This window comes from Streptomyces sp. H27-H5 (genome assembly GCF_026627505.1).
Classification (GTDB): domain Bacteria; phylum Actinomycetota; class Actinomycetes; order Streptomycetales; family Streptomycetaceae; genus Streptomyces.
The window spans coordinates 1-57,671 of record NZ_JAPNLK010000041.1 but is presented as its reverse complement, the minus strand read 5'-3'; the positions used below and the strand labels follow the sequence as shown (position 1 = coordinate 57,671).

Here is a 57,671-nt window from a genome sequence, read left to right as displayed (position 1 = left end):
GCAGGTCGGAGCCGGCCTGGAGGCCGTGGTCGACGGTGACGCCACCGGCGCGGATGCCGAGTTTGGGGGCCTCGAAGGCGAGGGCGGAGGCGAGGGCCATGGAGTCGGCGCCGCCGGAGCAGGCGACGAGGACGAGCGGCGGGGTGCCGGGCGCGGTGCGGCGGTCGGCGGGGCGGCCGGTCGGGTGTGGCTCGTTCGGATCGGTGAGGTCGGTGAGGACGTCGTGGAGTACGCGGCGGACCGCCAGGCGTATCGCCGCGACCGCAGGATGGGGACCCATGTCCGGTGCCCTTCGTGGAGTTCGGATGCCTCGGAGGCGTTGGGGTGGTGCGCAGGGGTGTTCGGTGGTGCCGGTGATCGGCGGGGTTCTCCGCGAGGAGCCTCCGGCGAGTACCGGTTGTCACTCAGAGTGCGTCGATGGTGACAGAACCGAGCCGTTCCCCGAGCATCGCACGCCCTTCCACGGCCCACGGTCCCTCGGACGGGTGACGCTGTTTCCCCCAACGGGACAATTTCAAGCCTGCCGGGCGGGTGAGTCGGGTAACAGGACCCTTCGGCGCGGCGCTTGGCCGCGCCGCGCACGACGGGTCGCGTCACGCGGCCGTCGGGCGGTCCCGGGCGCCCGGGGCGGGCCGGGCGCCGGGGCTCACTCCGATCCGCCGTCCTCGCTCCCCTTGCCGTGGACCCGGGCGACCCAGTCCGCGGGCTTGGCGATCTCCGCCTTGGTCGGCAGCGTGTTCGGGGAGGTCCAGACCCGGTTGAAGCCGTCCATGCCGACCTGGCCGACGACCGCCCGGACGAACCGTTCACCGTCGCGGTACTGGCGGAGCTTGGCGTCCAGGCCGAGCAGCTTGCGCAGGGTGGCGTCGAGCCGGCCGGCCCCGCTGGCCCGGCGCTGCTGGAACTTCTCCCGGATCTCGGCGACCGAGGCCACCACCTCGGGGCCGACCCCGTCCATGACGAAGTCGGCGTGGCCTTCCAGCAGGGACATGACGGCGGTGAGCCGGCCCAGTACTTCTCGCTGTTCGGGGGTCTGTACCAGTTCGACCAGCGAGCGGCCCTCTTCGCCGCGTTCGGCGTCGGGGCGGGCGCCCGAGAAGGACTGGGCGGCTTCGCGGAGTCGTTCCAGGACGGTCATCGGGTCCATCTCGGTGGCGCCGAGAAACGTCTGGATTTCGCCCTCCAGGTGGGCGCGGAGCCACGGGACGGCCGTGAACTGCGTACGGTGCGTCTCCTCGTGGAGGCAGACCCACAGGCGGAAGTCGTGCGGATCGACCTCCAGCTCGCGTTCCACGTGCACGATGTTCGGCGCGACGAGGAGCAGTCGGCCGCCGCCGGCGGCGGAGCCCGGCAGGTCGAGGCCCGCCGGTGCGAAGGTCTCGTACTGGCCGAGCACCCGGGAGGCCAGGAAGCTGAGCAGCATGCCCAGCTCGACGCCGGTGACCTTGCCGCCGAACGCGCCGAGCACGGAGCCGCCGGGGGTTCCCTCGCGGCGCTCCTGCATCTTGCCGAGCAGGGGTCCCAGCAGTTCGCGGAAGCCGGCCACGTTGGCCTTGACCCAGCCGGCCCGGTCGACGACCAGGACGGGGGTGTCGTGCACCTCGGCGCCGTCGGGCAGCATCCGGGTGAAGTCGCGCACGTGCCGTTCCGAGGTCTTGGCGTGCCGGCGGAGCTCCGCCACCACCGCCCGGGCCTCGTCGCGGCTGACCTCCGGACCCGGCCGGACCAGCCGGGTCGCGGTCGCCACCGCGAGGTTCCAGTCGACCATCTCCACACCACCGATGCTCGTCATGCGTCAACCGTACGTGGACCGGCGCCGCGGCGGATCCCCCCGAAGGGCGCGGTCACGGCCCGGATGTGGCCGCCACGGTGGCGGCCAGCTTGTCCAGGCCCTTCTCGGCGGCGGCGGGGTCGGGGCTGTTCGCCGTCAGGAACGCGAAGGCGAGCAACCGTCCGGACGGGTCCACGACGGTGCCGGCGAGGGCGTTCACCCCGCTCAGCGTGCCGGTCTTGGCGCGGACCAGGCCGGCGGCCGGGGAGTTCCCGGCGTTGCGGGCGCGCAGGGTTCCGGAGAATCCGGCGACGGGCAGGCCGGTGAGGACCGGCCGCAGCTCGGGGCGCTCGGGGTCGGCGGACTTGGCGAGGAGGGAGGTCAGCAGGGCGGTGGTGACCCGGTCGGCGCGGGCCAGGCCGCTGCCGTCGGCGAAGCGGGCGCCGGTGACGTCGACGCCGAGGGTGGCGAGCCGGGCGGCGACGGCCTTCTCCCCGCCCTCGAAGCTCGCGGGTTGTCCGGAGGCGATGGCGGTCTGGCGGGCCAAGGCCTCCGCGATGTCGTTGTCGCTGTTGGTCAGCATCCGCTCGACGAGGCCGCCCAGGGGGGTGGAGAGGGTGGTGGCGAGCGGCTTGGCCCCGGGGGGTGCCTTGGCCTCGGTGGGGTCGCCGGTGACCTTGATGCCGCGTTCCGCGAGCAGGGCGGCGAAGGCGCGGGCGGTGTCCCCGGTGGGGTCCTCGGTGCGGTCGACGGGTCCGGAGACGGAGTCGTCGGGGCGGCCCTCGTCGGCCATGAGGGCGGTGACGGGGGCGATGTTGTCGTTGACGCCGATGGGGTGGCGGGTCGGTCCGCTGTAGAGCGAGTCGTCGTGGCCGAGGGCGACGGAGGTCGTCCCGGCGGCCTTGAGGGCGCGGGCCGTGTCGGCGGCGAGGGCGACGAGGCTGCCGCCGGAGCCGGCCGGTGCCTTCTTCTTGGCGGTGAGGGAGGGGTCGCCGCCGCCGACGAGCACGATCTGTCCGGGTCCGGTGCCGGGGACCACGGTGGTGCGGATCCGGTGTTCGGGGCCGAGGGCGGCGAGGGCGGCGGCGGCCGTGGCGATCTTGACCGTGGAGGCGGGGGTCATGGCCTCGCGCGCGCGGGATTCGAAGAGGACCTGTCCGGTGGCGGTGTCCACCACGGCGGCCGATCGGAGGTCGCCGAGTCCGCGGTCGGCCAGCAGCGGTTCCAGGGCCTCGGCCAGTGCGGTGCCGCCCGCGGTCACCTGCCGGGGCGCCCGGCCGATCCCGGCCAGTACCCCGGGGGCGCTCGGCGCGGCCTGCGGGAGGCCGCCGGCGGCGTGATCTGCGCCACCCGTACGGCTCCAAGAGGCGGCCCTGTCCCGCTCGGCCTTACGCTGGCCGGAGTCCCACGGACCGGCGGCGGCCACCGTCGCCAGCGAGAGGGCGAGGCCGGCCGCGGCCGACCCCGCGATGAGCTGCCACGTCCTGTCCAATGGCACCTCGGACCAGCCCCTTTCGCGATCACACTTATGCGTGAGGGACACTTAACCACTGCGTCTTGCCGCGAGCATGGCACCCCACCCGGCAGGGCTGGATCGGACGCGCACGCAGGTGAGTCAACGCAGTCCCGAAGCAATGAAGCTGATCATGGAGGAGCAGGACGTGGAGTTCGACGTCACCATCGAGATCCCCAAGGGTTCGCGGAACAAGTACGAGGTGGACCACGAGACCGGCCGGATCCGTCTGGACCGTCGCCTCTTCACCTCGACCAGCTACCCGGCCGACTACGGCTTCGTCGAGAACACCCTCGGCGAGGACGGCGACCCGCTGGACGCCCTGGTCATCCTGGACGAGCCGACCTTCCCGGGTTGCCTGATCAAGTGCCGCGCGATCGGCATGTTCCGCATGACGGACGAGGCCGGTGGCGACGACAAGCTGCTGTGCGTCCCCGCCTCGGACCCGCGTGTCGAGCACCTGCGCGACATCCACCACGTGTCCGAGTTCGACCGCCTGGAGATCCAGCACTTCTTCGAGGTCTACAAGGACCTGGAGCCCGGCAAGTCCGTCGAGGGCGCCAACTGGGTCGGTCGCACCGAGGCCGAGGCCGAGATCGAGGCCTCGTACAAGCGCCTTGAGGCCCAGGGCGGCCACCACTGAGCTTCGGCTCGGTGACGGGTGGGCGGTTCGTACCGGCACCCCGATGACATCACGGGCGGCATCCCCTTTCGCCGGGGGTGCCGCCCGTTGTCGTTCCCGCCCGGCGTCCGGCCCCGCGGCCGCCCGGCGTCCGTGTCGGGTTCCCGCCCCGCGGCCGCGTCGGGTTCCCGCCCGGCGGCCCATCGGGTGCGGGCGGGAAAGTCGGGCAGGCGGGGTCGGGGTGCGGCTTCCGCTTTCGCCGTGGACGGGCGCGTTCCGCATACTGATGATCAGGCCGGTGGACTGGAGGACGGGTGGCGGAGGGCGAGGGCGTCGGTTCCGAGGATCGGAAGCCGAAATCCGACGAGGCACGCAGTGCGTTCACGGCACCCGCCGGGATACACGCGGAGGCGCCGGAGGACGATCAACCGACCTCGGAGTTCGCCGTTCCGGACGGTTTGGCGTCGTTGGCCGTGGAGCCCGAGGGGTCCGCGTTCGCCACGCCGCACACCTACACGGCCGCTCAGTCCCCGCCCGCGTACACGCCCGGCCAGGGCTTCCCCGTGGTGCGGATGAAGGAGTCCCCCTGGCAGGACCGGATGCGCACGATGCTGCGCATGCCGGTGGACGTGCGACCCGTGCCGGAGGCCGTGCAGCGGGTGAGCGAGTCCGGGCCCGCCGTGGGCCGCGTGCTCGACCTCACGCTGCGCATCGGCGAGCTGCTGCTGGCCGGTGGCGAGGGAGCCGAGGACGTGGAGGCGGCGATGTTCGCCGTGGCCCGCAGCTACGGCCTGGACCGCTGTGAGCCCACCGTCACCTTCACCATGTTGTCCGTCACGCACCAGCCCTCGCTGGTGGACGATCCGGTCTCGGCGAACCGAACGGTGCGCCGTCGCGGTACCGACTACAACCGGCTCGCGGCCGTCTTCCGGCTGGTGGACGACATCAGCGCCCACGAGATGGACGTCTCGCTGGAGGAGGCCTACCGCCGCCTCGCCGAGATCCGCCGAAACCGGCACCCGTACCCCGGGTGGATGCTCACCGCGTCCGCGGGGCTGCTCGCGGGCGCGGCCTCCACCCTGGTCGGCGGTGGGGTGCTCGTCTTCCTCGCCGCCGCGATCGGTGCGGTCCTGGGCGACCGGCTGGCCTGGCTGTGCGCGGGGCGCGGGCTGCCGGAGTTCTACCAGTTCGTGGTCGCCGCGATGCCGCCCGCCGCGATAGGGGTGGCGCTGAAGCTGGCCGAGATCGACGTCAAGGCCTCGGCGGTGATCACCGGTGGGCTGTTCGCGCTGCTGCCGGGGCGGGCCCTGGTCGCGGCCGTGCAGGACGGTCTGACCGGCTACTACATCACCGCGTCGGCCCGGCTGCTGGAGGTCATGTACCTCTTCATCGGCATCATCATGGGCGTGCTGGTCGTGCTGTACATCGGGCTCCAGCTCGACGCGCAGCCGAACCCCGACGAGGTCCTCCAGATCACCCAGCGGCCGTTGATCCAGATCGCCGCGTCGATGGTGCTGGTGTTCACCTTCGCGGTCCTGCTCCAGCAGGAACGTTCCACGGTGCTGATCGTGACGCTCAACGGCGCCGTCGCCTGGATCACCTACGGGGCCCTGCACTACGCGGGCGAGATCCCGCCCGTGCCGTCCACGGCCATCGCCGCCGGGCTGGTCGGCCTGTTCGGGCAGCTCTTCTCCCGCTACCGCTTCGCCTCCGCCCTGCCCTACACGACGGCGGCGATCGGCCCGCTGCTGCCGGGCTCGGCCACGTACTACGGGCTGCTGCTGATCGCGGAGAACCGGTTCAACGAAGGGCTCGGGTCGCTGGTGAACGCCGCGGCCATCGCCCTGGCCATCGCGATCGGCGTCAACCTCGGGTCGGAGGCCTCGCGGCTCTTCATGCGCATCCCGGGGGCCGCGAGCGCCGCCAACCGCCGCGCCGCGAAGCGCACCCGCGGGTTCTAGGACCCTCCCCCACGACGAACGCCCCGCGGACCGGAAGGGTCGGGCGGGGCGTTCGTCGTGCGACAGGGCCGTGTGCGCGGCCGTGTGAGGCCGCGTGCGGGCCGCGGAGGGCCCGGGTGGGGAAGGTCAGCGCTTCGCGTGCCGGCCGCGACCACCGGGGGGCTGTGGGTCGTCCTGGGGGCCGTCGCCGGGCCGGGCGGCGCTCTCGCCGGCCTTCGCCTTGTTCTTGCGGGCCTTGAGCACTTCGATGATCACCGGGATGACGGAGATCAGCACGATGCCGATGAAGATCGTCTCGACGTTGTCCTTGATGACGTCGAACTGGCCCAGCTGGTAGCCGAGGCAGGTGACGCCCGCGCCCCAGGCGATGCCGCCGATGACGTTGTAGGTCAGGAAGGTGCGGTACTTCATCGCGCCGGCGCCCGCGACCATCGGCGCGAAGGTGCGGATGATCGGCACGAAGCGGGCCAGCACGATCGCCTTGGGGCCGTGCTTCTCCATGAAGTCGTGCGCGGCGTCCAGGTTCTCCCGCTTGAACACCTTGCTGTTCGGCCGGTTGAACAGCTTCGGACCGAAGTACTTGCCGATCAGGTAGCCCACCTGGTCACCGATGATCGCGGCGGCCACGATCAGGGTGCACACGAGCCACAGCGGCTGGCTGATGTCGCCGCTCGCGACGAACAGGCCCGCGGTGAAGAGCAGGGAGTCGCCGGGCAGGAACGCGAAGAGGCCGGATTCCGCGAAGACGATGACCAGGATGCCGATCAGGCCGAAATGCCCGATCAGGTACTCCGGGGACAGCCACTCAGGGCCGAGCGCAAGCGTGTACACGAGTTCCGGGATCTCCTGGATCGGGGGGTGTGTGCGGGGACACGAGGCAGGACGGGTGGTTCCAATTATGAACGCACACGGTCCCCGCCAGGTTCCAGGTACCTGCGGGGACCGGGCGGGGAACTTCTGCCCGCGCCCCGGCTACACCTTCCGGATGGCGTTGGCGGTGATCGCGTCCCGCAGGTGCTCGGCGAGACCCGTCCGCATCGAGTCGTAGAACTCCTTGAACCGCTCGTCGGCGACGTACATGTCGCCGAGGCACGTGTGGAGCTCGTACCCGCAGTCGTAGAACCACGTGCCGATGTGCTGCCGGTGCTCCTCGGCCATGTCCATGGCGCGCTCGCCGTCGGCGGGCTCGCCGGCGTCCATCAGGGCCGAGTAGCGGACACCCCAGTCCGCCACCTGGTCCTGCATCAGCTTCCAGTCGTCCTTCGTGTACGTGGCGGCCCGGCGCTGCGACTCCGCGTAGGTCTCGGTGTCGCCCCAGCGCTCCCGCGCCTCCTGCTCGTACCGCTCGGGATCCTTGTCCCCGAACACCTCGAACCGCTCCTCGGGCGTGAGGTCGATGCCCATCTTCTTCGCCTCCATGGCGTGCTCGACGGCCTTGGCCATCTGCTGGAGCCGGGCGATCCGGTCGGTCAGGAGGGCGTGCTGCCGGCGCAGGTGCTCCCTCGGGTCCGATTCCGGGTCGTCCAGCAATACGGCGACCTCGTCGAGCGGGAAGCCGAGCTCCCGGTAGAACAGGATGCGCTGCAACCGGTCGAGGTCGGCGTCGTCGTACCGCCGGTGCCCCGCGTGGTTGCGGCCGCTCGGGGAGAGCAGCCCGATCTCGTCGTAGTGGTGCAGGGTGCGCACCGTGACTCCGGCGAACCCGGCGACCTGGCCCACGGAATGGCCCATCGTTCCCGCTCCTCTGGTCGAGTACGCCCCTCACTGTGGCGCCTCACGCCACGTGAGGTGCAAGCCCGCGCGCCAAGACGTGCGACGGCCTAGCGGGCTTCCGGCTTGATCGCGGGGAGCGCGGTGCGGGGCTTGGGCAGGAGGGCCTTGGAGAGGTCCTGCTTGCCGGCGTCGTCCAGGCCGTACATGGCCTCGTAGATGTTGCGGACCGCCGGGCCCGAGGCGCCGGAGCCGGTGCCGCCCTGCGAGATCGTCATCACGATCGAGTAGTCGGCGGTGTACGAGGCGAACCACGAGGTGGTCTGCTTGCCCTGGACCTCGGCGGTGCCGGTCTTCGCGTGCATCGGGATCTGCTTCTGCGGCCAGCCGCCGAAGCGCCAGGCGGCGCTGCCGTCGGTGACCACGGAGGCCAGGGCCTGGTCGATGTTGTCCCGGAGCTTCTTGTCCATGGGGAGGCGGCCCAGTTCCTTGGGCGCGATCTCCCGGGCCGAGGTGCCGTCGGGGCTGATGACGGCCTTGCCGACGGCGGGCTGGTGCAGGGTCCCGCCGTTGGCGATGGCCGCGTAGACGGAGGCCATCTGGAGCGGGGTGACGAGGGTGTCGCCCTGGCCGATGGAGTAGTTGATCGCGTCGCCCTCGCGGAGCTGATTGCCCTGGCGGCAGTTCTCGTAGGCGATCTTCTCGCCGTAGGTGCCGTCCTTCTTGCCGTCCCGGCACCAGGCGGCCTTGCTCGCCTCGAAGAAGTCCTTCTTCCACTGCCGGTCGGGGACCCGGCCGGGCACCTCGCTGGGCAGGTCGATGCCGGTGCGCTTGCCCAGGCCGAACTCGTGGGCCGTCTTGAAGAACCAGTCCTCGGGGTTCTTCTTGGGCTTGATGCCGCCGTCCTTCTTCCACTCACGGTCCGCGATGCCGTAGTAGACGGTGTCGCAGGAGACTTCGAGGGCCTTGCCGATGGTGATGTCGCCGTAGCCCTGGGACTCGAAGTTGGTGAAGGTCTGGCTGCCCACCGAGTACGAGCTGGGGCAGGGGTAGCGGCCGTTGAAGGGGTAGCCGGCGTTCACGGCGGCCGTGGAGGTGACCACCTTGAAGATGGAGCCGGGGGCGGCCTGGCCCTGGATGGCCCGGTTCAGCAGCGGGTAGTTGGAGCCCTTCTCGGTGAGGGCCTTGTAGTCCTTGGCCGAGATCCCGCCGACCCAGGCGTTGGGGTCGTAGGTCGGGTTGGAGGCCATCGCGACGATCCGGCCGGTCTTGGACTCCATGACGACGACGGCGCCGGAGTCGGCCTCGTAGTTGCGGTGCGTGTTCTTGTCGTAGCCCTTGCGGGCCTCGATCATCGCGCCGTTCAGTTCCCGCTCGGCGACGGCCTGCACCCGCGAGTCGATCGAGGTGACGACGTTCGATCCGGGCTGCGGCTTGACGCTCTCGGCCTGGCCGATGACCCGGCCGAGGTTGTCCACCTCGTAGTGGGTCACGCCGGCCTTGCCGCGGAGGTCCTTGTCGTACGTGCGCTCCAGGCCGGAGCGGCCCACCTGGTCGGAGCGCAGGTACGGGGAGTCCGAGTTCTTGGCCTTGGTGATCTCCTCGTCGGTGACCGGGGAGAGGTAGCCCAGGACCTGTGAGGTGTTGGCCTGGTCGGGGGCGGCGTAGCGGCGCAGGGCGGTGGGTTCGGCGGTGATGCCGGGGAACTGCTCGGCGTGCTCGCGTATCTCCAGGACCTGCTCGGTGGTCGCCTCGTCGGTGATGGGGATCGGCTGGTACGGGGATCCGTTCCAGCAGGGCTTGGGGGTCTTGGCGTCGCACAGCCGGACGCTGTCGGTGACCTCGGCGGCGTCGAGGCCGAGGACACCGGCGAGACGGGTCAGGACGTCCTTGCCGCGGTCCTTCATCTTCGACAGGTCGGTGCGGCTGGCGGAGACCACCATGCGGGTCTCGTTGTCGGCCAGCGGGACCCCGCGGGAGTCGAGGATGGAACCGCGCACGGCGGGCTGGACCACCTGCTGCGTGTGGTTGTTCTTCGCCTCGTCCGTGTATTCCTGGCCGTTGCGGATCTGGAGGTACCAGAGGCGCCCGCCGAGCGTCAGCAGCAGCGAGAAGACCACTATCTGGATGATCACGAGGCGGTTCTGGACCCGCTGGGTCCGCCCGGTCTCCGGAATGTTGGTCAACTCGGCTCTCCCCGGGACGTGCGCGCCTGCAGCTTGCCCGGCCGAGTCTAAGAGGAGCCCCGCCTAGAACGGGAACTGCGTCCGTCCGTGCTGGACCGAGATCCATTTCTGGGTGGTGAAGGCCTCCACCGTGGCGTCGCCGTTCAGCCGTCCCAGACCCGAGGCCTTCTCGCCGCCGAAGGCCGCCAGCGGCTCGTCGCCGATGGTGGAGTCGTTGACGTGGATCATCCCGGTCTCGATCCGCTGCGCGAAGCGGACCCCGCGTTCCACGTCGCGCGTGTGGACCGCTCCGCTGAGCCCGTACGGGGTCGCGTTCGTGAGGCGGACCGCGTCGTCCTCGCCGTCGAAGACCACGAGCAGCGCGACCGGGCCGAAGATCTCCTGGCCCAGCAGCGGGGAGTCCTCGGGGAGGCCGGCCAGCACGGTCGGTTCGACGAGGTTGCCGCGCGTAGACCCTCGTACGAGCGCCTGGGCGCCGGACTCGACGGCGCGGTCCACGAGGGCGGTGAGCGCGTCGGCCTGGAAGGAGTTGATCAGCGGGCCGATGTGGGTGTCGGCCTCGCGCGGGTCACCGGTCTTCAGGCCGCGCACCCGCGCGGTGAACTTCTCGGTGAACTCCTCGGCGACGCAGGCGTCGACGAGGATGCGGTTGGCGGCCATGCAGACCTGACCCTGGTACACGAACCGGCTGAAGACGGCGGCGTCCACGGCGTAGTCGAGGTCGGCGTCGTCGAGGACGACCAGCGCGCTGTTGCCGCTGAGTTCCAGGACGGTCCGCTTGAAGTGGCGGGCGGCGACCGCGCCGACGTGCCGTCCGACCCGGTCCGATCCGGCGAAGGAGATCACCTTCGGGACGGGGTGGGTGAGGATCGCGTCGCCTATCTCGGCGATGTCGGTGACCAGGACGTTGAGCAGGCCGGCCGGCAGGCCCGCGTCCTCGAAGATCTTGGCGATGACCCCGCCGCCGACCACGGGCGCGTTCTGGTTGGGCTTGATCAGGACGGCGTTGCCGAGGGCCAGGGCCGGGGCGACGGACTTGATCGTCACCAGGAAGGGGAAGTTGAAGGGGCTGATGACCGCGACGACGCCGACGGGGAGCCGCTGGACGCGGTTCTCCTTGCCCGCGACCGGGGAGGGCAGGATGCGACCCTCGGGCCGGATGGCCAGCTGGATCGCCTCGCGGATGAACTCCCTCGCGAGGTCGACCTCGTACTCGGCCTTGGGGCGGGTGCCGCCGAGCTCGTCGATCATCGCCTCGACGATTTCCTTGCGGCGGTCCTCGGTGATCCGCAGGGCGCGCTCCAGGACGGCGCGTCTCGCGTAGGGGCTGGTGGCGGCCCATTCCTTCTGGGCGCGCTCGGCGGCGCGGTAGGCCCGGTCGACCTGCTCGACGGTGGCCACCGTGATGGCCGCGAGCTTCTCCCCGTTGTACGGGTTGACGTCGATGATGTCCCACGAACCGGTGCCGGCCAGCCATTCGCCGTCGATGTACTGGTGAGCCAGGTCGTCGAATATGGACATGCCATCCCTTACTGCGAGCGCGCACCCGTGCGCTGCACCGGAGACCGATCGGTCATCGTCATGCACTGATCAGACGTCATAGTACGTGCGGATCAAGACAGTTGGAGCAGTCCGCGCAGGAGATCGCGGGTCCGGTCCGCGTCGGGGCAGTCCTCCTGGAGCCGCTCCATGGCCCGCGCGTACTGACCCACTTCCTCTTCTTTGTCCAGGTAGAGGGCACTGGTGAGCTGTTCCAGATACACGATGTCCTGGAGATCGGACTCCGGGAAGCGCAGCAGGGTGAAGGCTCCGCTCTCACCGGCGTGCCCGCCGAAGGAGAAGGGCATGACCTGAAGTTGCACGTTGGGCCGCTGCGAGACCTCGATGAGGTGCTCCAACTGCCCGCGCATCACGTCGCGGTCGCCGTAGGGGCGGCGCAGCGCGGCCTCGTCGAGGACGGCGTGGAAGACCGGGGCGCTCTCCGACACGAGGACCTTCTGGCGCTCCAGGCGCAGGGCGACGCGGCGGTCGATCTCGCCGGGCGTGGCGCCGGGCATGCCGCGCTTGACGACGGCGTGCGCGTAGGCCTCGGTCTGCAGCAGGCCGTGGACGAACTGGACTTCGTAGATGCGGATGAGCGAGGCCGCACCCTCCAGTCCGATGTACGTCTGGAACCACCCGGGCAGCACGTCGCCGTAACTGTGCCACCAGCCCGCGGCGTTGGCCTCGCGGACCAGCCCCAGGAGGGACTCCCGCTCCGCGCCGTCGGTCACTCCGTAGAGCGTCAGGAGGTCCTCGACGTCCCTTGCCTTGAAGCTCACCCTTCCCAACTCCAAGCGGCTGATCTTCGATTCGGATGCGCGGATCGAGTAGCCGGCCGCCTCACGGGTGATGCCGCGGGATTCTCGGAGTCGCCTGAGCTGTGAGCCCAGGAGGATGCGGCGCACCACGGAACCGCCGGCGTCTGCGGTCACTAGTCCTGCCCTCCCCATCGCAATGGTGTGCGCGTGGTCTGCGCGGTGTGTCGCGTCCCGGGGCCCCCGAACCCCAGGGCCCGCAGTCTGCCACCAAAACGCTATGACCCGTACTCGTTCTGTAACGGAATCCGGCGTCCCGGAAAAGAAGTCCGTAAGTATGCGTAGGAAGAAATGAGCAAGAACCGTCACGGGAGCGGACAGGTCCGGCGCGTGCACGTGCATCTGCCCTTGCATCCGGCTTCCGCATTCGGAACGATGGTCCCGCGCACCTGCGTTCTTCATCGCGCAGGAGCCGGACCGACCCACCCCGCAGTTCTTTCTGGACGACAGCCACCGCTCCGTCCGCGAATCCCGGGAGTGCCTCGCATGGGGACGAATGGATCGACCATGCTCGAGCCGTTACGGCAGGGGCTGCCCCCGGTCGACCCCACGGCTGTCTCCGGGTCCGCCTCCTGTGCCCTGCCCGCCCGCTTCGAGGCCGTCCGCGGGGCGCGTTCGTTCACCCGGTCGACGCTGTCCCACTGGGGCCTCGACGACCGGTTCGACGATGTCTCCCTCGTCGTCTCCGAGCTCGTCACCAACGCGCTGCGCCATGCCCTGCCCGACGAGGACAGGGTGGGACGCCCGGGTTCGGACGCGCCGGAGCCGCCGGTTCGGCTGCACTTGATGCGGTGGAGCACCCGGTTGGTGTGTGCGGTGCGGGACCCCAGCGAGGACCGGCCGGGCGGGGCGTTCTCGCCGGAGCGGACCGAGGAGAACTTCGACCTGGAGTCCGGGCGGGGGCTGTTCCTGGTGGACTCGTACAGCGACAGCTGGGGTTGGCACCCGCTCGCCGGGCGCCTGACCGGCAAGGTCGTCTGGGCGCTCTTCATGCTCCAGGACTGACCCGACGTCACCCGTCGACCGTCCCGACGTCCCCACCGATCGAGGGGGCGTCACCCGCGCGTCCGCGGGGGAAATTCAGCCCATGAACGGCAACCGGCCGGGATTGATCCTTTCGATCAGTCCCGGCCAGTGCACGTGCATGGCTTGATCATTGCGCTGTTTCGATCAGGTTCCGATCAGGCGATCAGGTGGTCGAACTCGCCGTCCTTGACGCCCAGGAGCAGCGCCTCTATCTCCGCCGGCGTGTAGACCAGGGCCGGACCGTCCGGGAATCGCGAATTGCGCATGGCGACATCGCCGTCCGGCAGTTTCGCGAACTCGACACAGGAACCTTGCGAGTTGCTGTGTCTGCTCTTCTGCCAGGTCAGCCCGTACAAGGAAGCGAGTTCTGCAGCTGCCATCCCGTTGTACGCGTGGTCCACAGGAAGCCCCCGATAGTGCAGATGTCAACTGCACCGGATCATAGCTCTGTTCATAAGCAGCTGCATGGGCAGATGCACGTGCACGGAGGGTGCTGTCGTCGTCACCGGAGCGGCCACCGCATTCGTCCCGGGAGCGACCCTCGCATTGTGTCGGGCGCGACCGGCGCATTCGCGCGCGGGGCGGCCCTTCCCCTTCACGCGGGGCGCCCCTTCCTCTTCCCGTCGGGAAAGGGGAAGACGGCGACCGCGGGCCGGGCCCTCAGGTCCGCAGCGCCTCGGACACCTCGTCCAGCGCGTCCAGGAGCTGCCGGCCGGCAGCTCGCAGCACCCCCGGGTCCGGGGCGCCCCACACCGGCGCACCCTCGTCCGCGACCAGCGTGCGCACGCGCTCCCATCGCGGGACACCGCGCTCCCGGACCTCCTTCGCACCCGCCTCGGTGTCGGCGCGCACCGCCTCGGCCAGGGCGGCCGCACCGGGCACCGGGGCCTGCGAGCGGTCCGGGAGGTGGGCCTCCAGCAGCATCGCGTTACGCCCGAGGGCGGCCACCGCCTCGCCCGCGCCGTCGGCCGCCGCACGGGACAGGCCGCGGTGGCGCACCGGTTCCCCGGCCGCCCGGTCCACGGCGTCCTGCCAGTCGATCCGGGCGTCCCGGGCGGCCAGCAGGGCGGTGCGCACGTCCGCCCGCCGGGCGTCGGCCGGGGCGGCGTAGTGGCCGAGCACGGCCGCCGCGTACCGTCCGTCGGCCGCGATCCAGTCGGCGAGGCGGGTGCGCAGCCGCGGGGTCTCCCAGGCCGGGTAGAGGGCGTAGGCGAGCATCGCGAGGAGTCCGCCGACCAGGGTGAGCGCGACCCGGTCGGGCACGGTCTGGTCCCAGCGGACGCCGCCCATGCCGAGCAGGAAGACGACGTACGCGGACACGCAGACCTGCGAGACGGCGTAACTGGTGCGCATCAGGACGTACATCAGGCCCGCGCTGACCACCGCGAGGAACCCGGACAGGTACATCCCCGGCTGCGCGAGCTGCACGATGCCGGTGGCGACGGCGACCCCGACGAGGGTTCCGGTGAAGCGGGCGACGGCCCGCGCGTACGTCTGGCTGAAGTCCGGCCGCATGATCATGACGGAGGCCATCGGGGCCCAGTAGCCGTGCCCGAACGGCAGGACCTGCCCGATGAGGTAGCCCGCGCAGGCCACGGCGGTGACGCGCACGGCGTGCCGCAGGATCGGCGAGTCCGGGTGCAGTTCGGCCCGTACGGACCTCAGGGCCGTCGGCACCAGTGCGGTCAGGGTCGGCCGGAGCATCGAGGCGTCGGGGGCGACGGGCCGGCCGGAGCGGGGCTCGGCGGTCTCCAGCACGTCGTCCAGCAGCGCGGCGAGCCGGCGCGCGGCCCGCAGCGGCGCGCCGGTCAGGAGGTCCGCCGTGTCGGGGGACTTCAGCACGGCCAGGGCCGGCGCGGGCAGGCGTACCGGGTCCCCGTGCCGGATCGCCCGCGCGGCGGCGTCCAGCACCGTGCCGGCGGCGTCCAACAGTTCCCGTACCCGGTCCCGCGCCGGTCCCTCGGCCGGCGCCCCGACGGCCGGGTCGGCGAGGGAGGCGAGGACGGGCCGGACCCGTTCGGCGAGCCCCCGCGCCCCGTGCAGTTCGGCGGGCCGACGGCGGGCCTGACGCGCGGTCACGGTGGCGGCGTCGCGGGCCCGCATCAGGGGTTGCGGGTCGAAGGCGCAGACGGGGTCGTGGCGCAGCCGGCGGGCGTAGTCGGCCTCGGCTGCGAGGGCGTCGGCCAGGGCGTCGCGCTGGGCGCCCCAGCGACGGATCGGGAACAGCACGATCAGCAGGGCCTGCACCACCCCGCCGGCGGCGATCATCGCGGCGTGCCCGGCGGCCTGCGCGACGGAGGTCGGCAGGGTCACGGTGACGAGCATGACCGCGACGTTGCCGGAGGCGATGATCCCGGCGGTGGGGCCGGCGGCCCAGAGGAGGCCCGCGGCGAAGGTCCAGACGGCGAGGAGGGCGAGGAACAGGCCGGTGTGCGAGGAGCCGACGAGGTAGCCGACGAAGGTGGAGACGGCCAGGGTCAGCCCGGAGGCGAGGGCGAGGACGGGACGCGGGCGCCAGCTCTTCTGGAAGGTGGCGATCGCGGCCATGAACGCGCCGAAGGCGGAGCTGGCGGCCGCTCCGGGGCCCAGGAAGGCGAGCCCGAAGCCGATCACGATCGCGAGGCCGACGGCGGCGCGCAGGGCGACGAGCGGTTCGAGGCGGGTGCGTTCGACCTTCATGCCGGCCAGGGCGGTGTGCTTCAGCGCCCGGAGCCAGCTCATGGGGTCGAGCCTAAAGCTCTTTCAGGACTTCTTCAGATTTGTACAGGTATGGCACATGGCTGTTCCATAAGGCGGATCATCACACCCTCACGACCGCGATCGTCCGAAAGGCGGGTACGTCAATGCTCCGCAACGCCCTTGAGCCCTGGCACCTGATCGTGCTGCTCGTCGTCTGCCTGCTGGTGTTCGGATCGAAGAAGCTGCCCGACATGGCCCGCTCACTGGGCCGGTCGATGCGGATCCTGAAGTCGGAGACGCGGGCGTTGCGCGCGGATGACTCCCCCGCGTCGGGCCCGACGCCCCCGACGGGGCACTGAGGCGCCCGACGGGGCCCTGAGGCAGGAGGCCGGGGGCCGGGGCGGGCGCGGGAGCCTTGGGCGGCGGGGCTCAGCCCGGCAGGGAGCGGCGCTCGCCGCCGCCCACCCGTGCCCGGTCGGCGGCCGCCGTGCCGTCCTCCCATCCCGCCAGGTCGGTGGCGCCGCGCAGGCGGGTCGTGGTCGTGCGGGGGAACATCTCCTCGGCCCGGGAGCTGACCGCCACGTCGCGGGCCACCAGGGCGGGCAGGTTGTCGGGGACCTCGGAGGCGGTGTGCTCGGCCGTCTCGGTCAGCCGCCGGCCCAGCCGGCTCGCGTAGGCCAACAGGAACGACTGCCGAAACGTCTTGGTCCGCTTGCGCCCGCCGGAGCGCTGCGCCGCCTCGGCCCGGGTCATCGCCGCCGTTCCCTGCACCAGCAGCGAGGTGTAGAGCAGCTCCACCGCCTCCAGATCGCTCTCGAAGCCGACCACCGTGGAGAACTCGAACCCGCTGTTCCACACCGCCCGACAGCGGTTCGCGGTGGACACCGCGTCCAGCAGCACCGCCTTGGCCTCCTCGTACGGGGGCTCCACCCCGATCCGGCAGGCGCCGGGCCGTCGGTCGGGCCCGGCGCCGCGCGCGGCCAGCAGGGCCTCGTCCACCGTGTGCCGGGCCATCAGCTCCTGCGCCTTCGCGCTGAGCGCCTCGGCCTCCTCGGGGAAGTTCGTCGCCTCGGCCTTCGCCAGCAGCGCGCGGATCCGACCCAGCATGCGGGGCTCGATGTGGGCGTGCTCCAAGGCGTCCGTCGGGTCGCCGGGAAGGGGCCCGACGGGCTCGATGGAGGGCAGCCGGATCAGCAGGCGGAACACCTCCAGGACGGAGGTCGCCAGGGAGAACCGGTCCGTCCGCTCCCGTGCCGCGAGGGCGTCCCCGTACCCGGCGTCGTCGCCCCACCACACCTCGGCGTCGGTCCACCGCTCGGGCAGGCGCGCGTACCGCCGCGCCTCGGCGGCGACCAGGTCCCCCGTGATCCGCACGTGCGTCTCGTCGAGGTCCCGGCGCACCAGTCGCACCACGTCGGCCGGCCGCCAGCCCCGCTCCCAGGCCTGCCGTACGTACCCCTCCCCGCGCACCAGCAACTCCCGCGCGGCCCCGCTCCAGCGGGCGGTGTCGGCGGCGAGCAGCGAGGCCCCGGTGTCCAGGCCACTGTCGCCGTCGGCGTACAGGGCGGCTTCACAGGCACGGTCGACGATGTCTCTCACCGCTCCAGCTTGGCACGGCCCACTCCGGCCACCGCCGCGCAGGTCGGACAGGGGTGCGGGACCCCTGTCACACCCCGGTGGGACACTCGCGGACATGACCGACCGCACCCCCCGCTGGGCCCTCGCCGAGGACGGCGACGGCTGGTGGCACGCCGCACCCATCGAACCCGGCGGGACCGGCGAGGCCGGCGGGGTTGGCAGTACCGGCGGGGGCAGCGGTGTCGGCGGGACCGCGACGGCCGGGGCACCGGCGGTGCGCGCGCGGCAGGTCGCCGAGGCCGTACGCGCGGCCCCGGACGGCACCCGGTGGGTGTGGCGCTCCACCGCCGCCGTGTACCCGCGCCTGCTCGCCGCCGGGGTCCGCGTCGAACGGTGCTACGACATCGAGAACGCCGAACTGCTGCTCCTGCGCCACGAGGGCCGCTTCGGCGAGCCCCGCTCGGCCGCCGCCGCCTGGGCCCGGCTGGAGGGCCGGCCCGTACCGCCGGATCCCCCGCAACGCGCGGCCGAGCCCGGTGCCCAGGATTCCCTCTTCGAGCCACAGCCCGCCCCGGTCCCCCTGGACGCCCTGATCGCCGTCCACGCCGACCAGGTGGAACGGCACGACGCCACCGCCCACCCCGACCGGATGCGGCTCCTCACCACGGCCGAGTCGGCCGCGTTCCTGGTGGCCTCCGAGATGCACCGCGCGGGCCTTCCCTGGCGGGCCGACACGCACCGCGCCCTGCTCACCGAGCTGCTCGGCGAGCGGTACGCGGGCAGCGGGCAACCCCGCCGGCTCGCGGAGCTGGCCGACGAGGTGTCGGCCGCGTTCGGCCGCCGGGTGCGCCCCGATCTGCCCGCCGACGTCGTCAAGGCCTTCGCCGAGACCGGCATCAAGCTCAAGTCCACCCGCCGCTGGGAGATCCAGGAGCTGGACCACCCGGCCGTGAAGCCGCTGATCGAGTTCAAGAAGCTGTACCGGATCCACACCGCCCACGGCTGGTCCTGGCTCGCGGACTGGGTCCACGACGGCCGCTTCCGCCCCGAGTTCATCCCCGGAGGCACCCTGACCGGCCGCTGGGTCACCAACGGCGGCGGGGCCCTGCAGATCCCCAAGGTGATCCGGCGGGCCGTCGTCGCGGACCCCGGCTGGCGGCTCGTCGTCGCGGACGCCGACCAGATGGAGCCCCGGGTACTGGCCGCGATCTCCCGCGACCCGGCGTTCATGGAGGTCGCGGGCCGTCCCGAGGACCTCTACACCGCCATCTCCCGGCAGGGCTTCTCCGGGAACCGGGACATGGCCAAACTGGCCGTCCTCGGCGCGGTGTACGGGCAGACCTCGGGCGACGGCCTGAAGAACCTGGCCGCACTCCGACGCCGCTTCCCCCGGGCCGTGGCGTACGTCGACGACGCCGCGCGCGCAGGCGAGGAGGGGCGGCTCGTGCGGACCTGGCTCGGCCGGACCTGCCCGCCCCCGGTCTCCGCCGCCGACACGGACCCGGACGGCGAGGCCGGCGTGCCGCAGGACCGGGACGACGGCTGGACCCCGAGCTACGCCTCGACCAACACCCGTGCGCGCGGCCGGTTCACCCGGAACTTCGTCGTCCAGGGCAGTGCGGCGGACTGGGCGCTCCTGCTGCTCGCGGCGCTGCGGCAGTCCATCGCCGCCGCCGGGATGCGGGCCGAGCTGGTGTTCTTCCAGCACGACGAGGTCATCGTGCACTGCCCGGCGGAGGAGGCCGAAGCCGTCGCGGAGGCCATCCGCGCCGCCGGTGACCGGGCCGGGCGCATCGCCTTCGGCGACACCCCGGTCCGGTTCCCGTTCACCACGGCGGTCGTGGAGTGCTACGCGGACGCGAAGTGAACCCCCCGGCGTGGCGACCCGCCTGACGCGGTCGCCGCGCGGCGGCGTTTCACGTGAAACACCGCCGTCCCGAAGGCCGTTCGGGACCCGGGCCCGCAGCCCGTTCGGGACGGGCAGCCGTTCGGAGCCGGGTGCGGGTCAGTCGAGGCCGTGGAAGTAGACGTGGAACGCGTCGCGTTCGAAGCCCTCCGACTCGTACAGCCCCTGGGCGATGTGGTTGTCGTAGGCGGTCTCCAGCTGTACGCCGGAGACCCCGGCCTCGGCCGCACGGCGCAGCACCTCGCGCAGCAGCGCCCGGCCCGCGCCGGTACGCCGACCGGCCGGGGCGACGTACAGGTCGTACAGGATCCACATGGGCCGCATGGAGAGGGAGGAGAAGGTGCGGTAGACCTGGGCGAAGCCGACCGTCCCGATCTCCGGTACCTCGGCGAGCAGGACGAGCGACTCGTCCTTGCGGATGCGCTCGGCGAGGAAGGCCCGCGGCTGGTCGGGGTCCTCGACGGTCACCTCGTAGAAGTCCAGATAACCGCGGAACAGCTCGGCGGCGATCGGAACGTCCGCCTCGCCCGCGACGCGCAGAACGACCCCGGCGCCTTCCTGCGGATCCTGAGTGGCGTGCTCCGCGGCCTGTCCGTGCATGTCTGTTCTCCCTCGTCCGTTCCTCACGGACGACCCTAATCCGCAGGCACCACGAGCCCGGTGCGGGGGCTCGGCCCCTCCCGCCCCGCAGGCCCGACCGGTTGAACCTCGCGCCCCCCGGCCGAGGCCCCCACCCAACCCGCCCCCGGGAAAAGCAAAAGCCCCAGGTCACGGCGAGTGAGTCCTGAGGCTTCTACAGAGCCGCCTTCGGGATTCGAACCCGAGACCTACGCATTACGAGTGCGTTGCTCTGGCCAACTGAGCTAAGGCGGCACCGCTGGGAGACGAGAATTCCCCCGAAGGGACGCTCTCATCAGCAGCGGCGCCAAGTCTACAGGGTTAAACCGGGTGCCCTGAACCGGGTTGTCCGGCGTTCGGAAAACAGCAACAAACCCGGACAGAAGGTCCGCCCGTGGGAGGTCCATGCGCCGCGCGCGGGCCCGTCAGCACTTGGTGCCGTCCTTCGGCGCCTTGTCTTCCAGCAGGTACGTGTTGATCGCGGTGTCGATGCAGTCGCTGCCGCGTCCGTACGCCGTGTGTCCGTCGCCGTCGTACGTCAGGAGCGTGCCCGAGTCGAGCTGGCCCGCCAGCGCCTGCGCCCACTTGTACGGGGTCGCCGGGTCCCGGCTGGTGCCCACCACCACGATCGGCGCGGCACCCTTGGCCTCCAGCGCCCGCGCCGATCCGGTCGGCTTCACCGGCCAGTACGTGCAGTTCAGCGAGGCCCACGCGAGCCCCGCGCCGAAGACCGGCGAGGCCTTCTCGAAGGAGGGCAGCGCCGCTTGGGCGGCCTCCGGCCCGGAGAAGGCAGGCGGCTGGTCGAGGCAGTTCACGGCGGCGTTGGCGAACATCAGGTTCGCGTACGTGCCGTCCGCCTCGCGCTCGTAGTAGCTGTCGGCGAGCGCCAGCAGGCCGGCGCCGTCGCCGTTCATCGCCGAGGTGAGCGCCTCGCGCAGTTGCGGCCACGCGCTCTCGTCGTACAGCGCGGCGATCACCCCGGTCGTCGCGAGCGACTCCCCGAGGGGGCGGGCCGGGTCTCCCGAGGGCACCGGCTGGGCGTCCAGCTTGCGGAAGAACTCGTTCAGCCGCTGCGCCACCGCGTCCGGGTCGCCCGAGCCGAGCGGGCACTCCGGCTGCTTCGCGCAGTCCTTGGCGAAGGACCGGAACGCCGTCTCGAATCCGGCCGTCTGGTCCCGGTTGAGTTCGAGCGCGGGCCTGGACGGGTCCATCGCCCCGTCCAGGACCAGCCGGCCGACCCGGCCCGGGAAGAGGTCCGCGTACGTCGCCCCCAGGAACGTGCCGTACGAGGCTCCGACGTACGACAGCTTCTCGTCGCCCAGCGCCGCCCTGAGGATGTCCATGTCCCGGGCGGCCTCGACGGTGGAGACATGCGGCAGGACCCGCTGCGAGCGCGTCCTGCAGCCCGTCGCGAACTTCTTGAACGCCGCCACCAGCAGGGCCTGCTCCGCCTTGTCGTCCGGCGTCTGGTCCACCTGGGTGAACCGGTCCATCTCCGGCCCGGACAGGCACTCGACGGGGCTGCTGCGCTCCACTCCGCGCGGGTCGAAGGACACCATGTCGTACCGGGCCCGCACGGCCGCCGGGTAGCCGATGCCCGCGTACGCCTGGAGGTACCCGATGCCCGACCCGCCGGGCCCGCCCGGATTGACCACGAGCGAGCCGAGCCGCTTGCCCGGGCCGGTGGCCACGCGGCGGGCCACCGCGATGTCGATGGACTGCGCCGAACCGGGGGTACCGGGGTTCGCGTAGTCCAGCGGCGCTTTCATGGTGGAGCACTGGAAACCGGGGACACCGCAGTCGCGCCAGCTCGGCTTCTGCTCGTAGTACGGACGCAGTGCGGCCGGGACGGCGGCCGGCGCGGCCGTCCCGGTGGACTTCGGCGCGGAACTCCCGGACGAGGACGCGGCGGCGCGGGTTCCCCCGGATCCCTCCGAGGTACACCCGGCAAGCAGCAGCCCGGCGGCTGCGATCACGGTCCCGGTGGTTCGCAGCAGGCGACTGGTGTCCATGCGGCGAGCCTAAGGCCTGCCGGGACACCCGGCCGGGCTCCGCCGGTCCGGGCCGGCCGACCGCCGCCCGGGCACGGGCCACCACCGGCGCGGGCCGGGAGTGTCACGGCCGCCGCGCCGGAACGCTCGTACGGGTGAACAGGTCAACGGACGGCGGGCGACGAACACCCGCCGGCGGCGTCCGGCCGCACGGTTCAGCCCGCGCGCAGCGCCATCGTCATGGCCTCGACGGCGAGCAGCGGGGCCACGTTCCGGTCGAGGGCCTCCCGGCAGCCGATGATCGCCTCGATGCGCCGCAGCGTGCGCTCCGGACCCGAGTCACGGGCGATCCGGTCCAGGTCGCCCCGTATCTCCTCATTGGCGATGGCGAGGCCCGAGCCGAGTTGGAGGGCCAGCACGTCCCGGTAGAAGCCGGTGAGGTCGGTGAGCGCCAGGTCGAGGCTGTCGCGCTGGGTACGGGTGCGGCGGCGCTTCTGCCGGTCCTCCAGCTCCTTCATGACGCCCGCCGTGCCCCTCGGCATCCTGCTGCCCGCGCCCGCTCCGGCCCCGAGCGCGGCCCGCAGTTCCTCGGTCTCCTTGGTGTCGACCTCCTCCGCGAGGTACTTGGCGTCCTCGGCGGCGGCGTCGACGAGTTCCTGGGCGGCCTTGAGGCATTCACCCACGTCGTCCACCCGGAGCGGCAGTCTGAGCACGGCGCTGCGCCGCGTCCGGGCCGCCTCGTCGGTGGCCAGTCGGCGGGCCCGGCCGATGTGCCCCTGCGTCGCCCGGGCGGCCGCGGCGGCGAGGGCGGGCTCGATGCCGTCACGGCGCATCAGCACCTCGGCGACGGCGGCCACGGGCGGAGTGCGCAGGGTCAGGTGCCGGCAGCGGGAACGGATGGTGGGCAACACGTCCTCCAGGGAGGGCGCGCACAGCAGCCACACCGTCCGCGGAGCCGGTTCCTCGACGGCCTTGAGCAGGACGTTGCCGGCGCCTTCGGTGAGTCGGTCGGCGTCCTCCAGGACGATGACCTGCCAGCGCCCGACGGCCGGCGACAGCTGGGCCCGGCGGACCAAGGCGCGGGTCTCCTTCACACCGATGGACAGCAGATCGGTACGGACGATCTCCACATCGGCGTGCGTGCCGATCACGGTGGTGTGGCAGCCGTCGCAGAAGCCGCAGCCCGGTTCCCCGCCGAGGGCGCGGTCGGGGCTGGTGCACTGGAGGGCCGCCGCGAAGGCGCGGGCGGCGGTGGCCCGGCCCGATCCCGGCGGGCCGGTGAACAGCCAGGCGTGGGTCATCTTGGACCCGGCGGGCTGCGGCGTCCCCTCCGACGTGGCCGTGACCTGGGCGTCGGCGACACGGGCGGCGGCAGCGAGCTGCGTCTGCACGCGCTCCTGACCCACCAGGTCGTCCCATACGGGCATCCCGCCCACCACCTTTCACTGTCCGTGCGTACCTGTGTACATTCTGACGGACGGCACTGACACCGACGGCGCCACACCGCCCGCTCCGCCGGCACCGCCCACACCCGGAGCGCCTGAGCGCCTTGAGCGCCCGAGCGCCCTCAGCGGCGGCGACCCCGGCGGTCCTCGTCGTCCTCGTCGTCCTTGCGCGGGCCCAGCAGTTCGTCCGCCAGGGTCGGCAGGTCGTCCATCGGGGTGGCCTCGGCCCAGTCCGACGGTGCCCGACGCGGCCGCCCCTCGTCGTCGACGACGGGAAGCTCGCGGGTCACGTCGTCCTCGCGGTCGGCGTTCGCGCCCCGGCCTCGGTTCCCGGGCTCCCGGAAGATGTCCGAGGGCACCCGGTCGGCGGGGTTCTCCTGGGGGCGGCGGACCGTCGGCCGGGAGGCGGACGGGGTCTGACCGGAGGGCGCCGGGGCCTGCCGGGCGGGGCCGTCGGCGGGTCCCGCGTCACGGACCGGCGGCAGCACCGAGGTCTCCGCGGCCGGATCGACCTTCGGCACGGGGACGGTCTGTGTGACGTCGTCGGGCTGCACGAACCGCTTGACCACCGGGGTCTCCACCGTGATGGCGTCGTCCGGGTGCGGGTTCTTGCGCATGCCGATCTTGGGCGCGGGCGCCTGCGCCGGGGCATCGGCGGGCGCGGGTGCCGGGGCCGGTGCCGGCGGCGGCGGCGTGGCGGCGGCCTGGGCAGCCGCGCGAGCCGCCGAGGCGGCGGCCGAGGCCTCCGCCAAGCGGCGTGCTTCCTCGGCCCTGAGCAGGGCCTCCTCGGCACGGCGCTGCTTCTCCAGCCGACGGTCCTCGGCCTCGGCGCGCAGCCTGGCCTCCTCCTCCGCCCGGGCGCGCAGTCGCTCGGCCTCCGCCGCGCGGGCCTTCTCCTCGGCTTCCGCGCGCAGGCGCTCGACCTCGGCCCGGGCCCGGGCCTCCTCGGCGACGCGCCGGCGCTCCTCTTCCGCCTTGCGGGCGGCCTCTTCCTCGGCGAGCCGCCGTGCCTCCGCCGCCTCGGCCTCGGCCTTGACCCGGGCCTCCTCGGCCTCGCGGGCCTTGCGGGCCTCCGTCTCGACGCGCACCCGCTCTTCCTCGGCCTTGCGTGCCGCCTCTTCCTCCGCCTTGCGCTTCGCCTCGGCCTCGGCGAGCCGCCGGGCTTCGAGCTGCGCCGCGATCTCCTGCTCGGAGAGCGGAAGCATCCGGTCCAGACGGTGCCGGACGACGGTGGTCACCGAGCCCGGGTCCTGGCCCGCGTCCACCACCAGGTAGCGCCCGGGGTCGGCCGCGGCCAGCGTCAGGAACCCGGAGCGCACGCGCCGGTGGAACTCCGCGGGCTCCGACTCCAGCCGGTCCGGCGCCTCGGTGAACCGCTCCCGGGCCGTCTCCGGCGACACGTCGAGCAGCACGGTCAGGTTCGGTACGAGCCCACCCGTGGCCCAGCGGGAGATCCGGGCGATCTCGGTCGGGGACAGGTCGCGGCCGGCGCCCTGGTAGGCCACGGAGGAGTCGATGTAGCGGTCGGAGATGACCACGGCGCCCCGCTCCAGGGCGGGCCGGACCACGGTGTCCACGTGCTCGGCACGGTCGGCGGCGTACAGCAGTGCCTCGGCGCGGTTCGACAGCCCGGCCGAGGACACGTCGAGCAGGATCGAGCGCAGCCGCTTGCCGACCGGGGTGGCTCCCGGCTCGCGCGTGACGACGACCTCGTGGCCCTTGCCCCGTATCCAGTCGGCCAGCGCCTCCACCTGGGTGGACTTGCCGGCGCCGTCACCGCCTTCCAGGGCGATGAAGAAGCCGGTGGCGGAGGCGGCCTGGAGCGGTTCCCCGCCGCGCAGCGCCTCGCGCAGGTCGCGTCGCAGCGGTACTCCGCTGCGGTCGTCGGCCTTGGTCAGCACCACCACGGCGACGGGCAGCAGCAGCGCGCCGACCAGCATCAGGGTGAAGGCCGCGCCGCCGTGGGAGAAGACGACCTCGCCGCCGTCCAGCCGGTGCGGGCCGATCGCGGCGGCGAGCAGCGGGGCGGCCACCGCCCCGACGGCCACGGCCACCCGCACGACGGCCTGGAGGTGCTCGGTGACCCGGGCCCGGCGGAATTCCTCGGTCTCCTGGTCCAGCAGGGTGTGCGCGGTGTTGGCGGCGGTACCGGCGGCGGTGCCCGCGAGCAGGGCCAGGAACAGCCCGGTCGCCATGTCCGGGACCAGCCCGACGAGCAGCAGCGCGAGCCCGGTCACCGCTATGGCGAGGGCGAGCAGCCGGCGCCGTGACAGGGCGGGCAGGATCTTGCCGGCCTGGGTCGCGCGGATGCCGAGGCCGGTGCCGCCGACCAGCGCGAGGACCAGCAGGGCGTACGAAGCGGGCCCGCCGCCCAAGTCGAAGCCGTGCAGTACGGAGACGGCGGCGGCGGAGGCCACCGCTCCGGCGACGGCGGCGGAGGCCAGGACGAGCAGCGGGACGGCGCCCGTACGGCCCTTGTCGGGACGGTCGCCGGCCTTGGGGGCGCGCAGCCCCTCCAGCGGGGAGCGCGGGCGCGGGGTCTTCGTGCCGGGCAGCACCAGGGGAAGCAGCAGGGACACGGACGCGGCGAACAGACCGGCGGCCACGTAGGACCCCAGGGCGGCCTGGTTCGCGGCGAACCACTCCACGCCGAGGCCCAGCGCACGGCCGACCAGCGTCGAGGCGAGCAGCGCGGCGGCCGCGACGGGCAGCGCCGCGAAGGCGGTGCGCAGGGTCAGGCGCCGCAGCGTGTCGAGGTGGTCCGGGAGCGGCCGTACGGTCGCCCCTTCCGGCGGCGGCGGGGGCAGCAGGGCGGGAGCCGCGCTGTCCTTGGCCAGGGTCCACAGCCGTTCGGCGGCCCCGGACACGAAGACGGTGGCCAGCAGCGCGGTCATGGCGTGCACCGGGATCCAGTCCAGCCAGAGGGGGGCGACGACGAACAGTGCGATCCGGACCCCGTCGGCGCCGACCATCGTCCAGCGGCGGTCGAGCCTGCCCCCGGGGGCGGTCAGCTTGGCGAGCGGCCCGAGGAGCACGGCCCCGAAGAGCACGGTGGCCACGACCCGGACCCCGAACACGGCCGCGACGGCAAAGGCCGCTCCGCGGAACCCGTCCCCGAAGGTTCCCTCGGAGACCGCCGCCTGATAGGCCAGCAACACCAGGACCAGCAGGGCGAGGGCATCGCCGATGCCGCTCACCAACTGGGCACTCCACAAACGCCGCAGTCTGGGGGTGCGCAGCAGGGCACGCACCGCGCGCTCGCGGGAGTCCGCGGCCAGGGCTTCGTCGTGGGTGGCGTTCTCGTCGGCGGTCTCGGTGTCGGTCACGACCGTCGGCTGCTCGGCTCGCGTCATCCGCCCAGCCTATCCGCTGTGCATCGTGGCTGCGGAGGCCTGTGGACAACCCCGGGTGTGACCCCGCACCCACCCCTTCGCCCGGAAACCGAAGGGCCCCCGCGCGGCATGCGCGGGGGCCCTTCACGGCTCGACTCACCCGGTTCGACCAACCGATCGACCGGCCGACCTGCCGATCGACAACCGACCGTCCGATCGTCCGACCTGAGGCGGCTAGTCGTCCGACGCCGCCGGAGCGGTCGTCGCCTTCTTCGCCACCGTCTTCTTCGCGGCCGTCTTGGTCGCGGTGGCCTTCTTCGCCGTCGTCGTCTTCTTGGCCGCCGTCTTCTTGGCGGTCGTCGTGGCCTTCTTGGCGGGCGCCTTCTTCGCCGGGGCCTTCTTGGCCGTCTTCTTCACCGGCCCCTTCGCCCGCTTCTCGGCGAGCAGTTCGTAGCCGCGCTCGGGCGTGATCGTCTCGACGTCGTCGTCCCGCCGCAGCGTCGCGTTCGTCTCGCCGTCCGTCACGTACGGACCGAAGCGGCCGTCCTTGACCACCACCGGCTTCTCGCTCACCGGGTCGGTGCCCAGCTCCTTCAGCGGGGGCTTGGCCGCGGCCCGTCCGCGCTGCTTCGGCTGCGCGTAGATGGCGAGCGCCTCGTCCAGCGTGATCGAGAACAGCTGGCCCTCGGTCTCCAGGGACCGCGAGTCCGTGCCCTTCTTCAGGTACGGGCCGTAGCGGCCGTTCTGGGCCGTGATCTCCACGCCCTCCGCGTCGGCTCCGACGACCCTGGGCAGGGACATCAGCTTGAGCGCCTCGTCCAGGGTGACCGTGTCCAGGCTCATCGACTGGAACAGCGAGGCCGTCCGCGGCTTGACCGCGTTCTTGCCGGTCTTCGGGGTGCCCTCGGGCAGGATCTCCGTCACGTAGGGCCCGTAGCGGCCGTCCTTCGCGACGATCTGGTTCCCGCTGACGGGGTCGGTGCCCAGCTCGAACTCGCCGCTCGGCTTCGCGAAGAGTTCCTCCGCGTACTCCACCGTGAGCTCGTCGGGAGCCATGTCGTCCGGGACGTCGGCCCGCTGGTGGCCTTCGGCGTCCTTCTCGCCGCGCTCCACGTACGGCCCGTAGCGGCCCACGCGCAGCACGATTCCCTCGCCGACGGGGAAGGAGGAGATCTCCCGGGCGTCGATGGCGCCGAGGTCGGTGACGAGTTCCTTGAGACCACCGAGGTGGTCGCCGTCGGCCGGTACGACCTCGGACGCGTCCTCGGCGCCGAAGTAGAACCGCTTCAGCCACGGCACGGACTGGGCCTCGCCCCGCGCGATGCGGTCGAGGTCGTCCTCCATCTTCGCCGTGAAGTCGTAGTCGACGAGCCGGCCGAAGTGCGTCTCCAGCAGGTTGACCACGGCGAACGACAGGAAGGACGGCACGAGGGCCGTGCCCTTCTTGAAGACGTAACCGCGGTCGAGGATGGTGCCGATGATCGACGCGTAGGTCGAGGGGCGGCCGATCTCGCGCTCTTCCAGCTCCTTGACCAGCGAGGCCTCGGTGTACCGGGCCGGCGGCTTGGTCGAGTGGCCGTCCACCGTGATCTCCTCGGCCGACAGCGCGTCGCCCTCGGCGACCTGCGGCAGCCGCTTCTCACGGTCGTCGAGCTCGGCGTTCGGGTCGTCCGCGCCCTCGACGTAGGCCTTCATGAAGCCGTGGAAGGTGATCGTCTTGCCGGACGCGCTGAACTCGGCGTCACGGCCGTCGGCGGCGCGCCCACCGATCTTCACGGTCACGGAGTTTCCGACCGCGTCCTTCATCTGGGAGGCGACGGTCCGCTTCCAGATGAGTTCGTACAGACGGAACTGGTCGCCGGTCAGACCGGTCTCGGCCGGAGTGCGGAAACGATCTCCCGAGGGGCGGATCGCCTCGTGCGCCTCCTGCGCGTTCTTGACCTTGCCGGCGTACACGCGCGGCTTCTCCGGCAGGTAGTCGGCTCCGTAGAGCTGGGTGACCTGCGCCCGCGCCGCGTTCACCGCGGTGTCGGAGAGCGTCGTGGAGTCGGTACGCATATAGGTGATGAAGCCGTTCTCGTACAGCTTCTGCGCCACCTGCATCGTCGCCTTCGCACCGAAGCCGAGCTTGCGCGAGGCCTCCTGCTGGAGCGTCGTCGTGCGGAACGGGGCGTACGGGGAACGGCGGTACGGCTTCGACTCGACCGAGCGGACGGCGAACGAAGCGCTCTCCAGCGCGGCGGCGAGCGCCCGGGCGCCGGCCTCGTCGAGGTGCAGGACCTCGCTCTTGAGCTTGCCGTTCGAACCGAAGTCACGGCCCTGGGCGACGCGCTTGCCGTCCACCGTGTTCAGGCGGGCGACCAGCGTCGAGGGGTCGGAGGCGTCACCGGCGCGGCCGGTGGCGAAGGTGCCGGTCAGGTCCCAGTACTCGGCGGAACGGAAGGCGATGCGCTCGCGCTCCCGCTCGACGACGAGACGGGTGGCCACCGACTGGACGCGGCCCGCCGACAGCTTCGGCATGACCTTCTTCCACAGGACCGGCGAGACCTCGTAGCCGTAGAGGCGGTCGAGGATGCGTCGGGTCTCCTGGGCGTCGACCATGCGCTGGTTGAGCTCGCGCGGGTTGGCGACGGCGTCGCGGATCGCGTCCTTGGTGATCTCGTGGAAGACCATCCGGTGGACGGGGACCTTGGGCTTGAGGACTTCCTGCAGGTGCCACGCGATGGCTTCGCCCTCGCGGTCCTCATCGGTGGCGAGGAAGAGTTCGTCGGACTCGGCCAGCAGCTCCTTGAGCTTCCTGACCTGGGCCTTCTTGTCCGCATTGACGACGTAGATCGGCGCGAAGTCGTGTTCGACGTCCACGCCGAGACGACGGACCTCGCCGGTGTACTTGTCGGGAACCTCGGCCGCGCCACTGGGGAGGTCGCGGATGTGCCCGACGCTCGCCTCGACGACGTATCCCGGGCCGAGGTAGCCCTTGATCGTCTTCGCCTTGGCAGGGGACTCGACGATGACGAGTCGGCGGCCGCCCTTTGCGGTCTCGCTAGTCGGGGACAACTTGGCTCTTCTCTCCGGTCGGCACTCGGTCGCGGTACGGCGACGCTGCGGAGTGTGACGGTACAACCCGCACCCGTGTCAAACGGCACAAGCCCGCAACGGCCACTCGAACGGTAACCCGACAAGTGCCGTTTCTGCCGCCCGGATGCCACGGCGGAACCCTCACGGTCACCAGGCAGAGTGGCCTGGGGGCCGTCTGGCCCCTGCCCGCGCACCGCCGCCGGACCCTTTCGACGTCGGGTTTCCCACTCGGAGGAACATCATCCGGGACGGCCGCCTCAGAACCGCTGGAGGCACCAGACGCCGAGGGCCAGCGAGCCGGATCCGGACAGGAGCGCGAGGGGCACGGCGACGGCGGGGCGTACGCCCTCGGCCACCGGCGCACGGTGCAGGGCACGCGCCCCCGTCCAGCCGAGCAGAGCGGCTCCGAACAGCAGGAACACGAGCGCGGAGAAGATCGCCGGACCGCGTTCCATGCCGTTCCCCCCTTGCCTTCGGGCCGCTTCGGGATCCCCCCGGACCCCGCTGCCAGGGAGCCTGCCGGCCGAGGGGGTACGGCAGGCGAACCCCGGGTTACATCACGGCTTCGACATCGACGCCCGCGGCCCGCGGGCCCCCGCCGACCCGGTCCCGGCCCCCCCGGGCCTACGGCGCGGGATCGCGCACGGGGTCCAGGAAGCCCTGCTCCACCAGCATCCGGATCGCCTCCGGGGTCCGGTCCCGCAGCACGACCGGGTCCTCCTGCATCAGCTGGGCGATGGCATCCAGGATCCGGCCCGCGCTGAGTGAGCCGTCACACACTCCGGCGAACCCGGCCCCGACGGTGTCCACCTTCGTGGCCCGGCGCATTCCGCGGTTCTGCCGGAGCACGACGTGTTCGGGGTCCTCGGCCCCGGGCGCGCCGACCTGCTCCTGGACGATCTCCTCGGCCAGTACGAAGTACCCCGCCAGCAGCGCCGCGTCGTCGTGTTCGCGCAGGTAGTCCTGCCGGGCGAAATGCGCCAGGACGGCGTCGCCCAGCGGCTGCTCCACCGAGTGCGGCCACTCCTCGACCACGATGGACGGCTCGGCCGCGTCCGTCCGGCGCAGGGTGATCCAGCCGAAGCCGACGGCCTTGGTCTTGCGGGCCTCGAACTCGTCCAGCCAGTCCTCGTAGCGGCGCTCGTACTCGGCGGGATCGCTGCGGTGGTCGCCCGCGTCGCGGAGCCACAGTTCCGCGTACTGCGTCACGTCCTGCACGTCGCGCTGCACGATCCACGCGTCGCAGCCGCGCGGCACCCAGGAGCGGAGCCGGTCGTGCCAGTCCTCGCCCTCCACGTGCTGCCAGTTCCCGAGGAACTGCGCGTACCCGCCCGGGTTCAGCCGCTCGCCGGCCTGCTGGACCAGGGTCCGGCACAGGTCGTCGCCGCCCATCCCGCCGTCGCGGTACGTGAGGCGGGCGCCGGGGGAGATCACGAAGGGCGGGTTCGACACGATCAGGTCGTAGGTGGTGTCGCCGACCGGCTCGAAGAGGGAACCGGCGAGCAGTTCGGCCTCGGCCTCCCCGGACAACGCCAACGTCAACCGGGTGAACTCCAGGGCCCTCGGGTTGACGTCGGTGGCCGTGACCCGCGTCGCGTGCCGGGCCGCGTGCAGGGCCTGGATGCCCGATCCGGTGCCGACGTCGAGCGCCGAACCCACGGGGGCGCGGACGGTGATTCCGGCCAATGTCGTGGAGGCGCCGCCGACTCCCAGGACCACGCCCTCCTCACGACGGCCGATGCCGCCGGCCCCGCCCACGGCGCAACCGAGGTCGGAGACGATGAACCAGTCCTCGCCGTCCGGGCCGCCGTACGGGCGCACGTCGACGGTGGCGTACACCTCGTCGCCGTCCCGCCGCAGCCAGCCGTCCTCCAGCACCGCATCGACGGGAAGCGCCGCGCGGGCGTGTTCGTACGACACGGACTGCCGGAGCAGGAACAGCCGGACCAGGCTCGCGAGCGGATCGTCCGCGCGGCCTCGGGTGGCGCGCAGGGCGGGAACCGTCTCGCTGCGGGCCAACGCGGCGTAGGCGGGGGCGCCGAGCAGGTCGAGCAGCCCGTCGGCGGTGAAACCGGCGGCCAGCAGGGCGGTGCGCAGCGCGGCGGCACGGTCGGGCGAGGGAAGGCTGGTGGTACTCACGCGTCCATTGTGGCCGCCGGCCCCGGCAATCGTGGCGGCCCACCCCGGGCATTCGGTGCGCACCACGCGCCCGGACCCGGATCGGGCGGCGCCCACGCCCCGACCGAGGAGCGATCAAAGGCAACGGGGGGCGATCGGGGCGGGAAACACCGACGGGGCGGGCGGCGTCCGCTGAGGACCCCGCCCGCCCCGTTCGACGTGCGTCCGTGCACGGGACGGCGGCGTTCCGGGGTCACCCCCCGGCTCCGCCGCGTCCGCTCTAGCCGGCCGTCGTCGTCTGGACCTGGCAGCCCGGCTGACCGTTCATCGCCTTGTCCAGGCCTCCGGCCTTCAGCTTGTCCAGGGCTTCCTTGCCGCCCTGGGTCGCCGCCTCCAGTCCGCCGGCCACGTCCTTGAGGCCCTCGGCGAACTTCGTCTGGTCCTTGACGTCGAGGGCGTCCATCTTCACCTTGAGGTCGGCGTAGCCCTTGGAGGTCGCCGCGAAGCCCTGGACGGCGGCGGTCTGGGTCTCCTCGCCGCCCTTGACCGGCGGAACTCCCGCCCCGGTCAGGGCGGTCCCCATGGACTTGTAGGCGTCGGACATGACCTGGAACGCCGCCGAGTCGGTCTGCTGGACCTCCTCCGGCTTGCTGCTCTCCGTGGCCACGCGCTTGATGTCGACGTTGGAGCTTTCGATCTTCTTGAGTTGGGGTCCCCACGCGTCACAGACCTTCTTGGCCCAGGCGTCGGTCTTCTTCTGCCCGTCGTCCTCGCCGCCGCATCCGGACAGCACGAGCATCAGCACCGCACCGCCGGACACTGCGGCCGCAAACTTCTTGTTCACCGGATTGGTCCCTTCGAAGACTCTCGGCCCGGAAGATACACGCCCACCCTGGGCGGACACGGAAAGGCGGACGGGCGGCGCGTCAGTCCGCGCCGCCCGTCCGCCGTTCGGGCGTACCCTCGAACCCCCTGCGGAACATGCCGCAGGGGGTTCGGCGTACCGGCCGGGAGCCGCTCGGGCCCCTGCTCGGGGAGGGTCAGGAAACCACCGCGGGATCTGTGGGTTGCGCCACTCGCTCGGCCGCGCCGTCCTCGCCCTCGTCACCCACGGCGATGCCGCGCCGCTTGGACACGTACACCGCGCCGATGATGACGGCGATGGCCAGGACCGCGACGATCGCCCGCACGGTCGGGCTGGTGTCGTCGCCGTAGCTGAACTGCACGATGGCCGGGGCGATCAGCAGGGCCACGAGGTTCATCACCTTGAGCAGCGGGTTGATGGCCGGGCCGGCGGTGTCCTTGAACGGGTCGCCGACGGTGTCGCCGATGACGACCGCGGCGTGGGCCTCGCTGCCCTTGCCTCCGTGGTGACCGTCCTCGACGAGCTTCTTCGCGTTGTCCCACGCGCCACCGGAGTTGGCGAGGAAGACCGCCATCAGGGTGCCGGTGCCGATGGCGCCCGCGAGGAACGAGCCGAGCGCGCCGACACCGAGCGAGAAGCCGACCGCGATCGGGGTGAGCACGGCGAGCAGGCCGGGCGTGGCGAGTTCGCGCAGTGCGTCCTTGGTGCAGATGTCCACGACGCGCCCGTACTCGGGCTTCTCGGTGTAGTCCATGATCCCGGGATGCTCGCGGAACTGCCGACGCACTTCGTAGACGACGGCGCCCGCGGAGCGGGAGACGGCGTTGATGGCGAGTCCGGAGAACAGGAACACGACGGCCGCGCCCAGGATCAGGCCGACCAGGTTGTTGGGCTGCGCGATGTCGAGGCTGAGGTTCATCTCCCCGGCCTTGGCACCGACTTGCTTGACCGCGGTGGCGATGGCGTCGTTGTACGAGCCGAAGAGCGCGGCGGCGGCGAGCACGGCGGTGGCGATCGCGATGCCCTTGGTGATGGCCTTGGTGGTGTTGCCGACGGCGTCCAGGTCGGTCAGGACCTGCGCGCCGGCGCCTTCGACGTCACCGGACATCTCGGCGATGCCCTGCGCGTTGTCCGAGACCGGTCCGAAGGTGTCCATGGCGACGATGACACCGACGGTGGTCAGCAGGCCGGTGCCGGCCAGGGCCACCGCGAAGAGCGCCAGCATGATCGAGGTGCCGCCGAGCAGGAAGGCCCCGTAGACGCCGAGGCCGATGAGCAGCGCGGTGTAGACGGCGGACTCCAGGCCGACCGAGATGCCGGCGAGGACGACGGTGGCCGCGCCGGTCAGCGAGGACTTGCCGATGTCCCGTACGGGGCGCCGGCTGGTCTCGGTGAAGTAGCCGGTCAGCTGCTGGATCAGGGCGGCGAGCACGATGCCGATGGCGACGGCGATGACGGCCAGGATCCGCGGGTCCCCGGAGTGGTTGAGGATCGCCGGGTCCTCGACTCCGACGAGCTCCTTGTAGGTGGACGGCAGGTACGCGTAGACGGCGATCCCGACGAGCACCAGGGAGATCGCGGCGGAGATGAAGAAGCCGCGGTTGATGGCGGTCATCCCGCTGCGGTCGGATCGGCGCGGGGACACCGCGAAGATGCCGATCATGGCGGTGACGACGCCGATGGCGGGGACGATCAGCGGGAACGCCAGGCCCAGGTCGCCGAAGGCGACCTTGCCGAGGATCAGCGCGGCCACGAGGGTGACGGCGTAGGACTCGAAGAGGTCGGCCGCCATGCCGGCGCAGTCGCCGACGTTGTCGCCCACGTTGTCGGCGATGGTCGCGGCATTGCGGGGGTCGTCCTCCGGAATGCCCTGCTCGACCTTGCCGACCAGGTCGGCGCCGACGTCGGCGGCCTTGGTGAAGATGCCGCCGCCGACACGCATGAACATGGCGATCAGTGCGGCGCCGAGCCCGAAGCCCTCCAGGACCTTGGGGGCGTCGGCGGCGTAGACGAGCACGACGCAGGAGGCGCCGAGCAGGCCGAGGCCGACGGTGAACATGCCGACCACGCCACCGGTGCGGAAGGCGATCCTCATGGCCTTGTGGGCCACTTCGGTCAGGTCCTTGGCGGGTTCGCCCTCGGCGGGGGTCGCCTCCCGCGCGGCGGCGGCCACGCGGACGTTCGCACGGACCGCGAGGCGCATGCCGATGTAGCCGGTGGCGGCCGAGAAGAGCGCGCCGACGAGGAAGAAGGCGGAGCGGCCCGCCCGCTGCGACCAGTCGTCGGCGGGGAGCAGGAAGAGCAGGAAGAAGACCACGACGGCGAAGACGCCCAGGGTGCGCAGTTGGCGTCCGAGGTAGGCGTTGGCGCCTTCCTGAACGGCGGCGGCGATCTCCTTCATGCCGGTGGTGCCCTCGTCCGCGGCGAGCACCTGGCGGACCAGGATCTGCGCGACGACGAGTGCGAGAAGTGCGACCGCTGCAATCACGATCACGATCAGCCGATTGTCATCGGTGAGTACTGCGGCGGCCAGATCGGAGTTGCCGATCGGCGCGTTGGGGGTGAAGAGCCCCGTCATTCGTCCTCCTTGACGTGATGAGCTCAAGATGTGGACGGATTGTAGGGAGCGCGACCTGATCAAAACAGTGGGCGGGAAACGTAATTGGCCTGCTCTTGCTCCTCAGCAATAGATCACGTCACTCCATTACCCTCGAAAGCAGTAATGGGGCAAAGGCGTTGACGCATGGTCATCGATCCGGCAATTCATGTCCGGGCAGCGGAAAAGGCCCTGCGGAGCAGGGCCTTTGAAGATCGGACGATGTGAAAGTAGTCCCGTCCGGGGGCCGCCCAGCCGGCGCGCGAAGCGGTACGGACCCGTCCGTCGGACGCGACACGACGGGGGCGGGGAGACGTGCGGGATCGGGGAGACGTACGGGATCCGGCGCCCGGCAGGTCCGGGGCGCGGAAAGGCGCGGCGTCGAGGACGCGTGCGAGAACACAGGGCCGGGCACCGAGGCGGCTCCGACACCCGGGCGCAGGAAAGATCCGACGTGCCGGCCGAAAATCGACCCTCAAGGGGCCATTCCGGTGAATGAGACCCTGGCGGGACCTCTAAGGGAGCGTGGAAACCTTCGCCACGGGCCAGCTCATCCTGATGGTGCCGCCGGCTTCACCGCTGGTCACCTCGACGTCGTCGACGAGCCCGCTGATCACGGCGAGACCCATCTCGTCCTCGCCCTCGTTGTCCGGGTCCAAGGCGGCGGCGATGCCCGACACGGCCTCCGCGGAACCGCCGGCCGGACCGGGAACGTCGTCGCCGACCTCGATGGAGAAAACTTTCTCCTCCTCGGTCAGGACGACCCGGACGGGCCCGGTCAGACCGTTGTTGCGGTGCAGCCCGACGGCGCGCGAGCAGGCCTCACCCACGGCGAGGCGGACCTCGTCGAGGACGGCTTCCTCCACACCGGCCCGACGCGCCACGGCGGCCGCGACCAGGCGGGCCGTCCGGACGTGTTCGGGCTGGGCGCTGAAGCGCAGTTCAACGGTGGCCATGCGCGTCCCCCTCGGACTCTGGGCGCGGACCAACGGGCGCGCCTTGACAGGGGCCCGGACCGACCGTGGTCCGGTACCCCCCGCTCCTCGTCGGCTTCTGACGGTGTTTCGGCCGCCTGAAACCGTCAGTCGGTGGCGTTGACGGCGTCTTCCACGGTCGTGTGGATCGGGAACACCTTGGTCAGACCGGTGATACGGAAGATCTTCAGGATGCGCTCCTGGTTGCAGACCAGACGCAGCGAGCCCTCGTGCGCACGAACACGCTTGAGGCCTCCCACGAGCACACCGAGGCCGGTGGAGTCGAGGAAGTCCACTCGCTCCATGTCGACAACCAAGTGGTAGCTGCCGTCGTTCACCAACTCCACCAACTGCTCGCGCAGCTTGGGCGCGGTATACACATCAATCTCGCCACCGACCTCTACGACCGTGCGGTCGCCGACAGTGCGAGTCGACAGGGACAGGTCCACGGATCCTCCAGCACCTTGCTATCGAGCGGCGCCCCCCAGGGGCCTCCCCATCCGAAGGTAGGAGAGGGATCGGCTGCCGCGATGGCATTCAATCACTTACCGGCAGGCGCGCACGACGCCTTGGGTCCATTGTCCCGCACGCCGGTGACACACTCGGTTCCAATGGCCAATACTCACCGTCCCGGTCGGCCCACGGCAGCCGCGGACTCTCGACCCACCCCGAGCACGGTCCTGGACCGGCTGGCACGGGGGCCTTCTCGAGCTGCGCGCATCACCCATACGGAGCACTTGCCCCCTCGGGCGGGTCGTCATGCGGTCTGGCCCGACCGCATCCGAACTGATGTCGTGGCGGCCATTCAGGCCGCCGGAATCGAACATCCGTGGGAGCACCAGGCCGCGGCGGCCGAGCACGCCCTGGAGGGCACGTCCGTGATCGTGGCCACCGGTACCGCCTCGGGCAAGTCGCTGGCCTATCTGGCCCCCGTCCTCTCCGCCCTCGCTGACGGCGCCGAGGCCCCCAACGGCCGGGGGGCAACCGCCCTGTACCTGGCCCCCACCAAGGCCCTGGCGGCCGACCAGCGGCGCGCAGTGCGGGAGCTGGCGGGCCCGCTGGGCAACGCGATCCGGCCCGCCGTCTACGACGGGGACACACCCTTCGAGGAACGCGAATGGGTGCGTCAGTACGCGAACTACGTGCTCACCAATCCCGACATGCTCCACCGCGGGATCCTCCCCGCCCATCCGCGCTGGTCCTCGTTCCTGAAGGCGCTGCGCTACGTGGTGATCGACGAGTGCCACAGCTACCGGGGGGTATTCGGCTCCCACGTGGCCCAGGTGCTGCGCCGGCTGCGGCGGCTGTGTGCCCGCTACGGCTCGGAACCCGTCTTCCTGCTGGCGTCCGCGACCTCCAGCGACCCGGCGACCTCCGCGTCCCGGCTGACCGGCCTGAAGGTCGTGGAGGTCGCCGACGACGCCTCACCGCGCGGCGAGGTGGTCTTCGCCCTGTGGGAGCCCCCGCTGACCGACATGAAGGGCGAGAAGGGCGCTCCCGTGCGCCGTACCGCCACCGCCGAGACCGCCGATCTGCTGACCGACCTGGTGGTGCAGGGGGTGCGCACGGTGGCCTTCGTGCGGTCCCGGCGCGGCGCCGAGCTGATCGCCGTGATCGCCCAGGAGCGGCTCGCCGAGGTGGACCGGTCGTTGCCGCCTCGGGTGGCCGCGTACCGGGGCGGTTACCTGCCCGAGGAGCGGCGCGCCCTGGAGCGGGCCCTGCACTCCGGGCAACTGCTGGGGCTGGCCGCCACCACCGCCCTGGAACTCGGCGTGGACGTCTCAGGCCTGGACGCGGTGCTGATCACCGGCTATCCCGGCACGCGGGCCTCGCTGTGGCAGCAGGCCGGGCGGGCCGGCCGCTCGGGACAGGGCGCCCTGGCCGTCCTGGTGGCCCGTGACGACCCGCTGGACACCTACCTGGTCCACCACCCCGAGGCGCTGTTCCGGCAGCCCGTGGAGGCCACCGTGCTGGATCCGGACAACCCGTACGTACTCGCCCCGCACCTGTGCGCGGCAGCCGCCGAGCTTCCGCTGACCGAGGCGGACCTGGAACTCTTCGGACCGGCGGCCGTCGGGCTCCTCCCGCAGCTGGAGGCGGCGAAGCTGCTGCGCCGCCGGGCCACGGCCTGGCACTGGACCCGACGGGAACGTGCCTCGGACCTGACCGACATCCGGGGCGGCGGGGGCCGTCCCGTGCAGATCGTGGAGGCGGCCACCGGCCGGCTGCTCGGCACCGTCGACGAGTCGGCCTCCCACACCGCCGTCCACGAGGGGGCCGTCCATCTCCACCAGGGCCGCACCTACCTGGTGAAGCACCTCGATCTGGAGGACTCGGTCGCGCTGGTGGAGCAGGCCGATCCGCCGTTTTCCACCACTGCCCGCGACACCACGTCCATCGCGGTGCTGGAGACCGAGAGCGAGATCCCTTGGGGCCAGGGCAGGCTCTGCTTCGGCTCCGTCGAGGTCACCAACCAGGTCGTCTCCTACCTGCGACGCAAGCTGATTTCCGGCGAGGTGCTCGGCGAGGCCAAGCTGGACCTGCCGCCGCGCACCCTGCGTACCCGAGCCGTGTGGTGGACGGTCACCGAGGACCAGCTCGACGAGGCCCGGATCAACCCGGAGATCCTCGGCGGCGCCCTGCACGCCGCCGAGCACGCCTCGATCGGTCTGCTCCCGCTGTTCGCCACCTGCGACCGCTGGGACATCGGCGGGGTGTCCGTCCCCCTGCATCCCGACACCCTGCTGCCCACGGTGTTCGTCTACGACGGCCACCCTGGCGGCGCCGGGTTCGCGGAACGCGCCTTCCGCACGGCCCGGGCGTGGCTGACGGCCACCCGCGACGCCATCGCGGCCTGCGAATGCGAGGCGGGCTGCCCCTCCTGCATCCAGTCGCCCAAGTGCGGCAACGGCAACGACCCCCTCCACAAACGCGGCGCCATCCGTCTGCTCACCCGCCTGCTCTCCGACGCCCCGGAAAGCTGAACCGGCACACGCCCCGTCAAGGCCGTCTCCGCCCGACCGTCCCCCTCGCCCCGGAAATCCGACGGGAGCCGATGGGCCGAACGGGTCACGCACGGCCCCGACCCGCCGCCCGAGACAAAGCCGTACAGCGACCCCGGCAACCGCCGCTGCGCTGGCCGGCAGGACCGTCACGTCGTCCGAGGCTCACGGCCCCGTGGGCGGGGAGGCCGGCCCCGTGGGCGGGGAGGGCGGGAGCGGCGGACCTGCCCTCGACGCGAGCGCGGGGGCGAAGGGGCCGGTCGGGGCACGGGCCACGACCTCGGCGACCTCACCTTGGACGTCGCAGACGGTCAGGGTCGCGCCCTGGGCCCGCGCCACCCGCACCGCCGTCGCGCAGGCGGCCTCGGGGCCGTGCGCCCAGGTTGCCGCCGCGGCGAGGGCCGCCAGGTCCGCGGCCGCCGCCGCCCGGTGCCGCGCCACGACGGCCTGACCGAGCAGCAGGACACCCCCGAACACCGCCCCCAGCACCGTCGTCACCAACGCCGCCCACACGGTGGCGGATCCCCGGTCCCGGCTCACGGCGGCGGCCCCACGCTGTCCTCCGCCAAGGCCACCGCCTGGGCGCCGAGCCGTACCGGCAGCCCGCCCGGCCCGGGCGCGGGCGCCGCCACCCGAACCCTCCACAGGTCCCCCTCCCGCTCCAGCCGGACCTCCGCTCCTCGCGGGGCGGCGGCCCCGGCCGCCGCCACCACGACCTCCGCCGGCTCCGAGCGGGCCGCGGCCCGAGCACCCGCCCGGGCCGCGTCCACGCACCGGATCTGCGCGGCCGCCGCCATCAGCGCCCACACCAGCAGTGACGCGAACAGGACCAGCGCCGGGATCACCAGCGCTGCTTCCGCCGTCACATATCCGCGGTCGCCCTTTCCGCCCGGGTTTTCCTCAGAACGGCACATCGAGCGCCTTCCCGATGGTCGACTGGAGAGCCGTCGACACCACGTCGCTCGTGACCACCTTGTACAGAACGGCAGCGAACGCACACGCCGCGATCGTGCCCATGGCGTATTCCGAAGTGGACATCCCCGCATCGTGACCGCGGCCACTGAGCGCGGACCGAACTCGAAACCAGATGATTTTCATGACAACCTCCTGTTTGATTTCACTCTTGATGTGATTTCAGGTTTTGATTTCAAGTGCCGGAGAGAAGACCGGAAGCCATCCCAATCACCACTGGAGCCACTCCCACCACAAGAAATGCGGGGAGGAAACACAGCCCCACGGGTGCGGTGACGAGCACGGCGGCCCGCTGGGCCCGGGTCGTGGCCTGTCGGGCCCGGTCCGCCCTGAGGGACGACGCCAGGCGGGAGACCGGCTCGGCGGCCGGTGCCCCCGTGCGGGCGGCCCGTTCCAGGCACTCCGCCAGTTCCCGGGCGCCCGGTATCGTCGCCAACCTCCCCCACCCCGTGCCCGGTTCGCCGCCGAGCCGCAGCTCCGCGCCGGCCAGCGCAAGCCGCTCCCCCACGGGTCCGCCGAGCGACTCCCCGACCACCTCGGCCGCCTCCACCGGACCGGCCCCGGCTGCGAGGCAGGCCGCCAACAGATCAGCAGCAAAGGGCAATTGGCGCTCCACCTCGCGGGGGTCCACTTCGACCGGCGGTCCGGCCCTCGACCGCAGGCGCCGCACCCCGTACGCCGCCCCACACCCGACCAGGACCCCGGTGACGCCTCCGACCAGCACCCAGCCCGCCACCAGAGCGCCGGCCGGCCACGCCCATGTGACGACGCGAGCCCGTGTTCGGGGCCCGACCAGCGGCCCACGGCGAGCCGCTCGCACCCTCAGCAGTGACCCGATCCGCCGGCGGGTCGCCCGTCGCCGAACTCCTGACGCGATCGCCGATGCCACGCACAGCACCGCCACCGCGAGGCACGAGGCCATCCCCAGCCTGTGGACCCACACCGCGCCCGTCATCGCTCCCCCGCCCGTACGATCCGCCGGCACCACAACATCCCCAGCGCCTCCAGTCCCGCCCCCGCCGCCAGGCAGCCCCATCCCATCGGGGTGTGCAGCAGCACTGCGAGCGGGTCGGCCCCAAGGCCGGTACCGATCACCAGCCCCACCAGGGGCAACAGCGCCAGCACCACCGCCGTCGAGCGGGCTCCGGCCAACTGGGCCCGCAGTGACTCCTCCCGGTCCCGTTCCGCTCGCAACGCCCCTTCCAGTCGGTCCAGGCCTGCGGCCAGGCCGGCGCCCCCGTCCACGGAGACCCGCCAGCAGGCCGCCATCCCGGCCAGTCCTTCCGCGCCCGGCTCCCGCGACGCCTCGCGCAGTGCCCCGGCGACGTCGCCGCCGAACGCCGCGGCGGCCAGCACCCCGGCCTCCACCGCGCCCAGGCCACCGGAACCCGATGCCGTACGTCTCAGCGCCGCGCCCAGGGCCTGGCCGGGCTGCGCACCCGCCCTCAGTTCCCCCACGGTGACCCCGCACAACGCCACCACGTCGCCGGCCCGCGCACCCCGGGCACGTTCGCGGTCTCGGCCCCTCAGCCACTTCCGCACCAGCGGCACCGAGGCCGCCCCCAGCACCAGCGGGATCACGGAACCGCCGAGCAGGGCCACCAACAACCCGACCCCGACGCCGGACCACTCCCGCCATCGCGCGGCCCGCACCCGCACCGCGATCAGCAGCCGCTCCCGACGCGCCGGCCCGACCGGCATCACCGGGGCGCACCCGACCGGCAGCAACCGGGCCCGCCGGGCCACCCGATCGCCTCCGGCCGACATCCAGGCGGCGGCGCCGGCACACAGCACGCCGGCGAACACCGGCAACGAGCCCGCCACCCCGACCGTCCCGGCGCTCATCGGGGGACCCCCAGCAGCGGACCGAGCCGGGCCCAGCCCCTCTCCCGTACGAACCCCCGCGCGGACCAGAGCAACGCGGGTACCGTCACGACCAGACCGGCCGGATCCCGTTCGAGGACGTGCACCTCGGCCACCCGACGCCGCCCGGCCCGGTCCCGGACCAGGTGGACCACCAGGGTCAGCGCGGCCGCCAACTGGCTGTGCAGAGCGGCACGATCGAGCCCCGCGGCCGTGCCGAGCGCCTCCAACCGCGCCGGGACATGGGCCGCCGCGTTCGCGTGCACCGTGCCGCAGCCGCCTTCGTGGCCCGTGTTGAGAGCGGCCAGCAGGTCCGCCACCTCCGGACCCCGCACTTCTCCGACCACCAGACGATCGGGACGCATCCTCAACGCCTGCCGGACCAGGTCCGCGAGGGTGACGAGGCCGGCTCCCTCCTGATTGGCGGGCCGGGTCTCCAGCCGCACCACGTGCGGATGGTCGGGGCGCAACTCGGCCGAGTCCTCGGCCAGTACGATCCGCTCGCCCGGGCCGACCAGTCCCAACAGGGCACTCAGCAGGGTGGTCTTGCCTGTCCCGGTGCCTCCGGACACGAGGAACGAGAGCCGGGCCTCGACCATCGCCCGGAGCAGTTCGTGGCCGCCCGGCGGCAGGGTCCCCGCGGCCACCAACTCGTCCAACGTGAACGCCTTCGGCCGCACGACCCGCAAGGACAGGCAGGCGGATCCGACGGCCACCGGAGGCAGCACGGCATGCAGTCGGGTGCCGTCCGGCATCCGGGCATCCACCCAGGGCCGGGCGTCGTCGAGGCGCCGCCCCGCGACGGCGGCCAGCCGTTGCGCGAGCCTGCGCACCGCCGCAGCGTCGGCGAAGGTCACCGCAGTGAGTTCCAGCCCGCCTCCGCGGTCCACCCACACCCGGTCGGGCGCGGCCACCAGCACGTCGGTGACCTCGGGGTCAGCGAGAAGTGCCTCCAGCGGCCCGGCACCCACCAGTTCGGACCGTAACTCGGCGGCCGCACCGAGCACTTCCGCGTCGCCGAGCAGCCTGCCCTGGGCCCGCAGGGCCGCCGCGACCCTGGCCGGGGTCGGCTCCGCACCGCTCTCCGCGAGTCGCTGCCGCACCGCGTCCAGGAGCAGCGCGCTCATGCCGGCACCCCCTGGGCGGATCCGAGGGCCCGCCGCCAGAAGCCGTCACAGAAGCGGGCCAGCGCACCCCTCCCCCGCGACCCCGGTGGTTCCCCCTCGGCCACCCGTCCCGGCAGTCCCACCTCCACCGGCACCTCGCCGGCCAGTGGGGCACCCAGCAGCCGGGCCACGGCTTCGGCATCGAGACCCTCGGGACAGCGTCCCCGTACGACCACACGGACGTCCCGGGCGACCATCCGCACCCCCGCCGCCACCCGCCCGGCTGCGGCCACGGCCCTCAACTCCCCGGGCACCACCATCAGTACGAGATCCAACTGGGCCAGCACCTCGGCCACCGCCTCGTCCACCCGTCGGGGCAGGTCGACGACGACCACGCCGCCACGGCGGCGGGCCGCCGCGACCACCGAGCGCATCGCGGCGGGCGGCACCACCACCCGGTCTCCCCGGTCCCAGCTGAGCACCCGGAGGGCGTGCAGTTCCGGGAGGGACTCCTCCAGCGCCCCGGCCCCGACGCGGCCCCGCGAGGCCGCGAAGTCCGGCCAGCGCAGACCTTCGGCGCCCTCACCCCCGAGCAGGACGTCCATGCCCCCGCCGAGGGGGTCCCCGTCGATGAGGATGGTGCGTTCGCCGGCGCGCGCGGCCCGCAGGGCGAGCGCGCAGGCCAGGGTCGACGCACCGGCGCCGCCGCTGCCTCCGATCACGCCTACCGCGAGGGCGGGTCGTCCGGCCCCTTCCACCACGTCGGCGATGCGGTCGACGAGTCGGTTCTCCGCGTCGGGGAGCCTCAGCACCTCCTCGGCGCCGATCTCCAACGCCCGCTGCCACACCAGTGGGTCGTCCAGATCCCGGCCGACGAGGAAGACCGCGTCGCGGCGGGGCGCGCCGCGGACCCGGCGTGCCGCGTCGTCCCCGACGAGCACGAGCGGGGCGGACTCCCAACCGACGCTGCCGGGCGCCGGTGCGCGGAGATCGACGTTCTCGCCGTCGCCTTCTCCCGGGGCCCCGGCTCCGACCGGCTCGGGCACCGCGTGGTGCACGTGCGGTTCGGCGCCCGCGGCGGCGCACAGCCGCAACAGGTCGTCGAGCAACAGCGGGTCCTCGGTGATGATCAGCGGCCGGCCGCCACCGGGCACGACCTCTTCCGCCCGGGTCGACGACCTTCCCCCACCGAACAGCTCGGACTCCGGTGCTTCACACGACTTCGATCCAGCCACGGTCTCCGCCCCCTTCTCACTGCGAATCCACACACCGCGGACTTCGCGGGCTGGAATCACCGTGCAGGGATCCGGAAAATGAAGTGGATCTTGCTCGAAAACTGTGGACAAGAAGACCTCTGTGAATAACTCCGCCACCCCATCGTGTGAGTTCATAGCGCGGCGGAACCACTACGCACAGTCACGAGTTCAAGGAGATGAGGGTCTTCGCGACGGAAGGCCGCCGAAGAGGAAGGGCCGGGGAAATGGTCACCACGGGCCGAAGGCAAGGGACGCAAACCGCGTCCGGACATGCGACGACCCCCGCCGGGGGGGAGAGCGGGGGTCGTCCCCACGGTCCGACTCGGGGGGGGAGGAGCCAGACCGGGTTAGCACGGTCGCGAACGATCCGTGACTTCCATGGTGTACCCGAGAGCCTTCTCAGGCAAACCCACGCGCCACACCTTACGCCGAATGGTGGGCGCATATGCTCGGGGCGTGGAAAATCAGCCCTTGCCGCACTCCTCGCCTCGGACCGCTGCCTTCTTCGACCTGGACAAGACGGTCATTGCGAAGTCGAGCACTCTGACGTTCAGCAAGTCCTTCTACCAGGGTGGCCTGATCAACCGGCGGGCCGTGTTGCGCACCGCGTATACCCAGTTCTTCTTCCTGGTCGGCGGCGCCGACCACGATCAGATGGAGCGGATGCGCGAGTACCTGTCCGCCCTCTGCAAGGGGTGGAACGTGCAGCAGGTGCGCGAGATCGTCGCCGAAGCGCTGCACGACCTGATCGACCCGATCATCTACGACGAGGCCGCGTCCCTCATCGAGGCCCACCACACGGCCGGCCGTGACGTGGTGATCGTGTCGACCTCGGGCGCCGAAGTGGTCGAGCCGATCGGCGAGATGCTCGGCGCGGACCGCGTCGTGGCGACCCGGATGGTGGTCGGCGACGACGGCTGCTTCACGGGCGAGATCGAGTACTACGCCTACGGACCGACGAAGGCGGAGGCGGTCCGCGAGCTCGCCGAGTCGGAGGGGTACGACCTCGCGCGGTGCTACGCGTACAGCGACTCGATCACCGATGTGCCGATGCTGGAGGCGGTAGGACACCCTCACGCCGTCAATCCCGACCGGGCGTTGCGGCGCGAGGCGGTCGCGCGGGAGTGGCCGGTGCTGGTGTTCAACAAGCCCGTGCGACTGAAGCAGCGACTGCCGGGTTCCATGACCTCTCGACCGGCCCTGGTGGCCGCCGCGGCGGTCGGCGCGGCCGCCGCCACGGCCGGGCTCGTCTGGTACGCGAGCCGGCGGCGGGCGAGCGCCTCCGCCGGTTGATCCGCGCGGGCGTGAGGTCGCCTGCGGGGAGGGTCGAACGGCCTCGTCGGGGAACTGTCGCGCCCGGAAATCGAATGTCCGGATCGCCCCGGCTCGTCCAGGAAAGTAAAGAAGTGGAGCCAGGGGTTTCGCTTGTCTCCGAAGCGGAGTACAAAGGAGTCAACGGCCCGCGAGACCAAAGAACATCCGAGAGGATCATCTTTAAAACGCAGTAAGGCCCACGGACCGAAGCATGAACGCCGAGCACCCACGCGACGTCGACCCGTCGAATACGGGCCAGCCGCACCAGGTGACGGGCAAAGTTCCCGACCTGATGGGCATACATTCGAGGACGCTTGGTAACTGGGCGCGAGTGCCAGCGGCGACACCAAGGCAAGACGGTGTCGCCGCAACCCGTGTTCAGACAGTGCCCGCGTTCAGCAGACAGTGCCCGCATTCAGGCAGTGCCCGTGTTCACAGGCAGCGCCCGCCCGCGTTCAGGCAGTGCCCGCGTCAGGCAGCGCCGCGCTGGAGCGCCTCGCAGACCGCCATCGACTCCCGGGAGCCCAGCTCGATCGCCCGCCCGCAGTGCGCGATCCAGGCGGCCATCCCCTCCGCGGTTCCGGACACGTACCCCTCGAAGGCCGCCACGTAGGCCTCCGCGCCCTGCTCCGCGTGGCCGACCTCGGCCGGGCAGATGGCCTTCGGGTCGAGGCCGCTGTTGATCAGTACGATCCGCTCGGCCGCCCGTGCGACCAGGCCGTTGTAGGTCCCGAAGGGACGCAGCGCCAGCAGTTCGCCGTGCACCACCGATGCCGTGATCAGCGCCGGTGAGGAGCCGCCCGCGATGATCAGCCGCGACAGCCCGTCCAGCCGGCCGGCGACCTCCTCGGCGCTCGGGAGCGGCAGGTCGATCAGCGGCTCGTCCACCGGTTCACCCGCCAGGCGGGGCCGCCCCACCGTGTCGCCCTCGATCGCCGACGGCGCGAAGGCGTCCGCAGCCGCGGGCGTCGAACCCGACGCGACCAGGTGCAGGCGTGCGAGCACACGCATCGGGGACTGTCGCCAGATGCTCAGGAGCTGCCCGGCCTCGGCCGTCAGGCGCAGCGCGGCGCCCACCGCCCGCGCCTGCGCCTCCGAGCCGAAGTCGGTGCGGCGACGCACCTCTTCCAGGGCCCAGTCGGCGCCCGACAGCGCCGCGCTCCCGCGCGCGCCGCGCAGCGCCGCCTCCGAGGCGATCTCCCCGCTGCGACGACGCATCACCCGGTGCCCGTAGACCCGGTCCACGGCCTTGCGTACGGAATCCACGGAATCGGAGACACCCGGCAGCCCGGCCAGTGGGGCCAGCGGGTCAGCAGCGCTACTCATAAGTAGGGAGCCTACGCACTGTGCGCGCATAGCACCGACCCCTCCTTGGAGTGGTCTTCTTCACTCAGCTAGACCACGTAGCGCGATCAACCCACTACGCTTGGTGAACATGAAGATCGCTTTCGTGGGAAAGGGCGGCAGCGGCAAGACCACGCTGTCCTCCCTCTTCATCCGCCACCTTGCCGCCAATGAAGCCCCCGTCGTCGCGGTGGACGCCGACATCAACCAGCATCTCGGCGTGGCCCTCGGGCTCGGCGAGGACGAGGCCGCCGAGCTGCCCGCCCTGGGCGCGCACCTGCCCCTCATCAAGGACTACCTGCGCGGATCGAACCCGCGCATCGCGTCCGCCGAGGCCATGATCAAGACGACTCCGCCCGGAACCGGCTCCCGCCTGTTGGGGGTCACGGAGGACAACCCGGTGTACGAGGCGTGCGCGCGCACGCTGATGCTCGACGGCGAGCCCGTCCGCCTGATGGCCACGGGGCCGTTCACCGAGGCAGACCTGGGTGTGGCCTGCTACCACTCCAAGGTCGGGGCGGTCGAACTCTGCCTCAACCACCTGGTCGACGGTCCGGACGAGTACGTGGTCGTCGACATGACCGCCGGTTCGGATTCGTTCGCGTCGGGCATGTTCACCCGCTTCGACATGACCTTCCTGGTGGCCGAGCCGACTCGCAAGGGCGTCTCGGTCTACCGCCAGTACAAGGAGTACGCCCGGGACTTCGGGATCGCGCTCAAGGTGATCGGCAACAAGGTGCAGGGGCCGGAGGACATCGAGTTCCTCCAGGACGAGGTCGGCGACGACCTGCTGGTCACCGTCGGGCATTCGGACTGGGTGCGGTCGATGGAGAAGGGGCGCCCGGCCCGGTTCGAGCTGCTGGAGGCGACCAACCGGCTGGCGCTGCAGGCGCTCCAGGACGCCGCCGAGGACTCGTACGCCGACCGCGACTGGGCCCGGTACACGCAGCAGATGGTCCACTTCCACCTGCGGAACGCCGAGAGCTGGGGGAACGCGAAGACCGGGGTCGACCTGGCGGAACAGGTCGACCCCGATTTCGTCCTCCGCGAGACCCCGAGCGCGGAGGTGGTCAGCCCTCGTCCGACCCTGACTCGGCCGACTCCGCAGCCGGCTTGACCCCGGCCGGGGAACCGGGGGCGGCCGGCGCTGCCGGCGGCCCCGCGGTGAGGAACTTGTTCCAGCCGTCCTTCGGAGCCTCACCGACGTCGAGGCCGCGCATCCACGTCAGCGCCTTCGGGTCCTGGGCGTCCAGCCAGTCGGCCAGCTCGCGGAACGGCACGCAGCGGACTTCCTTCTGGGTGCACATGGACTTGATGGAGTCCTCGACGGCCTTCATGTAGGTGCCGCCGTTCCAGGACTCGAAGTGGTTGCCGATGATCAGCGGCGCCCGGTTGCCCTGGTAGACCCGGTCGAAGGCCTTCTGGAGGCCGTCGCGCATCTGCTCGCCCCAGTAGGCGTGCTGCGAGGGGTCTCCCTGGGTGGTCGTCCCGGACTGGTTGACCATGTAGTTGTAGTCCATGCTCAGCGTGTCGAAGGCGCGCCCCGGCATGGGCACCAGTTGCAGCGGAAGGTCCCAGAGCCCGTCGGTCTTCTTGGGCCAGATCTGCTTGCTGATGCCGCTGGAGTCGTAGCGGAAGCCCATGTCCTTGGCCGCCAGCATGAAGTTCTTCTGGCCTTCGAGGCAGGGGGTGCGGGCGCCGATCAACTCCTTGTCGTAGTCGAACGGGAGCGGCTCCAGGCCCTTCAGCGCCGGGGTGTTCGTCTTCCAGTTCTTGACGAACGACTTGGCCTGGCTGATCTCGCTCTTCCACTCCTCGACGGACCAGGTGCCGACGCCGCCCTCGGGGCCGCAGAAGTGGCCGTTGAAGTGGGTGCCGATCTCGTTGCCCTCCTGCCAGGCCGCACGCACCTGGGTGGCGGTGTCCTTGATGCCCTGGAGGTCGCCGAAACCGATGTCGGAACGTCCCGGGGAGTGCTGAGGAGCGGTGTAGAGCGATGCCTTCTCCTCCGGCAGCATGTACACGCCGCTGAGGAAGTAGGTCATCCGGGCGTTGTACTCCTTGCCGACCTCACGGAAGTGCGAGAAGAGCTTCTGGCTGTCCTCGCCGGCGCCGTCCCACGAGAAGACGACGAACTGCGGGGGCTTCTCACCGGGCTTCATCCGCTGCGGCTTCACGACGTTCGGCTGGAGGCCGGTGTACGCGGTCGAGCCGTCCCCGATGAGCCGCTTCACACTGCCCGGGGCCGCTTCCGGTGCGGCGGCGCCCTTCCTGGCGTTCGGGCCACCGGGCGCGGGCTTGGCGGGTTCCGAGGAGCACCCGGCAGCGCCCAGGACCAGGGCCGTGGCGACCAGGCCGCCGGCGATCTTCTTCGTGGCGGCGATCATCCGCACACCTCTCCCTCGCAGTTCCATCGCAGGACTTCCGCGCCGCAACGTCCCATGCGGTCAGGTTTAAGGAAGGTGTGACAAGCCGGACAAAATGTTTAATCACTCCTGGGGGCTAATTCCTAGGCCATTTACTCCTATTTCCCACCACCTCTCTTTACTCTCCATTACCGTTCATTTACCGAGTGTTGAGACTCCCGCCGCTTCATCCCTCCCCCAGAGGAGACGGGAACCCATGAAAGCCACCACCGAAGGCGCCGCCGAAGACTCCACGGGCACCGCCCTCTCGCCCCCTCCGTCCACCCCGCCCCCCGTTTCCGTCAAAAGCTTCCCGGCAGACCTCTCCGCCTCCATCGCCGTCTTCCTGATCGCCCTGCCTCTCTCGCTGGGCATCGCCCTGGCCACGGGCGCCCCGCTCCAGGCGGGGCTGGTGGCCGCGGCCGTCGGCGGGATCGTGGCCGGACGACTCGGGGGTGCGCCGCTCCAGGTCAGCGGCCCCGCCGCAGGCCTCACGGTGGTCACCGCCGAACTGATCCAGCGCTACGGGTGGCGCACCACCTGCGCCATCACCGTGCTCGCCGGCTGCTGCCAGCTCGGGCTCGCCTTCCTGCGTACGGCCCGGTCGGCGCTGATGGTGAGCCCGGCGATCGTGCACGGCATGCTCGCCGGCATCGGCGTGACCATCGCGCTGGCGCAACTGCACATCGTCCTCGGCGGCACCCCGCAGAGCTCCGCCGTGGCCAACGTGCAGGGTCTGCCCGGCCAGTTGGCCGACCTCCATCCGGTCGCACTGGGCATCAGCGCGCTCACCCTGGTCATCCTCCTCGGTTGGCCTCGACTGCCGGGCCGGATCGGCCGGAACCTGCGCAAGGTTCCCGCCGCGCTCGCGGCCGTCGCCACGGCCACCACGTTCGCCGCCCTGGCCGGACTCAGCCTGCCCCGGGTGGACCTGCCGTCCTGGCGCAGCCACGCACTGCCCGAGCTGCCCGAGGGCCCGGTCCTCGGCCTCATCGCCGCGGTACTGACCATCACGCTGGTCGGCAGTGTGGAGTCCCTGCTGTCCGCGGTCGCCACCGACAAGCTGATCGCCTCCGAGCGGGGCACGGACAACCGTCCGCCGCGCGTCGACCTCAACCGTGAACTGCGCGGACAGGGTGCGGCGAACATCGTCTCCGGAGCGCTGGGCGGGCTGCCCGTCACGGGCGTGGCGGTCCGTAGCGTCGCCAACGTCAAATCCGGTGCCACCAGCCGAAATTCCTCGATGATGCACGGGCTCTGGGTGTTGATCGCGGCCGCGCTGCTCGTGCCGGTCCTCGATCTGATCCCGCTCGCCGCGCTGGCCGCCCTGGTGATGGCGGTGGGCGTGCAGATGGTCAGCATCACGCATCTGCGGACCGTCACCCGACACCGTGAAGTCCTGGTCTACGCGACAACGATCGTGGCCGTGGTGCTCGGTGGGGTGCTGGAGGGGGTCGCCGTCGGCGTGGCCGTGGCGGTCGGCCTGGCCCTGCACCGCCTCGCGCGGACCCGGATCACGGTCGAGGAGCTCGACGGGGTCCACCGCGTTTGGGCACGCGGCCAGTTGACCTTCCTCGCGGTGCCCCGGTTGAGTCGGGTACTGAACCAGATCCCGCACGACCGGCACGCGGTGATCGAGCTGGACGGCTCGTTCATGGACCATGCCGCCTACGAGACCCTGCACGACTGGCAGGACTCCCATCGGGCGCACGGCGGTTCGGTGGAGGTCACCGGCCGCTCCGTCAACCGCATCCCCGAGACCGACCACAGCATGGCCGACCGGGGCATGGGTGCCGAAGCAGGCCAGCGCGGGACCCATCAGTGCTGCCGCCCCTGGACCCCCTGGCAGAACCACTGCGACCACCGCGCCGACGCCGGCTCGGGCGACGCCGTCCACGCACAGAACCGTACGATCCCCGGCGCCGCCGCGGGCGGTCCGGCGGTCGAGCCCCGGCGGCGCGGAGCGGATCGGCTGGCCAACGGCATCAGCGCGTTCCAGCGGGACACCGCTCCCCATGTCCGTGACGAACTGGCCCGGCTGGCGCGCGAGGGGCAGCGGCCCTCGCAGCTCTTCCTCACCTGCGCGGACTCCCGCCTGGTGACCAGCATGATCACGGCCAGCGGTCCCGGAGACCTGTTCACCGTGCGCAACGTCGGCAACCTGGTGCCGTTGCCGGGGGCGGAGTCCACGGACGACTCGGTGGCGGCGGCGATCGAGTACGCCGTGGACGTCCTCCAGGTGGACAGCATCACGGTGTGCGGCCACTCGGGCTGCGGGGCCATGCAGGCCCTGCTGAACTCCCACCCCGGCACCCCGATGACCCCGCTGCGCCGCTGGTTGCGGCACGGCCTGCCCAGCCTGGAGCGGATGGCCAGCCGTCATCACGCGTGGGCCCGGATCTCCGGCAGGCTCCCGGCCGACGCCGTGGAACAGTTGTGCCTGACCAATGTGGTGCAGCAGCTGGAGCACCTGCGGGCGCACGAATCGGTCGCCCGCCGGCTCGCCGAGGGCACGCTGGAGCTGCACGGCATGTACTTCCACGTGGGCGAGGCGCAGGCATATCTGCTCTCGGAGGGTGAGGACTTCTTCGACTGCCGGGTCTTCGACAGCGTCGGTCAACGCGCCTGAACCTCCCGCGCACCCCGGCCCGGATCGCGTACCCGGCTGAACCGATACCCTCCGATACCCGTGCCACAAAGTGGCCCCTTCTCGCGCCCTGCGGCGAGAAGGGGCCACTTGCACGTGGCTCCGGCCGTGATATAGGTCTAAACCAATTCCCGGCTACCCCTTGTCACCCGGGCCGCCGACTGATGAGCTATGCCCGGGGACACAACGGACACCCTGGGAAAGGGAGATGTCGTGAGCAATGAAAGCCTGGCCAATCTGCTCAAAGAGGAGCGGCGGTTCGCACCGCCCGCCGATCTGGCCGCCGCCGCCAATGTGACCGAGGCTGCGTATGCACAGGCCGATGCGGACCGGCTGGGCTTCTGGGCCGAGCAGGCCCGGCGGCTGACCTGGGACACCGAGCCGACCGAGACGCTCGACTGGAGCAACCCGCCCTTCGCCAAGTGGTTCGCGGACGGCAAGCTGAACGTCGCGTACAACTGCGTGGACCGGCACGTGGAGGCCGGCAACGGCGACCGCGTGGCCCTCCACTTCGAGGGTGAGCCCGGCGACAGCCGGTCGATCACCTACGCGCAGCTCAAGGACGAGGTCTCCAAGGCCGCCAACGCCCTGACCGAGCTGGGTGTCGTCGCCGGCGACCGCGTCGCCGTCTACCTCCCGATGATCCCCGAGGCCGTCGTCGCGATGTTGGCGTGCGCCCGCGTCGGCGCGGCCCACTCGGTGGTCTTCGGCGGTTTCTCCGCCGACGCCGTCGCCTCCCGCATCCAGGACGCCGACGCCAAGCTGGTGATCACCGCCGACGGCGGCTACCGCCGCGGCAAGCCCAGTGCGCTCAAGCCCGCCATCGACGAGGCCGTCGGCAAGTGTCCGCAGGTCAAGCATGTTCTCGTGGTGCAGCGCACCGGCCAGGACACCGCCTTCACCGAGGGCCGCGACGTCTGGTGGCACGAGATCGTCGGGCGTCAGTCCGCCGAGCACACCCCGCAGGCCTTCGACGCCGAGCACCCGCTGTTCATCCTCTACACCTCGGGGACCACGGGTAAGCCGAAGGGCATCCTGCACACCTCCGGCGGCTACCTGACGCAGGCCGCGTACACCCACCACGCGGTGTTCGACCTGAAGCCGGAGAGCGACGTCTACTGGTGCACCGCCGACATCGGCTGGGTCACCGGGCACTCGTACATCGTCTACGGGCCGCTCGCCAACGGTGCCACCCAGGTCATGTACGAGGGCACCCCGGACACCCCGCACCAGGGTCGGTTCTGGGAGGTCGTGCAGAAGTACGGCGTCACCATCCTCTACACGGCGCCCACGGCGATCCGCACGTTCATGAAGTGGGGCGACGACATCCCCGCGAAGTTCGACCTCTCCAGCCTGCGGGTGCTGGGCTCGGTCGGCGAGCCGATCAACCCCGAGGCCTGGATCTGGTACCGCAAGCACATCGGCGGCGACCGCTGCCCGATCGTGGACACCTGGTGGCAGACCGAGACCGGCGCGATGATGATCTCGCCGCTGCCGGGCGTCACCTCGACCAAGCCCGGTTCGGCCCAGCGCGCGCTGCCCGGCATCGGCGCCACCGTGGTGGACGACGAGGCGAACGAGGTCCCGAAGGGCGGGGGCGGGTACTTGGTGCTCACCGAGCCGTGGCCCTCGATGCTGCGCACCATCTGGGGTGACGACCAGCGCTTCATCGACACGTACTGGTCGCGCTTCGCGGGCAAGTACTTCGCGGGCGACGGCGCCAAGAAGGACGACGACGGCGACATCTGGCTGCTCGGCCGGGTGGACGACGTGATGCTGGTGTCCGGCCACAACATCTCGACGACCGAGGTCGAGTCCGCGCTGGTCTCGCACCCGTCCGTCGCCGAGGCGGCGGTGGTCGGCGCGACCGACGAGACCACCGGTCAGGCCATCGTGGCCTTCGTCATCCTGCGCGGGAGCGCCTCGGAGACGGAGACCCTGGTCGCCGAGCTGCGCAACCACGTGGGCGCCACACTCGGCCCGATCGCGAAGCCGAAGCGGATCCTGCCCGTGCAGGAACTGCCGAAGACCCGTTCGGGCAAGATCATGCGCCGTCTGCTGCGTGACGTGGCGGAGAACCGGGCGGTCGGTGACGTCACGACGCTCGCGGACTCCTCGGTCATGGACCTGATCCAGAGCAAGCTGCCCGCGGCGGGCAGCGAGGACTGAGTCGGCCGCGCGACACGGCGGGAAGGGGCATTCGGCGCGCCGCGCCGGATGCCCCTTTCGCACTTAAAGTGATGATCACCCGAAGATCACTGGATATGACCTTGCGTACCGCCTGTAAAGTACGAGAAACGTAAATAAGTACTCCACAGGGTGCGCCGGGAAGTCTGGTCGGCAATGTGCTTCGTCATGCCGTCCAACCCACCCCGGAGGTGTCCTTCACGTGGCCGCGCCCCGCCCCACCGACGACAAGAGCCGCAAGCTGCTCGGCAGGCTGTCGCTGCCCGAGCGCCGCTTCGTCGCCGATGCCCTGCGCACCGAGACCGTCGGCGGTGTCCTGCTCCTGCTGGCCGCGATCGCCGCGCTCGTGTGGGCGAACATCCCGGCCCTCTCGAACAGCTACGACACCGTCCGGTCCTTCCACATCGGCCCCGCCTCCCTGGGCCTGGACCTCTCGATCCAGCACTGGGCGGCCGACGGGCTGTTGGCCATCTTCTTCTTCGTCGCGGGCATCGAGCTCAAACGCGAACTCGTCGCGGGCGACCTGCGCGACGCCAAGGCCGCCGCCCTCCCGGTGATCGCCGCCCTGTGCGGCATGGCGGTTCCCGCGCTGGTCTACGTACTGGTCAACGTCCTGGGCGACGGCTCCATCAGCGGCTGGGCCGTCCCGACCGCCACCGACATCGCCTTCGCGCTGGCCGTCCTCGCGGTCATCGGCACCTCGCTGCCGTCCGCCCTGCGCGCGTTCCTGCTGACCCTCGCGGTCGTGGACGACCTGTTCGCCATCCTGATCATCGCGGTGTTCTTCACCAGCGACATCGACTTCCTGGCGCTCGGCGGCGCCCTCGTGGGCCTGGTCCTCTTCTGGTTCCTGCTCCGCAAGCGCGTCCGCGGCTGGTACGTGTACGTCCCGCTCGCCCTGGTCATCTGGGGTCTGATGTACAACAGCGGGGTCCACTCCACCATCGCCGGCGTCGCCATGGGCCTGATGCTCCGCTGCCACCGCGAGGAGGGCGAGGAGCAGTCTCCCGGCGAGCACATCGAGCACCTGGTCCGCCCGATCTCCGCGGCGCTGGCCGTCCCCCTCTTCGCCCTGTTCTCCGCGGGCGTGTCCCTCTCCGACGAGGCCATCGCGCAGGTCTTCACCCGCCCCGAGACCCTCGGCGTGGTCCTCGGCCTGGTCGTCGGCAAGACGGTGGGCATCTTCGGCGGCACCTGGCTGGCCGCGCGCTTCACCAGGGCGGAGCTCAACGAGGACCTGGCCTGGCCGGACGTGCTCGCCGTGGCCTCGCTCGCCGGCATCGGATTCACCGTCTCCCTGCTGATCGGCGAACTCGCCTTCGCCGACGACGCCACCCTCATGGACGAGGTCAAGGCCGCCGTCCTGATCGGCTCGCTGATCGCCGCGATCATCGCGAGCGTGATGCTGAAGATGCGCGACCGCAGGTACCGGGCGCTCGCCGACGCGGAGGATCGCGACGAGGATCTCGACGGAATCCCCGACATCTACGAGCAGGACGACCCCGGCTACCACCTGCGCATGGCGCGGATCCACGAGGAGAAGGCCGCGGAACACCGTCGCAGGGCCGAGGCGGCGGCGGCCCCGGGGACGGCGTCCGCCACGACCGGCGCAACGGAAGCGGACACCGGGGGCCGCACCGACGGCGACCGTCCGGCATGATCTGAGTGACGAAGGACAGCCGTCGACGACGGACGACTTAGGGAGAGAGCGATGAGCGCAGTGGACCAAGGGCCGCAAGGAGCCGAGCGCACGCTGGGTCAGCTGGTCGCGTCGGCCACCGCCGAGATGTCCGCCCTGGTGCACGACGAGATCGCCCTCGCGAAGGCGGAGCTGCGCCAGGACGTCAAGCGCGCGGGTGTCGGCAGCGCCGCCATTTCGGTCGCGGGAGTGTTCGCGCTCTTCTCCCTGCCGGTGCTGAGCTTCGCCGCGGCGTACGGGATCCACAACCTCGGGCTCGGGCTCGCGTGGTCCTTCCTCATCGTCGGCGTCGCGTTCCTGCTGCTCGCGGGCCTGCTCGCGCTGCTGGCCGTGTCGAAGTTCAAGAAGGTCAAGCCGCCGGAGAAGTCCATCGCCTCCGTCAAGCAGACCGCGGCGGTCGTCGCGACCGTCAAGCCTCACCCGCGCGCGGTGAGTGACAACGCTGTGGGTGTGGCACGCTCGTCCTCATGACCGCCCCCTCGCCGGACTTCGGCGCCCCGCCCACTGCCGCCTCCGCGGCACGGATCGACATCCCGGGCGGGAGGGCGGTGACGCACCGGGACGTCGCGGCCAATGGTGCGCGGTTCCACGTGGCCGAGCTCGGTGACGGTCCCTTGGTGTTGCTCCTGCACGGCTTTCCGCAGTTCTGGTGGACGTGGCGGCACCAGATGACCGCGCTCGCCGATGCCGGTTACCGCGCCGTCGCGATGGACCTGCGCGGGGTGGGTGGCAGCGACCGCACCCCGCGCGGTTACGACCCGGCGAACCTGGCGCTCGACGTCACCGGGGTCATCCGGTCCCTGGGCGAGCCGGACGCCGCGCTCGTCGGGCACGACCTGGGCGGCTACCTCGCCTGGACGGCGGCCGTGATGCGGCCCAAGCTGGTGCGCCGACTGGTGGTCTCGTCGATGCCGCACCCGAGGCGCTGGCGCTCCGCGATGCTCGCCGACTTCGGGCAGACCCGCGCGAGTTCCCACATCTGGGGGTTCCAGAGGCCGTTCATCCCCGAGCGCCGGCTCGTCGCGGACGACGGGGCGCTCGTGGGGCAGCTGATCCGGGACTGGTCGGGTCCGGTGCCGCCGGCGGAGGAGGAACTGGCCGTGTACCGGCGGGCGATGTGCATCCCGTCCACCGCGCACTGCTCGATCGAGCCGTACCGCTGGATGATGCGTTCCATGGCCCGGCCCGACGGGCTCCAGTTCAACCGGCGCATGAAGCGACCGGTGCGGGTGCCGACGCTGCACCTGCACGGCTCGCTCGACCCGGTGATGCGTACGCGCAGCGCCGCGGGCTCCGGGGAGTACGTCGAAGCGCCTTACCGTTGGCGGCTGTTCGACGGGCTCGGGCACTTCCCCCACGAGGAGGATCCGGCCGCGTTCACGACCGAGCTGGTGAACTGGCTGAAGGACCCCGAGCCGGACCGCTGAGCCTCGATCCACCGCGTGATCTTTGATCACGCGGTGTGATTGCTTTTGTGGTGGGTTTCCGGATTCGGGCAGGCCGGTATCCCGGGTGGCCGTCCCGGTGGCGGGTTCTCCGAGGTTCTTTCT

42 protein-coding genes, 1 tRNA gene and 2 pseudogenes (1 of these 45 running past the window's edge) are annotated in these 57,671 nt (G+C 71.6%); 13 read left to right on the top strand and 32 right to left on the bottom strand.

What is annotated here, in order from left to right; translation table 11 throughout:
• The 3 genes from tilS to dacB all read right to left on the bottom strand — a co-directional run.
• Positions 1 to 280, bottom strand: the 5' portion of a protein-coding gene (gene tilS, locus OTB19_RS21010; RefSeq protein WP_267799896.1) for a tRNA lysidine(34) synthetase TilS. 779 nt of this gene lie to the left of the window's left edge; the window shows 280 of its 1,059 coding nt (coding positions 1-280); the start codon lies at positions 278 to 280; its stop codon lies off the left edge, out of view.
• Between the two features lie 366 nt (positions 281 to 646).
• The gene (locus tag OTB19_RS21005; protein WP_267799895.1) at positions 647 to 1,792 is read right to left on the bottom strand and encodes a zinc-dependent metalloprotease; all 1,146 of its coding nucleotides are present in this window, start codon (positions 1,790 to 1,792) and stop codon (positions 647 to 649) included.
• Positions 1,793 to 1,844: 52 nt separating this feature from the next.
• On the bottom strand, positions 1,845 to 3,269 hold the full coding sequence (gene dacB, locus OTB19_RS21000; protein WP_267799894.1) for a D-alanyl-D-alanine carboxypeptidase/D-alanyl-D-alanine-endopeptidase: 1,425 nt from the start codon (positions 3,267 to 3,269) through the stop codon (positions 1,845 to 1,847).
• Positions 3,270 to 3,432: 163 nt separating this feature from the next.
• On the opposite strand from dacB, the gene OTB19_RS20995 reads away from it, so the two are divergent.
• Both OTB19_RS20995 and OTB19_RS20990 read left to right on the top strand, forming a co-directional pair.
• Positions 3,433 to 3,927, top strand: coding sequence for an inorganic diphosphatase (locus OTB19_RS20995; RefSeq protein ID WP_008742522.1), 495 nt, complete (start codon positions 3,433 to 3,435; stop codon positions 3,925 to 3,927).
• A 293-nt stretch (positions 3,928 to 4,220) separates the two neighbouring features.
• Entirely contained in the window at positions 4,221 to 5,867 is a 1,647-nt protein-coding gene (locus OTB19_RS20990) for a threonine/serine ThrE exporter family protein (protein WP_267799893.1), read from the top strand.
• A 156-nt stretch (positions 5,868 to 6,023) separates the two neighbouring features.
• Here the strand turns inward: OTB19_RS20990 and OTB19_RS20985 are convergent.
• The 5 genes and pseudogenes from OTB19_RS20985 to OTB19_RS20965 form a co-directional block, all read right to left on the bottom strand.
• Positions 6,024 to 6,698, bottom strand: a pseudogene (locus OTB19_RS20985) (DedA family protein); the annotation flags it as partial.
• A 141-nt stretch (positions 6,699 to 6,839) separates the two neighbouring features.
• Complete coding sequence (locus OTB19_RS20980; protein WP_267799891.1) at positions 6,840 to 7,598, bottom strand: MerR family transcriptional regulator; 759 nt, start codon at positions 7,596 to 7,598, stop codon at positions 6,840 to 6,842.
• Positions 7,599 to 7,696: 98 nt separating this feature from the next.
• Positions 7,697 to 9,763, bottom strand: a pseudogene (gene mrdA / locus OTB19_RS20975) (penicillin-binding protein 2); the annotation flags it as partial.
• 63 nt (positions 9,764 to 9,826) lie between these two features.
• Positions 9,827 to 11,284 carry an aldehyde dehydrogenase family protein gene (locus OTB19_RS20970; protein ID WP_267799889.1) on the bottom strand — a complete coding sequence of 486 codons (1,458 nt, stop codon included), beginning with the start codon at positions 11,282 to 11,284 and terminating at the stop codon, positions 9,827 to 9,829.
• Positions 11,285 to 11,376: 92 nt separating this feature from the next.
• Positions 11,377 to 12,255: a helix-turn-helix domain-containing protein gene (locus tag OTB19_RS20965; protein WP_267799888.1), complete on the bottom strand. Its 879-nt coding sequence runs from the start codon at positions 12,253 to 12,255 to the stop codon at positions 11,377 to 11,379.
• A gap of 351 nt (positions 12,256 to 12,606) precedes the next feature.
• Here OTB19_RS20965 and OTB19_RS20960 point away from each other — a divergent pair, with 351 nt between their 5' ends.
• Complete coding sequence (locus OTB19_RS20960; protein WP_267799887.1) at positions 12,607 to 13,125, top strand: ATP-binding protein; 519 nt, start codon at positions 12,607 to 12,609, stop codon at positions 13,123 to 13,125.
• Positions 13,126 to 13,301: 176 nt separating this feature from the next.
• On the opposite strand, the gene OTB19_RS20955 is transcribed toward OTB19_RS20960, so the two are convergent.
• Positions 13,302 to 13,547, bottom strand: coding sequence for a DUF397 domain-containing protein (locus OTB19_RS20955; RefSeq protein ID WP_267799886.1), 246 nt, complete (start codon positions 13,545 to 13,547; stop codon positions 13,302 to 13,304).
• A gap of 259 nt (positions 13,548 to 13,806) precedes the next feature.
• The gene (locus OTB19_RS20950) at positions 13,807 to 15,867 is read right to left on the bottom strand and encodes an FUSC family protein (protein WP_267799885.1); all 2,061 of its coding nucleotides are present in this window, start codon (positions 15,865 to 15,867) and stop codon (positions 13,807 to 13,809) included.
• 122 nt (positions 15,868 to 15,989) lie between these two features.
• Here OTB19_RS20950 and tatA point away from each other — a divergent pair, with 122 nt between their 5' ends.
• Positions 15,990 to 16,184, top strand: coding sequence for a Sec-independent protein translocase subunit TatA (gene tatA, locus OTB19_RS20945; RefSeq protein ID WP_267799884.1), 195 nt, complete (start codon positions 15,990 to 15,992; stop codon positions 16,182 to 16,184).
• Positions 16,185 to 16,254: 70 nt separating this feature from the next.
• Here the strand turns inward: tatA and OTB19_RS20940 are convergent, their stop codons facing one another.
• Positions 16,255 to 17,424, bottom strand: a complete 1,170-nt coding sequence (locus OTB19_RS20940; RefSeq protein ID WP_267799883.1) for a DUF2786 domain-containing protein — start codon at positions 17,422 to 17,424, stop codon at positions 16,255 to 16,257.
• 94 nt (positions 17,425 to 17,518) lie between these two features.
• On the opposite strand from OTB19_RS20940, the gene OTB19_RS20935 reads away from it, so the two are divergent.
• Positions 17,519 to 19,270, top strand: a complete 1,752-nt coding sequence (locus OTB19_RS20935; RefSeq protein ID WP_267799882.1) for a bifunctional 3'-5' exonuclease/DNA polymerase — start codon at positions 17,519 to 17,521, stop codon at positions 19,268 to 19,270.
• A 138-nt stretch (positions 19,271 to 19,408) separates the two neighbouring features.
• Here the strand turns inward: OTB19_RS20935 and OTB19_RS20930 are convergent, their stop codons facing one another.
• From OTB19_RS20930 to bldG, 12 genes are all read right to left on the bottom strand, one after another.
• Complete coding sequence (locus OTB19_RS20930; RefSeq protein ID WP_267799881.1) at positions 19,409 to 19,909, bottom strand: GNAT family N-acetyltransferase; 501 nt, start codon at positions 19,907 to 19,909, stop codon at positions 19,409 to 19,411.
• A 199-nt stretch (positions 19,910 to 20,108) separates the two neighbouring features.
• Positions 20,109 to 20,182: transfer RNA gene (locus OTB19_RS20925), tRNA-Thr, on the bottom strand.
• Positions 20,183 to 20,352: 170 nt separating this feature from the next.
• Positions 20,353 to 21,939 (bottom strand): alpha/beta hydrolase, encoded by a 1,587-nt coding sequence (locus OTB19_RS20920; RefSeq protein WP_267799880.1) that lies wholly within the window; start codon positions 21,937 to 21,939, stop codon positions 20,353 to 20,355.
• Positions 21,940 to 22,133: 194 nt separating this feature from the next.
• A complete protein-coding gene (locus tag OTB19_RS20915) occupies positions 22,134 to 23,345 on the bottom strand; it encodes a DNA polymerase III subunit delta' (protein ID WP_267799879.1) in 1,212 nt (403 codons plus the stop codon).
• Positions 23,346 to 23,485: 140 nt separating this feature from the next.
• A complete protein-coding gene (tmk, locus tag OTB19_RS20910; protein ID WP_267799878.1) occupies positions 23,486 to 26,716 on the bottom strand; it encodes a dTMP kinase in 3,231 nt (1,076 codons plus the stop codon).
• Between the two features lie 213 nt (positions 26,717 to 26,929).
• On the bottom strand, positions 26,930 to 29,752 hold the full coding sequence (topA, locus tag OTB19_RS20905) for a type I DNA topoisomerase (protein ID WP_267799877.1): 2,823 nt from the start codon (positions 29,750 to 29,752) through the stop codon (positions 26,930 to 26,932).
• A 278-nt stretch (positions 29,753 to 30,030) separates the two neighbouring features.
• The gene (locus tag OTB19_RS20900; protein ID WP_267799876.1) at positions 30,031 to 30,228 is read right to left on the bottom strand and encodes a hypothetical protein; all 198 of its coding nucleotides are present in this window, start codon (positions 30,226 to 30,228) and stop codon (positions 30,031 to 30,033) included.
• A gap of 169 nt (positions 30,229 to 30,397) precedes the next feature.
• Entirely contained in the window at positions 30,398 to 31,912 is a 1,515-nt protein-coding gene (locus OTB19_RS20895) for a DUF7059 domain-containing protein (RefSeq protein WP_267799875.1), read from the bottom strand.
• A gap of 259 nt (positions 31,913 to 32,171) precedes the next feature.
• Positions 32,172 to 32,735 (bottom strand): small secreted protein, encoded by a 564-nt coding sequence (locus tag OTB19_RS20890; protein WP_267799874.1) that lies wholly within the window; start codon positions 32,733 to 32,735, stop codon positions 32,172 to 32,174.
• 196 nt (positions 32,736 to 32,931) lie between these two features.
• Positions 32,932 to 35,334, bottom strand: a complete 2,403-nt coding sequence (locus OTB19_RS20885; protein ID WP_267799873.1) for a sodium-translocating pyrophosphatase — start codon at positions 35,332 to 35,334, stop codon at positions 32,932 to 32,934.
• 533 nt (positions 35,335 to 35,867) lie between these two features.
• A complete protein-coding gene (locus OTB19_RS20880; RefSeq protein WP_267799872.1) occupies positions 35,868 to 36,308 on the bottom strand; it encodes an ATP-binding protein in 441 nt (146 codons plus the stop codon).
• 125 nt (positions 36,309 to 36,433) lie between these two features.
• A complete protein-coding gene (gene bldG, locus OTB19_RS20875; protein ID WP_008743037.1) occupies positions 36,434 to 36,775 on the bottom strand; it encodes an anti-sigma factor antagonist BldG in 342 nt (113 codons plus the stop codon).
• 81 nt (positions 36,776 to 36,856) lie between these two features.
• Between bldG and OTB19_RS20870 the strand changes: the two genes are divergently transcribed.
• The gene (locus OTB19_RS20870) at positions 36,857 to 39,310 is read left to right on the top strand and encodes a DEAD/DEAH box helicase (protein WP_267799871.1); all 2,454 of its coding nucleotides are present in this window, start codon (positions 36,857 to 36,859) and stop codon (positions 39,308 to 39,310) included.
• Between the two features lie 183 nt (positions 39,311 to 39,493).
• On the opposite strand, the gene OTB19_RS20865 is transcribed toward OTB19_RS20870, so the two are convergent.
• From OTB19_RS20865 to ssd, 7 genes are all read right to left on the bottom strand, one after another.
• Positions 39,494 to 39,868: an Rv3654c family TadE-like protein gene (locus tag OTB19_RS20865; RefSeq protein ID WP_267799870.1), complete on the bottom strand. Its 375-nt coding sequence runs from the start codon at positions 39,866 to 39,868 to the stop codon at positions 39,494 to 39,496.
• Entirely contained in the window at positions 39,865 to 40,194 is a 330-nt protein-coding gene (locus OTB19_RS20860) for a TadE family type IV pilus minor pilin (RefSeq protein ID WP_420716878.1), read from the bottom strand. The genes OTB19_RS20865 and OTB19_RS20860 overlap by 4 nt, the downstream gene beginning before the upstream one ends.
• A gap of 34 nt (positions 40,195 to 40,228) precedes the next feature.
• Positions 40,229 to 40,426, bottom strand: coding sequence for a DUF4244 domain-containing protein (locus OTB19_RS20855; RefSeq protein WP_267799868.1), 198 nt, complete (start codon positions 40,424 to 40,426; stop codon positions 40,229 to 40,231).
• Between the two features lie 49 nt (positions 40,427 to 40,475).
• A complete protein-coding gene (locus tag OTB19_RS43675) occupies positions 40,476 to 40,904 on the bottom strand; it encodes a type II secretion system F family protein (RefSeq protein ID WP_420716877.1) in 429 nt (142 codons plus the stop codon).
• Positions 40,905 to 41,251: 347 nt separating this feature from the next.
• Entirely contained in the window at positions 41,252 to 42,145 is an 894-nt protein-coding gene (locus OTB19_RS20845) for a type II secretion system F family protein (protein WP_267799866.1), read from the bottom strand.
• Complete coding sequence (locus OTB19_RS20840) at positions 42,142 to 43,290, bottom strand: TadA family conjugal transfer-associated ATPase (RefSeq protein WP_267799865.1); 1,149 nt, start codon at positions 43,288 to 43,290, stop codon at positions 42,142 to 42,144. Before OTB19_RS20840 ends, OTB19_RS20845 begins: the two co-directional genes overlap by 4 nt.
• A complete protein-coding gene (gene ssd / locus OTB19_RS20835; RefSeq protein WP_267799916.1) occupies positions 43,287 to 44,465 on the bottom strand; it encodes a septum site-determining protein Ssd in 1,179 nt (392 codons plus the stop codon). The genes OTB19_RS20840 and ssd overlap by 4 nt, the downstream gene beginning before the upstream one ends.
• A gap of 492 nt (positions 44,466 to 44,957) precedes the next feature.
• Here ssd and OTB19_RS20830 point away from each other — a divergent pair, with 492 nt between their 5' ends.
• The gene (locus OTB19_RS20830; protein WP_267799864.1) at positions 44,958 to 45,818 is read left to right on the top strand and encodes an HAD family hydrolase; all 861 of its coding nucleotides are present in this window, start codon (positions 44,958 to 44,960) and stop codon (positions 45,816 to 45,818) included.
• 492 nt (positions 45,819 to 46,310) lie between these two features.
• On the opposite strand, the gene OTB19_RS20825 is transcribed toward OTB19_RS20830, so the two are convergent.
• The gene (locus OTB19_RS20825; protein ID WP_267799863.1) at positions 46,311 to 47,165 is read right to left on the bottom strand and encodes an oxidoreductase; all 855 of its coding nucleotides are present in this window, start codon (positions 47,163 to 47,165) and stop codon (positions 46,311 to 46,313) included.
• 109 nt (positions 47,166 to 47,274) lie between these two features.
• Between OTB19_RS20825 and OTB19_RS20820 the strand changes: the two genes are divergently transcribed.
• The gene (locus OTB19_RS20820; protein ID WP_267799862.1) at positions 47,275 to 48,300 is read left to right on the top strand and encodes an ATP-binding protein; all 1,026 of its coding nucleotides are present in this window, start codon (positions 47,275 to 47,277) and stop codon (positions 48,298 to 48,300) included.
• Here the strand turns inward: OTB19_RS20820 and OTB19_RS20815 are convergent.
• The gene (locus OTB19_RS20815; RefSeq protein WP_267799861.1) at positions 48,254 to 49,570 is read right to left on the bottom strand and encodes a hypothetical protein; all 1,317 of its coding nucleotides are present in this window, start codon (positions 49,568 to 49,570) and stop codon (positions 48,254 to 48,256) included. The two genes, OTB19_RS20820 and OTB19_RS20815, sit on opposite strands and share 47 nt — an antisense overlap.
• Before the next feature lie 235 nt (positions 49,571 to 49,805).
• Between OTB19_RS20815 and OTB19_RS20810 the strand changes: the two genes are divergently transcribed.
• The 5 genes from OTB19_RS20810 (at position 49,806) to OTB19_RS20790 (ending at position 57,548) form a co-directional block, all read left to right on the top strand.
• Positions 49,806 to 52,217 (top strand): SulP family inorganic anion transporter, encoded by a 2,412-nt coding sequence (locus OTB19_RS20810; RefSeq protein ID WP_267799860.1) that lies wholly within the window; start codon positions 49,806 to 49,808, stop codon positions 52,215 to 52,217.
• A gap of 189 nt (positions 52,218 to 52,406) precedes the next feature.
• The gene (gene acs / locus OTB19_RS20805; RefSeq protein ID WP_267799859.1) at positions 52,407 to 54,404 is read left to right on the top strand and encodes an acetate--CoA ligase; all 1,998 of its coding nucleotides are present in this window, start codon (positions 52,407 to 52,409) and stop codon (positions 54,402 to 54,404) included.
• Positions 54,405 to 54,624: 220 nt separating this feature from the next.
• Positions 54,625 to 56,082, top strand: coding sequence for a Na+/H+ antiporter NhaA (nhaA, locus tag OTB19_RS20800; protein WP_267799858.1), 1,458 nt, complete (start codon positions 54,625 to 54,627; stop codon positions 56,080 to 56,082).
• A gap of 51 nt (positions 56,083 to 56,133) precedes the next feature.
• Complete coding sequence (locus OTB19_RS20795; RefSeq protein WP_267799857.1) at positions 56,134 to 56,592, top strand: phage holin family protein; 459 nt, start codon at positions 56,134 to 56,136, stop codon at positions 56,590 to 56,592.
• On the top strand, positions 56,589 to 57,548 hold the full coding sequence (locus OTB19_RS20790; protein ID WP_267799856.1) for an alpha/beta fold hydrolase: 960 nt from the start codon (positions 56,589 to 56,591) through the stop codon (positions 57,546 to 57,548). The genes OTB19_RS20795 and OTB19_RS20790 overlap by 4 nt, the downstream gene beginning before the upstream one ends.
• The last annotated feature ends 123 nt before the right edge of the window (positions 57,549 to 57,671 follow it).

What these genes read in the sequence shown, in the direction of transcription:
- OTB19_RS20965 (WP_267799888.1), bottom strand. Translation starts at nt 12,255, where the DNA reads ATGGGGAGGGCAGGACTAGTGACCGCAGACGCCGGCGGTTCCGTGGTG.
- OTB19_RS20840 (WP_267799865.1), bottom strand. Translation starts at nt 43,290, where the DNA reads ATGAGCGCGCTGCTCCTGGACGCGGTGCGGCAGCGACTCGCGGAGAGC.
- OTB19_RS20870 (WP_267799871.1), top strand. Translation starts at nt 36,857, where the DNA reads ATGGCATTCAATCACTTACCGGCAGGCGCGCACGACGCCTTGGGTCCA.
- OTB19_RS20915 (WP_267799879.1), bottom strand. Translation starts at nt 23,345, where the DNA reads ATGCCCGTATGGGACGACCTGGTGGGTCAGGAGCGCGTGCAGACGCAG.
- OTB19_RS21005 (WP_267799895.1), bottom strand. Translation starts at nt 1,792, where the DNA reads ATGACGAGCATCGGTGGTGTGGAGATGGTCGACTGGAACCTCGCGGTG.
- OTB19_RS20900 (WP_267799876.1), bottom strand. Translation starts at nt 30,228, where the DNA reads ATGGAACGCGGTCCGGCGATCTTCTCCGCGCTCGTGTTCCTGCTGTTC.
- OTB19_RS20815 (WP_267799861.1), bottom strand. Translation starts at nt 49,570, where the DNA reads ATGATCGCCGCCACGAAGAAGATCGCCGGCGGCCTGGTCGCCACGGCC.
- OTB19_RS20960 (WP_267799887.1), top strand. Translation starts at nt 12,607, where the DNA reads ATGGGGACGAATGGATCGACCATGCTCGAGCCGTTACGGCAGGGGCTG.
- OTB19_RS20920 (WP_267799880.1), bottom strand. Translation starts at nt 21,939, where the DNA reads ATGGACACCAGTCGCCTGCTGCGAACCACCGGGACCGTGATCGCAGCC.
- OTB19_RS20820 (WP_267799862.1), top strand. Translation starts at nt 47,275, where the DNA reads ATGAAGATCGCTTTCGTGGGAAAGGGCGGCAGCGGCAAGACCACGCTG.
- tmk (WP_267799878.1), bottom strand. Translation starts at nt 26,716, where the DNA reads ATGACGCGAGCCGAGCAGCCGACGGTCGTGACCGACACCGAGACCGCC.
- OTB19_RS20970 (WP_267799889.1), bottom strand. Translation starts at nt 11,284, where the DNA reads ATGTCCATATTCGACGACCTGGCTCACCAGTACATCGACGGCGAATGG.
- OTB19_RS20830 (WP_267799864.1), top strand. Translation starts at nt 44,958, where the DNA reads ATGGTGGGCGCATATGCTCGGGGCGTGGAAAATCAGCCCTTGCCGCAC.
- OTB19_RS20880 (WP_267799872.1), bottom strand. Translation starts at nt 36,308, where the DNA reads ATGGCCACCGTTGAACTGCGCTTCAGCGCCCAGCCCGAACACGTCCGG.
- OTB19_RS20950 (WP_267799885.1), bottom strand. Translation starts at nt 15,867, where the DNA reads ATGAGCTGGCTCCGGGCGCTGAAGCACACCGCCCTGGCCGGCATGAAG.
- OTB19_RS20930 (WP_267799881.1), bottom strand. Translation starts at nt 19,909, where the DNA reads ATGCACGGACAGGCCGCGGAGCACGCCACTCAGGATCCGCAGGAAGGC.
- OTB19_RS20885 (WP_267799873.1), bottom strand. Translation starts at nt 35,334, where the DNA reads ATGACGGGGCTCTTCACCCCCAACGCGCCGATCGGCAACTCCGATCTG.
- OTB19_RS20810 (WP_267799860.1), top strand. Translation starts at nt 49,806, where the DNA reads ATGAAAGCCACCACCGAAGGCGCCGCCGAAGACTCCACGGGCACCGCC.
- OTB19_RS20845 (WP_267799866.1), bottom strand. Translation starts at nt 42,145, where the DNA reads ATGAGCGCCGGGACGGTCGGGGTGGCGGGCTCGTTGCCGGTGTTCGCC.
- acs (WP_267799859.1), top strand. Translation starts at nt 52,407, where the DNA reads ATGCCCGGGGACACAACGGACACCCTGGGAAAGGGAGATGTCGTGAGC.
- OTB19_RS20935 (WP_267799882.1), top strand. Translation starts at nt 17,519, where the DNA reads ATGACCGACCGCACCCCCCGCTGGGCCCTCGCCGAGGACGGCGACGGC.
- OTB19_RS20980 (WP_267799891.1), bottom strand. Translation starts at nt 7,598, where the DNA reads ATGGGCCATTCCGTGGGCCAGGTCGCCGGGTTCGCCGGAGTCACGGTG.
- OTB19_RS20790 (WP_267799856.1), top strand. Translation starts at nt 56,589, where the DNA reads ATGACCGCCCCCTCGCCGGACTTCGGCGCCCCGCCCACTGCCGCCTCC.
- tatA (WP_267799884.1), top strand. Translation starts at nt 15,990, where the DNA reads ATGCTCCGCAACGCCCTTGAGCCCTGGCACCTGATCGTGCTGCTCGTC.
- OTB19_RS20855 (WP_267799868.1), bottom strand. Translation starts at nt 40,426, where the DNA reads ATGAAAATCATCTGGTTTCGAGTTCGGTCCGCGCTCAGTGGCCGCGGT.
- OTB19_RS20795 (WP_267799857.1), top strand. Translation starts at nt 56,134, where the DNA reads ATGAGCGCAGTGGACCAAGGGCCGCAAGGAGCCGAGCGCACGCTGGGT.
- OTB19_RS20825 (WP_267799863.1), bottom strand. Translation starts at nt 47,165, where the DNA reads ATGAGTAGCGCTGCTGACCCGCTGGCCCCACTGGCCGGGCTGCCGGGT.